Annotated in this window: 97 protein-coding genes and 1 pseudogene (1 of these 98 running past the window's edge); 5 read left to right on the top strand and 93 right to left on the bottom strand. The window is 31.6% G+C overall.

Annotated features, from left to right (window positions below):
* Both IJ22_RS08715 and IJ22_RS08720 read right to left on the bottom strand, forming a co-directional pair.
* Window positions 1-690, bottom strand: the 5' portion of a protein-coding gene (locus IJ22_RS08715; RefSeq protein WP_062408488.1) for a DNA-methyltransferase. It extends 33 nt beyond the left edge of the window; only the first 690 of its 723 coding nucleotides appear in the window; its start codon is at window positions 688-690; its stop codon lies off the left edge, out of view.
* 58 nt (window positions 691-748) lie between these two features.
* Window positions 749-1600 carry a DNA adenine methylase gene (locus IJ22_RS08720; RefSeq protein ID WP_201023606.1) on the bottom strand — a complete coding sequence of 284 codons (852 nt, stop codon included), beginning with the start codon at window positions 1598-1600 and terminating at the stop codon, window positions 749-751.
* Window positions 1601-1689: 89 nt separating this feature from the next.
* Here IJ22_RS08720 and IJ22_RS08725 point away from each other — a divergent pair, with 89 nt between their 5' ends.
* Window positions 1690-2442 (top strand): HTH domain-containing protein, encoded by a 753-nt coding sequence (locus tag IJ22_RS08725; RefSeq protein ID WP_062408489.1) that lies wholly within the window; start codon window positions 1690-1692, stop codon window positions 2440-2442.
* A gap of 58 nt (window positions 2443-2500) precedes the next feature.
* Here IJ22_RS08725 and IJ22_RS08730 read toward each other — a convergent pair whose 3' ends face one another.
* From IJ22_RS08730 to IJ22_RS08785, 11 genes are all read right to left on the bottom strand, one after another.
* Window positions 2501-2758 (bottom strand): hypothetical protein, encoded by a 258-nt coding sequence (locus IJ22_RS08730; RefSeq protein WP_062408490.1) that lies wholly within the window; start codon window positions 2756-2758, stop codon window positions 2501-2503.
* 33 nt (window positions 2759-2791) lie between these two features.
* Window positions 2792-3010, bottom strand: coding sequence for a hypothetical protein (locus IJ22_RS08735; RefSeq protein WP_145862515.1), 219 nt, complete (start codon window positions 3008-3010; stop codon window positions 2792-2794).
* Between the two features lie 18 nt (window positions 3011-3028).
* Entirely contained in the window at window positions 3029-3280 is a 252-nt protein-coding gene (locus IJ22_RS08740; protein WP_062408492.1) for a DUF3850 domain-containing protein, read from the bottom strand.
* 30 nt (window positions 3281-3310) lie between these two features.
* Window positions 3311-3487 (bottom strand): hypothetical protein, encoded by a 177-nt coding sequence (locus tag IJ22_RS26285; protein ID WP_160327358.1) that lies wholly within the window; start codon window positions 3485-3487, stop codon window positions 3311-3313.
* 38 nt (window positions 3488-3525) lie between these two features.
* Window positions 3526-3813, bottom strand: a complete 288-nt coding sequence (locus tag IJ22_RS08745; RefSeq protein WP_062408493.1) for a hypothetical protein — start codon at window positions 3811-3813, stop codon at window positions 3526-3528.
* 267 nt (window positions 3814-4080) lie between these two features.
* Window positions 4081-4353: a hypothetical protein gene (locus tag IJ22_RS08755; RefSeq protein ID WP_145862516.1), complete on the bottom strand. Its 273-nt coding sequence runs from the start codon at window positions 4351-4353 to the stop codon at window positions 4081-4083.
* Window positions 4354-4363: 10 nt separating this feature from the next.
* Window positions 4364-4612: a hypothetical protein gene (locus tag IJ22_RS08760; protein WP_062408496.1), complete on the bottom strand. Its 249-nt coding sequence runs from the start codon at window positions 4610-4612 to the stop codon at window positions 4364-4366.
* A 288-nt stretch (window positions 4613-4900) separates the two neighbouring features.
* Window positions 4901-5128: a hypothetical protein gene (locus tag IJ22_RS08770; protein WP_062408498.1), complete on the bottom strand. Its 228-nt coding sequence runs from the start codon at window positions 5126-5128 to the stop codon at window positions 4901-4903.
* 56 nt (window positions 5129-5184) lie between these two features.
* On the bottom strand, window positions 5185-5382 hold the full coding sequence (locus IJ22_RS08775; RefSeq protein ID WP_145862517.1) for a hypothetical protein: 198 nt from the start codon (window positions 5380-5382) through the stop codon (window positions 5185-5187).
* Window positions 5379-5573, bottom strand: a complete 195-nt coding sequence (locus IJ22_RS08780) for a hypothetical protein (protein ID WP_062408500.1) — start codon at window positions 5571-5573, stop codon at window positions 5379-5381. The genes IJ22_RS08775 and IJ22_RS08780 overlap by 4 nt, the downstream gene beginning before the upstream one ends.
* Window positions 5570-5776, bottom strand: coding sequence for a hypothetical protein (locus IJ22_RS08785; RefSeq protein WP_062408501.1), 207 nt, complete (start codon window positions 5774-5776; stop codon window positions 5570-5572). Before IJ22_RS08785 ends, IJ22_RS08780 begins: the two co-directional genes overlap by 4 nt.
* Window positions 5777-5918: 142 nt before the next feature.
* On the opposite strand from IJ22_RS08785, the gene IJ22_RS26525 reads away from it, so the two are divergent.
* Window positions 5919-6065 (top strand): hypothetical protein, encoded by a 147-nt coding sequence (locus tag IJ22_RS26525; protein WP_201023607.1) that lies wholly within the window; start codon window positions 5919-5921, stop codon window positions 6063-6065.
* 244 nt (window positions 6066-6309) lie between these two features.
* Here IJ22_RS26525 and IJ22_RS26695 read toward each other — a convergent pair whose 3' ends face one another.
* From IJ22_RS26695 to IJ22_RS08990, 42 genes and pseudogenes are all read right to left on the bottom strand, one after another.
* The gene (locus IJ22_RS26695; protein WP_235594289.1) at window positions 6310-6630 is read right to left on the bottom strand and encodes a hypothetical protein; all 321 of its coding nucleotides are present in this window, start codon (window positions 6628-6630) and stop codon (window positions 6310-6312) included.
* A gap of 276 nt (window positions 6631-6906) precedes the next feature.
* Window positions 6907-8010: a DNA methyltransferase gene (locus IJ22_RS08795; protein ID WP_062408503.1), complete on the bottom strand. Its 1104-nt coding sequence runs from the start codon at window positions 8008-8010 to the stop codon at window positions 6907-6909.
* A 233-nt stretch (window positions 8011-8243) separates the two neighbouring features.
* Window positions 8244-8825 carry a hypothetical protein gene (locus tag IJ22_RS08800; protein ID WP_062408504.1) on the bottom strand — a complete coding sequence of 194 codons (582 nt, stop codon included), beginning with the start codon at window positions 8823-8825 and terminating at the stop codon, window positions 8244-8246.
* Window positions 8809-9423 carry a dTMP kinase gene (gene tmk / locus IJ22_RS08805; protein WP_235594290.1) on the bottom strand — a complete coding sequence of 205 codons (615 nt, stop codon included), beginning with the start codon at window positions 9421-9423 and terminating at the stop codon, window positions 8809-8811. The genes IJ22_RS08800 and tmk overlap by 17 nt, the downstream gene beginning before the upstream one ends.
* Entirely contained in the window at window positions 9420-9686 is a 267-nt protein-coding gene (locus IJ22_RS08810) for a hypothetical protein (RefSeq protein ID WP_062408506.1), read from the bottom strand. The genes tmk and IJ22_RS08810 overlap by 4 nt, the downstream gene beginning before the upstream one ends.
* A 4-nt stretch (window positions 9687-9690) precedes the next feature.
* Complete coding sequence (locus IJ22_RS08815) at window positions 9691-10377, bottom strand: transglycosylase SLT domain-containing protein (protein WP_062408507.1); 687 nt, start codon at window positions 10375-10377, stop codon at window positions 9691-9693.
* 135 nt (window positions 10378-10512) lie between these two features.
* The gene (locus tag IJ22_RS08820; RefSeq protein ID WP_062408508.1) at window positions 10513-11517 is read right to left on the bottom strand and encodes an ATP-binding protein; all 1005 of its coding nucleotides are present in this window, start codon (window positions 11515-11517) and stop codon (window positions 10513-10515) included.
* A 37-nt stretch (window positions 11518-11554) separates the two neighbouring features.
* Window positions 11555-12319: a hypothetical protein gene (locus IJ22_RS08825; RefSeq protein WP_062408509.1), complete on the bottom strand. Its 765-nt coding sequence runs from the start codon at window positions 12317-12319 to the stop codon at window positions 11555-11557.
* 20 nt (window positions 12320-12339) lie between these two features.
* On the bottom strand, window positions 12340-13260 hold the full coding sequence (locus tag IJ22_RS08830) for a hypothetical protein (protein ID WP_062408510.1): 921 nt from the start codon (window positions 13258-13260) through the stop codon (window positions 12340-12342).
* A gap of 126 nt (window positions 13261-13386) precedes the next feature.
* A complete protein-coding gene (locus IJ22_RS08835; RefSeq protein WP_062408511.1) occupies window positions 13387-14337 on the bottom strand; it encodes a hypothetical protein in 951 nt (316 codons plus the stop codon).
* A 344-nt stretch (window positions 14338-14681) separates the two neighbouring features.
* On the bottom strand, window positions 14682-15149 hold the full coding sequence (locus IJ22_RS08840; protein WP_062408512.1) for a hypothetical protein: 468 nt from the start codon (window positions 15147-15149) through the stop codon (window positions 14682-14684).
* Between the two features lie 42 nt (window positions 15150-15191).
* Window positions 15192-15587 carry a GTP pyrophosphokinase gene (locus IJ22_RS08845; protein ID WP_335338483.1) on the bottom strand — a complete coding sequence of 132 codons (396 nt, stop codon included), beginning with the start codon at window positions 15585-15587 and terminating at the stop codon, window positions 15192-15194.
* Window positions 15588-15640: 53 nt separating this feature from the next.
* Entirely contained in the window at window positions 15641-16099 is a 459-nt protein-coding gene (locus IJ22_RS08850; protein WP_145862518.1) for a hypothetical protein, read from the bottom strand.
* Between the two features lie 36 nt (window positions 16100-16135).
* The gene (locus tag IJ22_RS08855; RefSeq protein ID WP_062408515.1) at window positions 16136-16456 is read right to left on the bottom strand and encodes a hypothetical protein; all 321 of its coding nucleotides are present in this window, start codon (window positions 16454-16456) and stop codon (window positions 16136-16138) included.
* A 30-nt stretch (window positions 16457-16486) separates the two neighbouring features.
* On the bottom strand, window positions 16487-16729 hold the full coding sequence (locus tag IJ22_RS08860) for a hypothetical protein (protein WP_062408516.1): 243 nt from the start codon (window positions 16727-16729) through the stop codon (window positions 16487-16489).
* A 27-nt stretch (window positions 16730-16756) separates the two neighbouring features.
* Window positions 16757-17071 carry a hypothetical protein gene (locus IJ22_RS08865; RefSeq protein WP_062408517.1) on the bottom strand — a complete coding sequence of 105 codons (315 nt, stop codon included), beginning with the start codon at window positions 17069-17071 and terminating at the stop codon, window positions 16757-16759.
* A gap of 45 nt (window positions 17072-17116) precedes the next feature.
* Window positions 17117-17311 carry a hypothetical protein gene (locus IJ22_RS08870; protein WP_062408518.1) on the bottom strand — a complete coding sequence of 65 codons (195 nt, stop codon included), beginning with the start codon at window positions 17309-17311 and terminating at the stop codon, window positions 17117-17119.
* A gap of 45 nt (window positions 17312-17356) precedes the next feature.
* Window positions 17357-17542: a DUF7167 family protein gene (locus tag IJ22_RS08875; RefSeq protein WP_062408519.1), complete on the bottom strand. Its 186-nt coding sequence runs from the start codon at window positions 17540-17542 to the stop codon at window positions 17357-17359.
* Window positions 17543-17694: 152 nt separating this feature from the next.
* A complete protein-coding gene (locus IJ22_RS08880; RefSeq protein WP_062408520.1) occupies window positions 17695-17910 on the bottom strand; it encodes a hypothetical protein in 216 nt (71 codons plus the stop codon).
* Between the two features lie 103 nt (window positions 17911-18013).
* On the bottom strand, window positions 18014-18994 hold the full coding sequence (locus IJ22_RS08885) for a tyrosine-type recombinase/integrase (protein WP_062408521.1): 981 nt from the start codon (window positions 18992-18994) through the stop codon (window positions 18014-18016).
* 20 nt (window positions 18995-19014) lie between these two features.
* Window positions 19015-20400: a ParB N-terminal domain-containing protein gene (locus tag IJ22_RS08890; RefSeq protein ID WP_062408522.1), complete on the bottom strand. Its 1386-nt coding sequence runs from the start codon at window positions 20398-20400 to the stop codon at window positions 19015-19017.
* A gap of 285 nt (window positions 20401-20685) precedes the next feature.
* Window positions 20686-20943, bottom strand: a complete 258-nt coding sequence (locus IJ22_RS08895) for a hypothetical protein (protein ID WP_062408523.1) — start codon at window positions 20941-20943, stop codon at window positions 20686-20688.
* A gap of 28 nt (window positions 20944-20971) precedes the next feature.
* Complete coding sequence (locus IJ22_RS08900; RefSeq protein ID WP_062408524.1) at window positions 20972-21178, bottom strand: hypothetical protein; 207 nt, start codon at window positions 21176-21178, stop codon at window positions 20972-20974.
* Window positions 21179-21218: 40 nt separating this feature from the next.
* A complete protein-coding gene (locus tag IJ22_RS08905) occupies window positions 21219-21887 on the bottom strand; it encodes an HNH endonuclease signature motif containing protein (RefSeq protein ID WP_062408525.1) in 669 nt (222 codons plus the stop codon).
* Between the two features lie 239 nt (window positions 21888-22126).
* Complete coding sequence (locus IJ22_RS08915; protein ID WP_062408527.1) at window positions 22127-22360, bottom strand: hypothetical protein; 234 nt, start codon at window positions 22358-22360, stop codon at window positions 22127-22129.
* A 112-nt stretch (window positions 22361-22472) separates the two neighbouring features.
* The gene (gene tnpB / locus IJ22_RS08920) at window positions 22473-23564 is read right to left on the bottom strand and encodes an IS200/IS605 family element RNA-guided endonuclease TnpB (protein WP_201023626.1); all 1092 of its coding nucleotides are present in this window, start codon (window positions 23562-23564) and stop codon (window positions 22473-22475) included.
* 3 nt (window positions 23565-23567) lie between these two features.
* Window positions 23568-23965 (bottom strand): annotated as a pseudogene (gene tnpA, locus IJ22_RS25675) (IS200/IS605 family transposase).
* Between the two features lie 151 nt (window positions 23966-24116).
* The gene (locus IJ22_RS26290) at window positions 24117-24284 is read right to left on the bottom strand and encodes a hypothetical protein (RefSeq protein WP_160327359.1); all 168 of its coding nucleotides are present in this window, start codon (window positions 24282-24284) and stop codon (window positions 24117-24119) included.
* Window positions 24285-24327: 43 nt separating this feature from the next.
* Window positions 24328-24624 carry a hypothetical protein gene (locus IJ22_RS08925; RefSeq protein ID WP_062408529.1) on the bottom strand — a complete coding sequence of 99 codons (297 nt, stop codon included), beginning with the start codon at window positions 24622-24624 and terminating at the stop codon, window positions 24328-24330.
* Between the two features lie 38 nt (window positions 24625-24662).
* On the bottom strand, window positions 24663-24947 hold the full coding sequence (locus tag IJ22_RS08930; RefSeq protein WP_062408530.1) for a hypothetical protein: 285 nt from the start codon (window positions 24945-24947) through the stop codon (window positions 24663-24665).
* 286 nt (window positions 24948-25233) lie between these two features.
* On the bottom strand, window positions 25234-25653 hold the full coding sequence (locus IJ22_RS08935) for a hypothetical protein (RefSeq protein ID WP_062408531.1): 420 nt from the start codon (window positions 25651-25653) through the stop codon (window positions 25234-25236).
* Window positions 25654-25686: 33 nt separating this feature from the next.
* Window positions 25687-25902 (bottom strand): hypothetical protein, encoded by a 216-nt coding sequence (locus tag IJ22_RS08940; RefSeq protein WP_145862519.1) that lies wholly within the window; start codon window positions 25900-25902, stop codon window positions 25687-25689.
* A gap of 64 nt (window positions 25903-25966) precedes the next feature.
* A complete protein-coding gene (locus IJ22_RS08945; protein ID WP_062408533.1) occupies window positions 25967-26164 on the bottom strand; it encodes a hypothetical protein in 198 nt (65 codons plus the stop codon).
* A gap of 36 nt (window positions 26165-26200) precedes the next feature.
* On the bottom strand, window positions 26201-26401 hold the full coding sequence (locus IJ22_RS08950) for a hypothetical protein (protein ID WP_062408534.1): 201 nt from the start codon (window positions 26399-26401) through the stop codon (window positions 26201-26203).
* A 21-nt stretch (window positions 26402-26422) separates the two neighbouring features.
* Window positions 26423-26722 carry a hypothetical protein gene (locus IJ22_RS08955; RefSeq protein WP_062408535.1) on the bottom strand — a complete coding sequence of 100 codons (300 nt, stop codon included), beginning with the start codon at window positions 26720-26722 and terminating at the stop codon, window positions 26423-26425.
* 24 nt (window positions 26723-26746) lie between these two features.
* Window positions 26747-26944, bottom strand: a complete 198-nt coding sequence (locus tag IJ22_RS08960; RefSeq protein WP_062408536.1) for a DUF7336 domain-containing protein — start codon at window positions 26942-26944, stop codon at window positions 26747-26749.
* Between the two features lie 16 nt (window positions 26945-26960).
* A complete protein-coding gene (locus tag IJ22_RS08965) occupies window positions 26961-27209 on the bottom strand; it encodes a hypothetical protein (RefSeq protein WP_062408537.1) in 249 nt (82 codons plus the stop codon).
* Window positions 27210-27222: 13 nt separating this feature from the next.
* Entirely contained in the window at window positions 27223-27480 is a 258-nt protein-coding gene (locus tag IJ22_RS08970) for a hypothetical protein (RefSeq protein WP_062408538.1), read from the bottom strand.
* Window positions 27481-27518: 38 nt separating this feature from the next.
* The gene (locus tag IJ22_RS08975) at window positions 27519-27866 is read right to left on the bottom strand and encodes a hypothetical protein (protein ID WP_062408539.1); all 348 of its coding nucleotides are present in this window, start codon (window positions 27864-27866) and stop codon (window positions 27519-27521) included.
* Between the two features lie 32 nt (window positions 27867-27898).
* Window positions 27899-28114, bottom strand: coding sequence for a hypothetical protein (locus tag IJ22_RS08980; protein WP_062408540.1), 216 nt, complete (start codon window positions 28112-28114; stop codon window positions 27899-27901).
* A gap of 141 nt (window positions 28115-28255) precedes the next feature.
* Window positions 28256-28486: a helix-turn-helix domain-containing protein gene (locus IJ22_RS08985; RefSeq protein ID WP_145862520.1), complete on the bottom strand. Its 231-nt coding sequence runs from the start codon at window positions 28484-28486 to the stop codon at window positions 28256-28258.
* Between the two features lie 294 nt (window positions 28487-28780).
* Window positions 28781-28981 carry a hypothetical protein gene (locus tag IJ22_RS08990; protein ID WP_062408542.1) on the bottom strand — a complete coding sequence of 67 codons (201 nt, stop codon included), beginning with the start codon at window positions 28979-28981 and terminating at the stop codon, window positions 28781-28783.
* 287 nt (window positions 28982-29268) lie between these two features.
* Here IJ22_RS08990 and IJ22_RS08995 point away from each other — a divergent pair, with 287 nt between their 5' ends.
* Window positions 29269-29502, top strand: coding sequence for a hypothetical protein (locus tag IJ22_RS08995; RefSeq protein WP_062408543.1), 234 nt, complete (start codon window positions 29269-29271; stop codon window positions 29500-29502).
* 74 nt (window positions 29503-29576) lie between these two features.
* Here the strand turns inward: IJ22_RS08995 and IJ22_RS09000 are convergent, their stop codons facing one another.
* The 23 genes from IJ22_RS09000 to IJ22_RS09090 form a co-directional block, all read right to left on the bottom strand.
* A complete protein-coding gene (locus IJ22_RS09000) occupies window positions 29577-29831 on the bottom strand; it encodes a hypothetical protein (protein ID WP_062408544.1) in 255 nt (84 codons plus the stop codon).
* Between the two features lie 34 nt (window positions 29832-29865).
* Window positions 29866-30735, bottom strand: a complete 870-nt coding sequence (locus IJ22_RS09005; RefSeq protein WP_160327360.1) for a SprT-like domain-containing protein — start codon at window positions 30733-30735, stop codon at window positions 29866-29868.
* Window positions 30736-30821: 86 nt separating this feature from the next.
* Window positions 30822-31202 carry a hypothetical protein gene (locus IJ22_RS09010; protein ID WP_201023608.1) on the bottom strand — a complete coding sequence of 127 codons (381 nt, stop codon included), beginning with the start codon at window positions 31200-31202 and terminating at the stop codon, window positions 30822-30824.
* 32 nt (window positions 31203-31234) lie between these two features.
* On the bottom strand, window positions 31235-33277 hold the full coding sequence (locus IJ22_RS09015; protein ID WP_062408547.1) for a YfaP family protein: 2043 nt from the start codon (window positions 33275-33277) through the stop codon (window positions 31235-31237).
* A gap of 154 nt (window positions 33278-33431) precedes the next feature.
* Window positions 33432-33659 (bottom strand): hypothetical protein, encoded by a 228-nt coding sequence (locus IJ22_RS09020; RefSeq protein WP_062408548.1) that lies wholly within the window; start codon window positions 33657-33659, stop codon window positions 33432-33434.
* A 279-nt stretch (window positions 33660-33938) separates the two neighbouring features.
* Window positions 33939-34166, bottom strand: coding sequence for a hypothetical protein (locus tag IJ22_RS09025; RefSeq protein WP_062408549.1), 228 nt, complete (start codon window positions 34164-34166; stop codon window positions 33939-33941).
* A gap of 606 nt (window positions 34167-34772) precedes the next feature.
* On the bottom strand, window positions 34773-34928 hold the full coding sequence (locus tag IJ22_RS26295; protein ID WP_160327361.1) for a hypothetical protein: 156 nt from the start codon (window positions 34926-34928) through the stop codon (window positions 34773-34775).
* 36 nt (window positions 34929-34964) lie between these two features.
* Window positions 34965-35213, bottom strand: a complete 249-nt coding sequence (locus IJ22_RS09030; RefSeq protein ID WP_145862521.1) for a hypothetical protein — start codon at window positions 35211-35213, stop codon at window positions 34965-34967.
* A gap of 216 nt (window positions 35214-35429) precedes the next feature.
* The gene (locus IJ22_RS26300) at window positions 35430-35597 is read right to left on the bottom strand and encodes a hypothetical protein (protein ID WP_160327362.1); all 168 of its coding nucleotides are present in this window, start codon (window positions 35595-35597) and stop codon (window positions 35430-35432) included.
* Between the two features lie 2 nt (window positions 35598-35599).
* Complete coding sequence (locus IJ22_RS09040) at window positions 35600-35920, bottom strand: hypothetical protein (RefSeq protein WP_062408552.1); 321 nt, start codon at window positions 35918-35920, stop codon at window positions 35600-35602.
* The gene (locus IJ22_RS27005) at window positions 35910-36032 is read right to left on the bottom strand and encodes a hypothetical protein (protein WP_256380593.1); all 123 of its coding nucleotides are present in this window, start codon (window positions 36030-36032) and stop codon (window positions 35910-35912) included. Before IJ22_RS27005 ends, IJ22_RS09040 begins: the two co-directional genes overlap by 11 nt.
* A gap of 288 nt (window positions 36033-36320) precedes the next feature.
* On the bottom strand, window positions 36321-36734 hold the full coding sequence (locus tag IJ22_RS09045; protein ID WP_062408553.1) for a hypothetical protein: 414 nt from the start codon (window positions 36732-36734) through the stop codon (window positions 36321-36323).
* A 34-nt stretch (window positions 36735-36768) separates the two neighbouring features.
* Window positions 36769-36939, bottom strand: a complete 171-nt coding sequence (locus IJ22_RS26305; protein WP_160327363.1) for a hypothetical protein — start codon at window positions 36937-36939, stop codon at window positions 36769-36771.
* 38 nt (window positions 36940-36977) lie between these two features.
* Entirely contained in the window at window positions 36978-37220 is a 243-nt protein-coding gene (locus IJ22_RS09050; protein WP_145862522.1) for a hypothetical protein, read from the bottom strand.
* A 3-nt stretch (window positions 37221-37223) separates the two neighbouring features.
* Entirely contained in the window at window positions 37224-37466 is a 243-nt protein-coding gene (locus tag IJ22_RS09055) for a hypothetical protein (protein WP_062408555.1), read from the bottom strand.
* A gap of 56 nt (window positions 37467-37522) precedes the next feature.
* The gene (locus IJ22_RS09060) at window positions 37523-37864 is read right to left on the bottom strand and encodes a hypothetical protein (RefSeq protein ID WP_062408556.1); all 342 of its coding nucleotides are present in this window, start codon (window positions 37862-37864) and stop codon (window positions 37523-37525) included.
* A 24-nt stretch (window positions 37865-37888) separates the two neighbouring features.
* Window positions 37889-38203, bottom strand: coding sequence for a hypothetical protein (locus IJ22_RS09065; protein ID WP_062408557.1), 315 nt, complete (start codon window positions 38201-38203; stop codon window positions 37889-37891).
* Between the two features lie 26 nt (window positions 38204-38229).
* Window positions 38230-38505: a hypothetical protein gene (locus tag IJ22_RS09070; protein ID WP_062408558.1), complete on the bottom strand. Its 276-nt coding sequence runs from the start codon at window positions 38503-38505 to the stop codon at window positions 38230-38232.
* A gap of 24 nt (window positions 38506-38529) precedes the next feature.
* Complete coding sequence (locus IJ22_RS09075; RefSeq protein WP_062408559.1) at window positions 38530-38733, bottom strand: hypothetical protein; 204 nt, start codon at window positions 38731-38733, stop codon at window positions 38530-38532.
* A 12-nt stretch (window positions 38734-38745) separates the two neighbouring features.
* Entirely contained in the window at window positions 38746-38994 is a 249-nt protein-coding gene (locus IJ22_RS09080; protein WP_062408560.1) for a hypothetical protein, read from the bottom strand.
* Window positions 38995-39071: 77 nt separating this feature from the next.
* Entirely contained in the window at window positions 39072-39275 is a 204-nt protein-coding gene (locus IJ22_RS09085; protein WP_062408561.1) for a hypothetical protein, read from the bottom strand.
* A 196-nt stretch (window positions 39276-39471) separates the two neighbouring features.
* A complete protein-coding gene (locus tag IJ22_RS26310; RefSeq protein WP_160327364.1) occupies window positions 39472-39636 on the bottom strand; it encodes a hypothetical protein in 165 nt (54 codons plus the stop codon).
* 18 nt (window positions 39637-39654) lie between these two features.
* Window positions 39655-40071, bottom strand: a complete 417-nt coding sequence (locus tag IJ22_RS09090) for a type II toxin-antitoxin system PemK/MazF family toxin (RefSeq protein ID WP_082660745.1) — start codon at window positions 40069-40071, stop codon at window positions 39655-39657.
* A gap of 181 nt (window positions 40072-40252) precedes the next feature.
* Here IJ22_RS09090 and IJ22_RS09095 point away from each other — a divergent pair, with 181 nt between their 5' ends.
* Both IJ22_RS09095 and IJ22_RS09100 read left to right on the top strand, forming a co-directional pair.
* Complete coding sequence (locus IJ22_RS09095; RefSeq protein WP_062408562.1) at window positions 40253-40462, top strand: helix-turn-helix transcriptional regulator; 210 nt, start codon at window positions 40253-40255, stop codon at window positions 40460-40462.
* Window positions 40463-40695: 233 nt separating this feature from the next.
* Window positions 40696-40947, top strand: coding sequence for a DUF7667 family protein (locus IJ22_RS09100; protein WP_062408563.1), 252 nt, complete (start codon window positions 40696-40698; stop codon window positions 40945-40947).
* 166 nt (window positions 40948-41113) lie between these two features.
* Here the strand turns inward: IJ22_RS09100 and IJ22_RS09105 are convergent, their stop codons facing one another.
* The 15 genes from IJ22_RS09105 to IJ22_RS09180 form a co-directional block, all read right to left on the bottom strand.
* Window positions 41114-41326: a hypothetical protein gene (locus IJ22_RS09105; protein WP_062408564.1), complete on the bottom strand. Its 213-nt coding sequence runs from the start codon at window positions 41324-41326 to the stop codon at window positions 41114-41116.
* A gap of 39 nt (window positions 41327-41365) precedes the next feature.
* Window positions 41366-41602 (bottom strand): hypothetical protein, encoded by a 237-nt coding sequence (locus tag IJ22_RS09110; protein ID WP_062408565.1) that lies wholly within the window; start codon window positions 41600-41602, stop codon window positions 41366-41368.
* Window positions 41603-41626: 24 nt separating this feature from the next.
* The gene (locus IJ22_RS09115) at window positions 41627-42061 is read right to left on the bottom strand and encodes a hypothetical protein (protein ID WP_062408566.1); all 435 of its coding nucleotides are present in this window, start codon (window positions 42059-42061) and stop codon (window positions 41627-41629) included.
* Window positions 42062-42266: 205 nt separating this feature from the next.
* The gene (locus tag IJ22_RS09120) at window positions 42267-43343 is read right to left on the bottom strand and encodes a type I restriction endonuclease (RefSeq protein ID WP_062408567.1); all 1077 of its coding nucleotides are present in this window, start codon (window positions 43341-43343) and stop codon (window positions 42267-42269) included.
* Between the two features lie 73 nt (window positions 43344-43416).
* A complete protein-coding gene (locus tag IJ22_RS09125; protein WP_062408568.1) occupies window positions 43417-43605 on the bottom strand; it encodes a hypothetical protein in 189 nt (62 codons plus the stop codon).
* A gap of 19 nt (window positions 43606-43624) precedes the next feature.
* Entirely contained in the window at window positions 43625-43837 is a 213-nt protein-coding gene (locus IJ22_RS09130) for a hypothetical protein (RefSeq protein WP_062408569.1), read from the bottom strand.
* Window positions 43838-43937: 100 nt separating this feature from the next.
* Entirely contained in the window at window positions 43938-44444 is a 507-nt protein-coding gene (locus tag IJ22_RS09135) for a helix-turn-helix domain-containing protein (protein WP_062408570.1), read from the bottom strand.
* A gap of 267 nt (window positions 44445-44711) precedes the next feature.
* Window positions 44712-45011: a hypothetical protein gene (locus IJ22_RS09140; protein WP_062408571.1), complete on the bottom strand. Its 300-nt coding sequence runs from the start codon at window positions 45009-45011 to the stop codon at window positions 44712-44714.
* Between the two features lie 101 nt (window positions 45012-45112).
* On the bottom strand, window positions 45113-45298 hold the full coding sequence (locus IJ22_RS09145) for a hypothetical protein (protein ID WP_062408572.1): 186 nt from the start codon (window positions 45296-45298) through the stop codon (window positions 45113-45115).
* Window positions 45299-45504: 206 nt separating this feature from the next.
* Window positions 45505-48525 (bottom strand): helicase-related protein, encoded by a 3021-nt coding sequence (locus IJ22_RS09150; RefSeq protein WP_062408573.1) that lies wholly within the window; start codon window positions 48523-48525, stop codon window positions 45505-45507.
* Between the two features lie 344 nt (window positions 48526-48869).
* Entirely contained in the window at window positions 48870-51065 is a 2196-nt protein-coding gene (locus IJ22_RS09160; RefSeq protein ID WP_062408575.1) for a hypothetical protein, read from the bottom strand.
* A gap of 101 nt (window positions 51066-51166) precedes the next feature.
* A complete protein-coding gene (locus IJ22_RS09165) occupies window positions 51167-51349 on the bottom strand; it encodes a hypothetical protein (protein WP_062408576.1) in 183 nt (60 codons plus the stop codon).
* A gap of 122 nt (window positions 51350-51471) precedes the next feature.
* Window positions 51472-51906, bottom strand: a complete 435-nt coding sequence (locus tag IJ22_RS09170) for a hypothetical protein (RefSeq protein WP_062408577.1) — start codon at window positions 51904-51906, stop codon at window positions 51472-51474.
* A gap of 279 nt (window positions 51907-52185) precedes the next feature.
* On the bottom strand, window positions 52186-52515 hold the full coding sequence (locus IJ22_RS09175; RefSeq protein ID WP_062408578.1) for a hypothetical protein: 330 nt from the start codon (window positions 52513-52515) through the stop codon (window positions 52186-52188).
* Between the two features lie 56 nt (window positions 52516-52571).
* Complete coding sequence (locus IJ22_RS09180) at window positions 52572-52763, bottom strand: hypothetical protein (protein WP_062408579.1); 192 nt, start codon at window positions 52761-52763, stop codon at window positions 52572-52574.
* Between the last annotated feature and the right edge of the window lie 61 nt (window positions 52764-52824).

Consider the following 52824-nt stretch of genomic DNA (forward strand, 5'->3'; position numbering starts at 1 on the left):
ATATTCTGATTCAAGACGCAAATTTGTCATTTCAATGTACTGTTTTTCAATTTCAAATCCAATATAATTTCGTTTTAAATTCTTTGCTGCTACGAACGTCGAACCACTTCCCCCAAAACCATCAAAAACAATATTTCCTTCATCACTATTATTTTTAATAAAAATTTCTAAAAGTCCAACTGGCTTTTCTGTGGGATGTGTTAATTTGACACTTGGAATCTTTGCAAAATCAATAACATCGGGAATACGTTTATCACGGAATAAACTTCTTCCTTTATGACCATACAAAATCAATTCATGTTTTGGAGCATATGATCCTTTTAAATCTCCTGAACCGTGATTGTTCTTATTCCATACAATTAAATTCTTTAAGGTAAAATATTTTTCAAATTCTTGTTTAAAAAAATCGATATGATGCCAAGAACAAAACATATAAACAGCCGTATCATTTTTATGTATTCTGTATAATTCTTTTATGTATTCAGAAATTAATTCATGTGAATCTTTGTCGTTTTTGATATAGTCGAATTTTTCTTGCTTAACCCGCCGATTACTTCGGTAGTTCATAAGATAAGGAGGATCGGTGACGGTCAAATCAATACTTTCATCTGGAATCAATTTCATACCTTCAAGCGTGTCTCGTTGATAAACTCTATTTAACTCTAAGCTTCCCAATAATTTTTTACTCAAAATACACCATCCTTAATTATTTTATTTTTAACAGATAAAAATCAGATTTTTATTATCTTTAATAATTTGTAATAAGAACTTCAATTGTACTGTCTTTATTTTTTATTTTTGACTGATAATTACAATTTGCATAATTATAATCCATTTTATGCACTTTATATTTATTTGACCATTCCTGTAAAATTTTATTTTCTTTTCCTTTATGTATTAAAACATTAGATAGAGCAAATTTAACTTTATGTATATCTAAATAATCAAGCATATACAATAGTTCTTTTTCATCTTTTTCTGTCCATCCACCTTGTTCATTATATGTTGCTGTAGTGATTAAATATGGCGGATCACAATATACAAAGTCTCCTTCTTTTAGTTTTCCAATAGTTAACTTCTTGTAATCTTTATTTGTAAACACAATATTTTTCTGTTTTAAGATATTCACAAAAGCTATAAAATGTCGTCTTAAAGTAGGATTAAAACTACTTCTATTTTTCCCAAAAGACATATTAAATTCGCCTTTAGAATTAAATCGAAATTGATTATTGAAGGAATGAGTTAGTAATGCGTAAAACATATACCACGATCTATTCCCACTATTATAATCGTTTCTTAATTTTAAATATCCTTCTTGATTTGTTTTAGAAAGTTCATATTTTTTAATTGTTTTATCTAAAATTTCTAGCATTACTTCGCTTGAATGTTTCTTGCACTCATTGTATAAATTTATAATAGCTTGTTCCTTATCGTTACAAATCACTTTTTTGGCTTCAATGTTAATTCCTACATTACAACCACCAGCAAACAAATCAACAAATGTGCCAATATTTTCAGGAAAAAGCGGCAGTAATTGTGGGAGTAATTTATATTTTCCCCCAATATAATTCATAGGCGATTTTATATATTTTTTATTCAAATAGACACTCTCCATTGATAGACTAGTATTTTTATTAATTTTTTGATATTGTTTTACATATACATATTCTTCCTGTAGGAGCAAAAACAATGAAGAAAATTACTCAGACTCAAGTAGTTATTGATGTTATGAAACAAAAAGGTGGTTATACCACTTTATTAGATTTATACAGAGAAGTTTTACAGGTAAAGCATGTTAACTGGAAAACTAAAACGCCTGATGCGACCATTAGAAGAATAGTTCAAGATCAAAGGTATTTTTTTAAGATCAGGCCGGGACTTTGGGCTTTAAATGAGTTTAAAGATAAATTACCAGATAATGTAATTAACCTTATGGAACATGATAAACAAAATGAAGATTTTAAGTTAAATTTACACTCTTACAATCAAGGAATGTTAATCACTTCAGGGAATATGTTAGGTTATAAAACCTATGTTCCTGCTCAAGATCAAAACCGAAAATACATTGATATACCGTTAAAAAATTTGGCAAGTTTTACAAAATTGCCTGAATTTACTTACAAAGAAGTTATAAATAGAATTAAAACCATTGATGTAATATGGCTTAATGGAAATACAGACACCCTCTTTCCTAGAAAGATTTTTGAAGTTGAGAATACCACCGATTTCTCAAAATCCTTAAATAAATTCAACGAACTTAGAAATTTTGCTGTTGAGATGGTAGTTGTCGCCCCTCGCAAGAAGGAGAAGTTATTTTATGAAACACTTAAATGGAATGTATATAGAAATTTAAAAAACCGCGTGCAGTTTTGGGATTATGAAATGTTAGAAAAATCTTATCTTCATTACAAAAATAAAGAAGTAAGTCGCTTGCTTTTTTAATCTGCTTTCCCATATCTGCTTATGAATCCAGATAAAACACTATTTCATTTACCAACTATTATTTTATATATTGTCCATATTTTTCTTTTAGTTTGTTTAATTGATTAATTACAGCATCAATCGATTTGGGATTACTAAAGAATATATACCCCAAAGTTCCATTCTCGATTTCTTCATTCGTCACATCGCAGTCAACATCAACCGCAATCAGATATTCAGCATTTCTTCTAACAAATGCAATTCCGTTAGCACTCCGATTTTCATCATTTGTAGCAAGCATAATTGCTACATCACCTTTGCCTAATTGAATTTGCATACTTCCTCCCTATAAATATGAAATTTGATTTGCTCAACTAATGATTTGCTTATCGGCTGTTGTTTCTTCAAATGTTTCAACTTCATCAATATTAATTACAAAATGATCGAATATATTCCATTTGCATTTAAGCATATGATTCATTGCTGAACGAAAATTATCAAAATTATTAATTGTAAAATAATGTACTCTTCCAGATTTATACGTTGCTTTAATATAAATAGTTTTAATATAAACCACTTCCCACCCCATGAAAATGAATTTCATTTACTAAAAGAAAACTTCTGCATTCTTTATCCCAAGTATTACAAAACCATCTTTGACGAAATTAGGATCATCGAGAATATATGTAATCTTTCGCCAACAAACTTCATTAGTATATCCGGTATTTGGATTGTACTCTCTAAGTAACAACAAGTCTCCAACTTTAAAGTTTCTATCGTTTTTTCTGACCTCAAAGGTTTTTTCTTCAGTTTTAAGTTTATGAAAATATTCAGACCAAGTTTTTAATTCATGAATCATACTTTCCTCCAACCATATAAAATCTACCTTTTATAGACCGATTTTTTCTTTAAGCAAATTGGAAATTTTGATCAAAGTGCCTTCTTCAAATCCCATTGTGTATACATCGCCTGTTTCATGAAACTTAATATACATATTCAAATCGTCTCGTTTGTAAATATCAAAATCTCGAAACGAACCTATCTTTACAGTTTCCCGATTTTTCATATTATCTCCTTTCCCAATGAAATCCATCATTTATTTGATTAGTATGCGTTATCTTGCATCTGCATTGTCTTACGAATATTCTGCAATGTTTCAATTACCACATCAAGAGATTCTATTTTATCAAACTGCATAATGACATGAGTATCTAATTGGTCTAATGTCAACCCTTTAACCTCATTCCATTCCGCACCAATATCTCTTGGTTCGCTCAGAACAAATGCCACTCCATAAGTCATGCCTGTTTCACTATCTTTTGCTTCGCCCACAAAAATGTCTCCGTAACCAAACTGTAAATACTTAGTATTGTCTTTTGTTACAATTGGCATTTTTTTATTTATCCTTTCCCAATAAAATCAGCCTTTTATCGTGGTCTATATCGTTCATTGTGTTTAAGCCAGTATGCTAACTCTGCTAGTTCATCACTAGCAAACCTAAACTTATCTAACCTCTCCCACTTATCTTCGCTATTTGATTTACTCCAAGTATCAATATGCTGCAATAACTCGTTCCGCATTGCCTCAATTTCATCTAACACTTTGCGCTTTCTAATAAACAAAACATCAACTCCCTATGAGAATGAGACCATTTATAAATTATACAAATTTTTCATTTATAATTAATTGGCTCATATTAATTGTTTCTTGGTCGAATTCTGAATTTACACTAAATCCTAACTTTTTTAACCTTCTTAAATTGGTCATTGCTTCGGACAGTCTTTTCCTATGATATTGAATAATTCGATCTTCAGCATCGTTTAGTACACTCGTGGCAATATTGTCCTTTATTTGCTGAATTCGATTTTCAATATGGATTTTCAATTCGATTAACTCATCCAAAGTAAATTTATCATTTTCAGGATTCATCATTAATCCCACCTCAACGGCTATATTCCAATTTCCCTTCTTGATCGTACCAAAAGATAAATGTGATACCATCTTTAATATCTTGTCTAATCCATTTTCTATTTTCTTTATCATCTAAAGACTCCGCTGCCCATTCACACATCAAATCTTTCACACAATCTAAATCCTTGATAGATTTCAATTTTAGTAAGTGTAGGTCAGCAGCATTAGCAGAATTTATTTCAGTATTTTTCTTGGCAGTCTCAATGATTATATCTCTCATTTTTAAATCCTCCTCAATTCCTATAAATTTTCCATTTTATTGTTCTCTCAACACAGTTCTATTAATAGTTTCTTTAACAAGTTTCACATCATAATATTCATCATTATTTATTTTGTATTCATATCTCTTTTCTGCTAATTCATAGTCGGAATCGTCTGAATACCATGCAACATTATTAGTTTTGTCTTTGTAATAAACTCGATATTTGATCTCGTGTTCAGGCAACATTTTTACATCATCCTCCATCCATTTTTTTCAAAGTTATCCTCTCAATCAGAATTCTCAATCTTACTCACTTACTAATTCAAAGTGACCATCAGATTGATATAATTCATTTTTACACTCAGGGCAAATATAACTAACAGATTCTTCTTCCCAATCAATTTTATCTACTTCAATGATACCTTCGTTATAACATTCTTCAGGTTCTTTATACCAATCATAACCATATCTCCACTTTGGTTCACCGCGATACATCCCACAATAAAAATGAACTTTAATTTTATCTTTCTTCATGTTACATCCACTTCCCAATAAAAATCCGATTTTAAAGTAATCTATTCTTCTTGAGTTTAAATCGATGTCCTGTATTCAAGGACATCTTTGCCGCAATCAACACCAACTTTTCTAGGATGCAACAATTCAATTTGTTCGTCTGTAAATTTAACTCTTACAACACGCTCATGAACAGGAACTCCATCAATTCCATTTACCATGTTTATATATCTTTCAAATGTATCTGTGAATTTAACATATAGATACATACTCAAACCAACTCCTCCATACCTCTCCACAGTCTATAATCATCACTGACTAGCTTAAAATAATGTAAGCTATCGTCATGCTGTTTATCATTCATTAACTCAACAATATATTTACCCCAATATTCACTTACATTTTCGGCAATCAATTTATCTGCAACACTTTCACGACCAAAATTGTCTACTGCGATAATTTTCAAATCAAAAACTTCCCCCTTCTCATCAATCGGTTAATAATCATATCATTTGATAATCCATTTCCTTTTAATCTGGCAACCCATCTAAGAATCTCAATAGAATCTTGATGACTGATTGGATAAGCATTTAGTATTTGAGTATATTCATCTACTTCCCCATCAAATAGTACATCTTTTGCATATACTGAAGGTAGTGAATCAATCAAAAGATTACCTCCGATCCTAATGAAAGTGTAATTTTATCACCACATATAGTAGGAACAAATAAGAACAAAAGTGGTTGACACACTATATATTGTGTTGTAAAATATTTCTATAAACGTCATGAATGAATTGAGGTGATGATAAATGGCTAAAAGCAGTACTCGTAAAGTAACTTCTGATCCTATTTCTACAAAGGCATCAAAAGCACTTAGTAGCAAGTCAACAAGTGCGTTAACTAAATCGTTGGCAGGATCAGCTCTTGCTCAATCTAGATCTGGTAAGAAAAAATAGAATTACTTATTTACTGATCTGACCAGATTCTATCTGGTTATTTTTTTATGAATAAAACTTCTATTTCATAAGAATTTTATTTTTTTATTCATCAGTAACTTTAAGAAAAGTTTTTGATAATATAACAACTTAAATCCAAAATTTTCCTCTATAAATTTAATGTATTCATCTGGATTTTTTCTCAGTGATTTTACCTTTTCTGCAAACTTTTCATTGTCCATATTTCACCCCGTAAAAATCAATTTTACTCTCTATACCATCCACTTCCATATTTCTCATATCCAATATTCATCAATCTCTGATACTTGTCTCGCCAATTATCTCTATCCTTTTCTAATTCTCTAATCCTGTGGTTCATTCTGTCTACATATGATTGATTTTCACTCCTAAAAAGCTTTTCTACATCCCTTGCTAAAGATCGAATCATCGAGTCCTTTAATATCTGCTCATCAACGCCCAATTCAACCTTCTTAGCCTTTTTGATTGAATAACTGCCTTCTGCATAAACGCCTACATGCTCTGAAATATCACTCTTGACTTCTTCGTACAGTTCCTTCGGCATCACGAAGTAGTTGAAATGTCCAACAAAGGTTTTCTTTGATTTGCTATAGAAATCGCTTTTTGATACTTTTATTTCATAGCACCACCAAATTCTCTTTGTATCATATGTAATGTAGTCAACTCTTTCGTTACCAAACCAACCAATTGTAACTTCAAAGCAGCCGAACGTTCCTTGTTTATTTGTTGTACTGTAAATTGATTTTTCAAGTTTTGTTGTTAATTCCGTTTTAGCAATTACCTATCACCTCACCCAATAAATATCTACTTTAATTAACATTTTTTATGTATTAAATAATTGCATTAACCTCTTTTTACCGATATCTATGTATCCTAAACTATTTCCTTTTTCATCTTCGTCCATTTCGATATTGCACCATTTCAGACTATATCCTTCTTTGTTTAACTCTTCACATGCTACTCCATGAGTACAACTTCCAGCCGCGATATCAATTGTTACCCCATCTTTAGGTGTAACAAGTTTAATCAACCATTTAATCAGTTCTACAGGTTTAACTGTAGGATGAGTGTTTTTTGTTCCGTCTGTTAGTGTCTTTTCTTTGGTTTGCGTCTTTTTACTTAGCTCTTGATCCGTCCACTGTGGAAAGGGATTTGCATATTTGCTAAACCAAATAGATTCGTCTAAAGTAATGATATTCATCGGAAATCTACCTTCTGGTTCCACTTGTATTCCTGCACCAAGTCCTTTTCCATAAACTTCATTGTCAAATCTTTGAATGCTCGGCCTAACCAATTTATCGTCAGTCGGAATTCGGCAAGCATCAATGTTCATCCCACCACACCCATACTTCTCAATATTGTCGCAATATGTGCCTTCAAGCGGTTTTTGGAAAATTGTAATAGGTTCTTTTGCTGGCTTTAATCCCGCTGTCTTCCAACCGTCCCATTGTTTTGCTAATTCGGTTGTTGGCACTGTTATTGGATGACCTTTGTGTTCCCATTTATCACCTATGAGATTATGACTGTCGGGACGAATTCCTTTTGAAGTTGGAACAAAACCAATTATTTCTCTTTCTACTCCTGCTCGTTTGTCAAATAATTTTCCGATATCCTGATTCTTAGGAAATCCAGTCATATATAACCAATCAATCTCGTCAACAATCTGAAATCCTACATCTTCAAACGCACATTTCATACGATGATTTGTTTTCGGATGACCAAAAATTAGAACATATCCCCCGGGTTTAATAATTCTATAAAGCTCTTTTGCTCTTGGTAAAGTCCATTCATAAGGACTTCCTTTGTCCCAATACTTTCCCATAAACTCAAGCCAATATGGAAAATCACTGATGCACGAGTCAACGTAATTATCTTGAATTTTCTTCATAATCTTTAAATTGTCGCCTTTATTAATCTTACCGTTCAAATAATTTCTCCTCTCACAATACCTAATAAAACCGAAATTTTATTATGTTTATCTTCTTTAAAAACTCTTATAAATCCTAATTATTTCAAAGAACATTTCTTCTTGAACCTCCCACGACTAAAGTCGCGGGATTCTTGCACCATATTCTCTAATGAGAATAGAATTAGCAAGCTATCCCCGTAGTTCCTACGGTTAATTTTGTTACGCTAACTTTAATCCCTGTTGAAGGATATTTACCGCAGCATCAAATAATTAAAAGCACTCAAAAATCGACTTTCAATAACTTCCATATCTTCCTGTTTCAAATTAATGATTTCTAAAGGCTGTTTCTCATTTAATTCAATTAAATACGTATTTGTAATATCCCAATTCTTACAATACATCATTGTTTTTGCTTCTAGTCCTAACATTGCTAAATCATAAAATTTAATAATCTCTTCATCTTCTTCTGTTACTTCTATTCCAAATGTTTTCCATATAGTGTTTTGTAACTGCTCTTCAATTTTCTTATATTCTGGCATAAATCTTTTAGCAGGTGAAACGATATCGGCAATATATGCTTCACTTGCATCATGAAGCAGACATTTTAACTGGATGTCTTTGGAATGTCCATCTGACTCAGCGGCGAACATCACATTTAAACTGTGTTGTGCCACTGAATAAAAATATCTTCCATGACCATTAAAGCGAGTCATTAAGGATAAAGCGTGTGCGATATCTTTAATACAAATCTCTTCTGTGCGTGGATCAAGAGGATATAGTTTTTTACCTGTATATGTCTCGATCCAATCTCCAACTCTATTTTCGATTTTCAACCACTCCTAATTCCAAAAGTTTGTTCCAAATATCTTCATGAACTTCTTCAATCGTTTTTAAGCCATTCAATACGATGCATTCATTTTTATGTGAATCGGCATAAGATAAATAATTATCCCTAACTCTAGTAAGCATTTCATAGTCAGATTCATACTTGTCATTATTACCGTCATTGTGCTTTCCTTTTCTATTCATGCTAACTTGAGCAGGAATGTCGATAATGATATTTAAATCAGGCTTTCTCATGTACTTTTGTAATTGCTCTGTCCAATTAGGATCTATGCCATTTGCTTTTGCATACACATATTGGCTTAATGTATATCTATCTAAAACAAGATAATCTAACTGTTTTTCAAGTTGCTCAAACCATAATTGTTTTGCTTGCTTATCTGCCGACATGATAAACTCTATTACCTTTTGATCTGCTTTATATTTTCCTGTAAGCCACTTCATAATCAATTCTCCAGTTGGAGATGAATAGTCATGAAACTCACTTTTTAGTGTCAAATAATCATTTTGCTTAAGTCGAGTAGTAAGTAATTTTGTTTGACTGTGCTTACCACATTTATCCAACCCTTCTAAGACTAAAATAATCAATCGATCACCTCGCCTTTCCTGTTTAACTTTACTGAATATTTTTTATTCTCGTTTGAATTACCAATCGTGAGTCCGTCAAAGACTAATCTCCAGTCATCTGACTTATTTTCCACATGATACTGAAAACCTGTTACCCTCATATTCTTATGTTCCATATATGTCATTGTGGGTTTTACAGGTATCTTCTCTGCCGTTTTAATATCCTCCGTATATACAATTAGTTCATTAGCACTAATACGATACCAATATGTATTTTTACTCATTGTATCACTCATTCTTATATGTATTTGTTTCAATCATGCCCTTTACTTTTGTCACGCTTCTAACATATGCATTATTCCATCCATTATTTCTGACCCATTCCAGCGCCTTAGTTTCCCCTCTGTTATACGCTAGTACAGTCATAAAATATTTTTGTTCTTCGCTAAATTTATACTTAGGATCTGACCATTTTTGTTTCAAATATGATAAATAATATACCTGCATCTGAATGTTATGTTTAGGGTTTAACGGATCAACATTTTCAATTCCTGTTGCTCTAGCAAAGTTGTGTATATTTGATTTATTTATCTGAGCTATACCATAATCTGATGTTGGTGATATAGCTTTTGGATTAAAACCACTTTCAACAGCCATAATTGCTAATGCTAATGTATAAGGAATTTCATACTCATTGCATAATTCATATATATAATCTAACAATTCAGATGACAAAGGTATATTATTGATTTCTGGACGTTTTGATTCTTCTTCCATGATATTTTGTTCTTCTTGTTCACTAATATTTTTACTAATAAGTCTCATATAATTTCTCAAACCTTCATCAGCAATATGCGACTCATATAAGGGTTTCAAGTTCTCTGTTTTCATTTCTCCTGCCTTTGGAGTACACGATGTAATCATAATGCTGCTCAATAGCACAATAGCAAGAGACTGCTTTGTAATCTGCGTCATGGCATCTCCTTTGTGTGATATAGTGCAATTCCTAGAGATTGATGCTATTTTTACATTTTTTCACTCTAGGAATTGCTTGATTTTACTAGCTTTTTTCAGCTAAAAATGGTAATAAAAATCTTTTATTAGCTGATATTAATCTTCAATTTCTTTGTCTTCAATCTCTTTAAGTTTATCTCTCAAATCATCAAGAATCAGACTTAAAATTCCAACTTGAGATTTTGTACAATCCGATACTTTTTTTCCTTTACCAAGATGTTCTTCAATGATCTCTGTTACTGTTTCAAGACTATCTTTTGAAGCAAGTTCTTTGCAAGTAGCAATAGTTTCATTGTATACTGTTTCAAAGTCCAGTTCCTCGGAGATTTTAGTTTCCCTTTGTTGAACAAACGATACTGCTTTAATACCATCTTTCTTTTCTTGTTTTTCAATTGCTTTGATAATTACATTTTCAAGATTTTCGGCGGTATATTCTTCAATATATGTATCAATATAGTCAAAACGACTACGAGCAAAATATTCTGGAGTTTCAGCAAGATAAGCACTTGATTTAATTACATTTCCTTTATCATCAACACCATTGCTTTTTAAATACACTACAATATCAGAGTTGTCGATGATAACTCCCATACTGCGCTTATCTCCTTTGGGTCGAATTTGCTTCATATCTTTATCAAATTCAGCATGCCCAATGAAAACAACGGTAAATCCTGCTTTAATCAATTTATCGATTTCACGCAAATATTCTCGTTCATATTCTTGATATAAATTCTTGCCTTCTACTCGATCACCCATTGTTTCAGCATCATATTTAGTGCAAATATAATATTGGCAATAAAGACTAGATGCATAAACTTCATCAAAAATAATCGTATTATATAGTTCTTTTACTTTATCAAGAGTTTTTGGATTTGTGAGTTGTTTATTAATTTTTTTGAAATCTGCCCAACTATTAATCGGAAGAAAAGGTACGCCTGCAATTGCATTAAGACCTTGCTCAAATCCGAGATGAAATGGTTTTTTCATGCGTGTTGCCTGTTTGGTCTTACCCAAGTTGTTACTGCCATATACAAGCAACACCTTCCCTTCAAGCCCTTTAGCAACAACAGAAATTTGTGGGTTAAAGATATCAAATGTCATATATATATTTATTCTCCTTTTTTATGTGTTTTATTTTTCAAATTACACTTTGATAAAATTTATCGTATGTATTAATGTAATCCCATCTATCTTTGTAAATATCGTACATTGAATTTGCACCGATAGACAGTGTGACCACTTTAAGTTTATGACTTGGAATCACAAATGTTCGTTCCAATTCTCCTTCTTCAGATAAAGCAAATATCAGATAAATATCACATGAAGCATGTTTTTTACTAATGCCGAAAGTGTGACATCTACTTCCACGTAGATCATATGCTCTGCCAGATTTTACGTCCACTCTTACATTGTCATTAACTAGTAAATCAAATGGGTGCTTGGCTGTCATTCTTTCAACAGAAAATCCTTTGGATTGTAATAAATCGATAGCAATTTCTTCAGCGTCTTGACCAAGTTTAGTTTCACTATCTTTTATTTCTAACCCTAGTTTTTCTGCCCATCCTCTATATCCTAGTGTTTTACATATTTTGTTATGTAACGCTCCATCTTGTTTAACGCTTTTAATTTCACTTCTGCTTGGCATCCTATCAATTTGCAATGCTTTCATTACGTTAAAAATCTCTTCTTCGACCATTTGATCGTTCCACTTCTTTTTTATTTGCTTTTGTGGAATATCGAGTTTTCTAGCCCAATGTAGGAACCCGCCATTGCGTGATATAATTTGTTCTAACTTTTTCATATCCAACATTCTCAACTCTTTAACGGTAGGCATCCTGTCAATAGACAGGGATGCCATCGCCAATTTCAATCCTTGCTCAATCTCATTATGTATATTGTTCATTCTATATTATCCTTCCTATTTTAAAATGGAAGGCTGTCCGAGTCATCCTCGAATGTTACTTTACCTTTCTTCCTATCTTCAGCAAATGGATTACCATTATCTTTTTTGTCCTCTTGTTGTTTCTTCTTTTCTTTCAATTCTTTCAAATATGTCTCACGTTCTTTCAACGCTTTTTTGATCAATTCCATATCAAAAGCAGCTTCGTCATCTTCATCCTTCGGAGAAGTGCCACCTGTAACCAAATACTCTCTAACTGTTGTACGTGTAATCTTCTCTTGGGGTTGACCAAATCCAACTTCAATTTCTTTTTTTGTGACAATTGTATTGTTAACAATGTTTCCGAATACCGTTACCGTGTTACCTTTTTCATAATTATTCAATACATAGTCAACGGCTTTTTTCTCTGCAACAACAACTTCAAAAGGGATGACTTTTCCACCATAAAGAGGAACGTAACCTTTAATAATTGCTCGGCCAGTTTCTTCTTCGTTTTTCACTTCCTCTTTCACACTCGCTACAACCATTTCAAGCTCAAATTTTGCTTTAGGTTCAAAGTTGTCTGTAACTCGATTAATAAAATTTGTAGACAATTGTGGGAAAGAACGTAGTTGATCATCTTGACCATAATATTCATTCAGACCAATTTTACCTTGAGTAATGCGAACTTTATCCGCATCTTCAATTCCATGTTTCTCAATAGACTTATACTCATTCATTACAGTTTCAATACCTTTATAAAGTCCACTTTCATTTCCTTCTTTGTTCAATTTATAAGAGAACACTCGGAATGTATGTACGGAACCTTCTTCAACTTGAATATCAATCTCACCTGTAATAGCGTCTTTACCACTAACAAGTTTCTTTTCAATTCGAATATCTTTTACCAATCCTTCAACTTCTGCAATATTAGTCGCTTCACGCATGGTTTTTTCAGTTGTCATATGTATATAATCTCTCCTAATTAATCGTATAGTTTATTTTTTATTTTATGTTTCAAAATCCATATTTTAGCTTCAAACTATACAATTGGAGGACTTCTCTGCGAGTCAGTGATGCTTTATCACCTCCTAAAATGGTAGCAATTCTTCAACAGATTCTTTCTCTGCTTCCTTAAATGGACTTCCTTGTTTCATAATTATAAAATCATTTTCTTCATATCTTGATTTCACAAGTGAACTAGCATTACCACCTGTAACTATCAACTCTTTAACTGGTGCTCCACAAACAACAAATCTTCCTTCAATTTGTTTCATTGGTGCGCTTATATTAACATGTCCATGAATTTTTATTGTTGATCCATACGGGACATGATTAAAATAATCAGTTAATTCATCAACATATTCATCTTTAATTGCAAAATCATATGGAACATAATCTAAATGATTATCTTTTTTATATATTATATTTGATGAAATTTTATGTTTCTTACTATAGTCGTCATATTTGAGTCCTGTAAATACAATCTCTTGGTTAAAATATGCTTGTTGTTCATAGTTCTTGCAATCAAAATCAATCTTATCGGTCAAATATATTCCGTTTATTATGTATTTTTCTTGTGGCTTACCTTGATATTCTACTATCTGAAGCGATCCACTTATTAAAACCGAATCACCTTCTTTGAGATTATTTTTGATGTACTCGATAGCATCATATGGGATTAATTCTTTATCTTCCAATTTATTTGCTGTTAGATTTAATTTTACTGGCATATGTATTCGATAATTATTTTTCACTTTATATCTATCATCAAAATCAACAAGTAACTGTTGATTTTTATCTATTTTTTTAGTAAAAGGATCTTGGTATATTAATTTCACTTTTGGAGTTTTTATTCCAAGTAACTCAGCATAAACGAAAGCATTATGATTTACTTTCACCCCAAATTGTATTCTTCTCCAAGGATTATTTTTTTTGTCTCCTTCAGAGTAAAAACGTTGTTCATTTAATGTTCCAGTAACAATCCCTCTTACCTCAAATGAACCGTAATTCGGTGTTGGTGGAGATTTATTAGTGTTCATTTTACGACACATCCTTTCACATTTTTTATGAAGTAATCACTATTTCAAACCATTCTTGATTCCAATTGCATCAAGAGCTTTATCTATACTCAATCCTAGCTGCTTGATGATCTTCTCAACTGAAATCACTAATGGTGAATTTGTCACATCATTTCCTCTTTTCTTTTTGTTAATGAAATGATTTTTTACTCATTTGGCTTATAAATATATCTCTCGTTCGCATAGTTAATATATCATTTTTCAATTTTCTAAGTCAATACTTACAACAACTATTTTTGTATTTTTTATTTAATTGTTTATCATAAAACTTCGATTTCATTACCTCTTATTTGCTATAGAAATTGTTATAGAGACGACCATCCACTCTTATAATCATCGTCATCGTATCCATATTTATTCTTTTCTTCAATTTCCTCAACTTTTCCATCAATGAGTCGGTACATTGTAGAATAGATGTCTTCCTCATAAAACAACTCAAGATGGACAGATTCCTCTGCAATAACAGGAACTACTTTTCTCATAAATTCTCTAAAAGTTTCACTATTTTTACAACTACATTGAAAAGTCCAAATGCCATTTTCAATCTGACGTTTCCAAGTGGTACTGTTTTCTTGATCCCACATATCAGGAGCATAAGCCAAACCTCCATATGGAATAAAATCTGCTCTGTTATATAGACTAAATTCCTTTATTTCCGCATTGTCAGTGTTCAATTCATTCCAACCTAAACCTTTAGACATCATATCTTCGATAACTGGAACAAACTCTCTTTTTAGTTTCAGTTTGCAACGAAAACTCGTATACATTCCCATTTATATCATCTCCTAATAAAAGACTCGTTTCGTTGTCTTATTTTATAATGACAATAAATCAGATACTGCCTTTTTATACTTCCTCAAACGCTCATAATCCTTATCTGTGGGATTCTGAATTCTCGTAATATCACTGTTATCGTCTAAGTCCAATAACTTCACATACCGTGCTAAGTCGTTTGATTTGATCCTTTGAATAAACTCATCATATGATTCATTTTTACATCTTGTCAAACAATCCAAGGCTTCAATAATAATCTCGTTAAAACCTTCCTTCCGCAGATGCTCCAGTGTAAGATCTGTATCTTCAATTACATCATGCAGCACAGCAACAATCCTTGCATTCTCATCACTTGCTTTAGTTAACAACCGTAATGGATGCAGTATGTATGGATTACCACCTTTATCAACTTGGCCTTCATGCGCTTCAGTAGCCATAATGATAGCTCTTGTTAGTGTTGACATGATCTCACCTTTTCCAAATAAATGTTTTATTCTATTTGAACTAGTCGCCAAGGGTCTTCATCTTTATATCCATACTTTATTTTTTCTCCCGTTGCAACGACCGCTCCATCTCTCAATTCATACAAATCAGCAAAATCATTTTCTTCATAAAAATATTCAATATGTAATGATTTTTCGGAGATAACTGGAACTACATTTTTAAAAAACGAACGTATTGTACTTGAAGTTTTCACACTACATTGAAACGTCCAAATGTCATCTTCAATTTCATTTCTCCACGGCTCATCATCCCAATTGTCTGGAGAATAGGCTAACACACCAAATGGAATGAAAGAAGAGCGCGAATCTGTGCTATAATCTTTAATTGATTCGATGTCCGTTATATTGCTCCACTCAGCGTCAGCATCATTTAGTAATGAATCGATTTGTGGAATAAACTCCTGTTTTAATTTTAGTTTGCATCTCAAACTATAATACATTCCCACTCTTTCTTCACCCCAATTTCCAATAAATGTATTATTTCAATGTCTTAATTTAATCTGAGAGAATTCAAAACTCCTATCAATTTGTTCTAAATTATATTCTTTCCAGAAACTCGACCTTAGCGATAGTCCGTATATATGAAATAGACAAAAAAACATTTCTTCATCCAAATTATAAACCACTTCTTTAATAGGAGGATCGACTTCTCCAAGTTCTGTTTCCCACATCCACGCACTAATTCCTTGCTTAAATTTCATTCCTACTGTTGGAACAAAAGGCAACTCCAACACCTTAAGATATCCTTTCATAACGTCTCCCATATCATCTAAAACATTTACGACAAAACAGACTTTATACATTTGGATAACATCTCCTAATAAATATTTATTTTATTCTGTGATTAACTCTTTCTTTATCCAGTAAGTTTCAGGATCATCATACATTTGCATATACCTGACCGCAATCATGTTGTTATATATTTTATCGTCCATATAGTAAATTTCTGTTCTTTCTGCCATCACATTTGGAACATACCGATAACCATTATATTTCTCATCCAATACTTTTAAAAACTCCTTATATTTATCTAAGGGCACTTGAGTAAATCGCTCTTTAACATGTTGGTTCGCCACTTTCATCACCTCATAAAATTATTCTTTTTATTTGGTGTTCCAATATGCTTCAAAATCTTCTTTGCTAAAATATTCTTCTGCGACTTTTTTAATTGCTTGTAATTTTTCAATCATTTTGTCGATATCACATATGTGTATGTAGTCACAATTATCCGCTTTTTCTTTAGAGTGCTCGGAGTCTGGAGAATATCCATTCGAGTATTGTCTAAAATCTATACACCCATCCCATTTGATATACGCTTCAGAATCTCTATACTCATTATCAACTAATTTAATTGATACAGCGTTATTTTTTCCCGACCAATCTTCTCGATTTATTTGTTCTACTTTCCATATGTCCATTAACCTTCTTCATCTCCCCATAAAAGGTGTTTTATCAAAGCGTCGTCAATCCTCATTAATAATTCTTACTTTTGCTAATCCTACAAATTCGACTCCATCTTTAAAACCAGATGCATTCACGATTACATACGGATCACCTTCATAATACTTAGCTTGAAAAATTCCACCTTGGGCGATAACCACTTCATCATAACCCCAACCATGATAAATTAAATCTTCTAATGCTTCACACTGCACCATCTTAATGACTCCTCATCTCCCAATAAATGTATTATTTTCGCTTACCTATTCTTCAATTTCTTCAATGCCAGTATAAAGTTGTTCCCAAATCCATTCATTAAAATATTCGTCAATCACTTTTGCTCTTTCTTCATCACTTCGTCCTTCCAAATCCTCATCGTCAATTTCAATGATTTCTGATTTCTCACTTCCAACATATCCAGTGCTTACACTAAATCTAAATTTCACCATACAAAAATTCCTCCTATAAAATAACCATTTTAACATCATATTCAACGTTTTTCTTCTTAATTCAATAATAACAATTTTTTACCTAAAAAATCAATATAATTTCCTTTTAATTTTTTTATAGTATGTACATTTTTTATTTATATTCATAACTATCATAATTCATCTTCCCTAGTCACATCATACAACAAAATTTTCACTCGATCAGAAATTATAGGTAGCTCTCTTCCATCTTTCATATATAAATCACCATCCAATTTAGCGATACCATTTAATAATTTTTCAACTTTTTCAGTCGCTTCATTATGAGAATCAGCATCAACAAAATGTTTAAAATGAACTTCAAGCCTACCATAAACTTCATAATTCACAAAACCATCTCCCTAATATGTATTATTCATTTAACTATTTTCATATTACCATATTTTACTTTATACAGTCAATAACTAAAAAATATAAAAAGCCTAGATTATTCTAGGCTAAATTGTATAACTCTTTTATCGTTTCTAAATTCAAAAAATCATTTTTATATCTATACAACTTTGTGGTATCAAAATTAAATTGTTTCATTATTTTTTCATACTCTTCTTGCTCTAACTTACCGCTTTCTAAATAAAGATTTTTTGCCATTGCAATCATACCAGAGTACACTATATTCTTGGTCGTAAAATTAGGTTCGTTAATTTCATCTGCTATCTTTCTCATTCTTCTATGCAATATATTATGATCAGCTTTTGCATTTTCATTCACTCTTGTTCTAGCCAATCTAACAATATAATCATTATCCACCAAATCTATGCTTTTTCTTGCTGCATCAGGACTTGGATTTCCATTCATTACTTCATAATCCGTTTCTTCATAAGCTTTAAGACAAGCATTGATTAAATCTTCATCGACTGTTATTGTTCTCCAAGAATTGTCACTATCCGAATCATGTAGTGTTAATTGATTATTGTTTTTATCAATATTTCTATAGGTTAAATTTAATATCTCGCTACCACCCTTACCATAAACACCGTTGAATGGCAGAAGCAAAATAATCGCATCTTGATTATTTGCTCTACTTTCAACTATTTTTCTGATTTCAGCATCCGTCCAATATGATTTAAGTTGCTTTTGTGCGAACTGCTCTCTCCATTCGTTATCTGTCAGTAACAATGGATTCAAATTAGTTCTTTTATATCCTTTTTCAATCGCCCAATCAATGTAGTTACTTAAATGAGAAACGATTGTTCTACTTGCTTTAACTGTCTTGGGCATTATACGATAAAAATAACCTCTAAGTTCATCTCTTGTAAAATCATATAAGTCTTTTTTTAGTTGACTTTCTATGGGATAAGCTATTTTAAAAAATCTTCTGTAGTTATCTTGATAGCCTTCATTATCAAGATAACTCAGAAATTCCTCTTTTATCTCTTCATTATACATCTTGTCTTCATATATCATATTAGACATTGTAAAATCCACCTTTCTTATTATGAAACATTTTCTTCTTTTATTGCTCCATACATATCAGCAATTATCTTCTCTCCGAACTGTCTGATTTTACGCTTTGTCTGATCTGAATTTATTTTACCTTGTGCAGTACCACCATCAGTTAATAAATCGTTGAATTGATGTCCATTTTCTTTAGTAAAGTCAATACTATCAACAATTTTAGTAATTTCATCAAGCGGGAAATCTTTTCCAAAATGTTTATACAACCCATAAGCAAGTGTTACATATAAAACGAAAGTGTTATGGTGATTGATCCAAGATTTTTTCCAAGTTTCTTCTACGTTTTTAGTCCCAATAAATGCTTCAGGATAACTACCTAACAAGTAATCGAAAAATCTAGCTAAGACATATGTTACTTCAATACGATCTTTCCCTGTTTGTGGGTTAAAAGTATCTCTAATTGCATTTGATAAGACAGCAAAATTCGTAATTTTATTTTTCTTGCGTTCAACTGCTGTTTTATATGCTATTCTACCACGAAGATCTGATTTAGACTCTATATCTTTTACAATCTTATCAGGTAGTTCAAGAGCTTTTAAGAACCTCACATGTGTTCTATCATAAACATTAAATGAGTTGTGCTGACCTAAAAATTCACTCGCTTCTTCTAATGTGTAGTTTCTAAACGTAACATATAAATATCCTTCTAAATCTGGGTCTTTTTCCAAAGCCGCTAATACACCACTGATTCTATGGAATCCATCCACAATATTTTGTTCAGTGGCTTTTTCAATAATTAGTCTATGATTATCTTTATCAATATAGAATTCATCTTCTCCATTTCTCATCACATTAATAACAATTGGAGCATCTGGTTTAAATCTTCCCTCAGATATTAATTGGGCAATTTCTTTAACGCTGTTCTTAAATAATTTTGGTTTTTTTGTTATTTCCCCATTTTTCTTAACAGTTTCAACTGGAAGTCTTTGTGTGGCAAAATTGTAAGTCCACAATTGTTCCACATGCCTCTTAATTTCTTGATATGATAAATATGTTATACAGTCAACATCGCTTCCAGCAGTTATATCTTCATAAATAAGTGGAAAATTCAATGGTTCTTCTTGCTTGCTATATCTATATTTCAGAGACTTTTTAACTTTATTTTCACTAAAATAATTATATGGACTGTACATTTCTAAATTAATTACTTTGTTAATTGCAATGAGTAAAACAATTAACTCCACTTCTTCTAATTCATCTAATTTTTCAGGATTGACAACTAATTCTTGAAAAAATCCAATTGGAAATTTATAAACAGTAAACAGTAAGTCATCAATCTCTGTCATTGCTTTACGATCTTTTGATATTTCTTCAAAGGAGTTAGTTAAAAACTCAACCACATTTAATTCTTTTGTTTCCGACATGTTATACACCCTTTCTAAATTAACTATATTTTGATTTGATTACAATTACATTATAACCCATTATAAAAGAAAAATATACATCTTTCCATGCCAAAAAGACACGAAAATATGTATATTCTTTGTGAAAACCTATGTTTTATATAATATTTATTTTATTTATCAAATGTAGTCTGCAATTAATTTGTTCCTTAGTCATATATTAGCATGTAATAAGTTTATTTTCAATAGTTTTCTATATTTTTCACTTAATATTAAATTTACTTTAAAATCGTCATTTTATTTGTTTTACCAATGTTCTACTTTAGTACACGTAAAATTTAAAATCTTACCGTCAAAGTATTCTCTATTTTCAAGTACATCTTCGAAACCAGCTTTCTGAGAATAGACAGAAATATGTTTGCCATTTGAAGTAAATGGTAGTTTGATATTATGAATTGTATAAACTTCGTTTGTATCATAATCTAGAAATTCTCCGCTTCCAATTAAAACAGTTATAACATTACAATTATTAAGTTTCATCATGTAATCTTCAGTAAATCCCAACTTTAATCCTCCTTATAAAATCATCGTTTTATTTAAATATATACTTCTCACCCTGTCTGTTCTCCCAAACTCCAATTACATGCTTTTTGTAGTCATTCACGATGACATCTTGTTCATCAAGGATGTATTCAACAAAAGCTTCATCCATATATTCAGCAAAAAATTCTGCATCTTTTAACGTATCAACTTCTTCAATATACCTGCATCCGTACCGCCACATCACCACTTTATACAACCATCTTCACCTCCGATAAAACCGTTATATTATTGGAACTTTACTTTATTATGTACTTTTTGCAGTCCTCATCTAACCACTTCGTTATTTTGTTGTATCTTTCCTCGGAATAATTTGGATTATTCTTATTATACCATTCTTCAAATTCAAATTCCCATTTTTGACTGTTACAACTTCTGCAAGATGGGATACAGTTGCTTAAATCATTAGCGCCATCATCGTCAACATGTTCTTTATGAAGGTCTTGTTTGTATATTTCATAATGTTCTTCATAACTCATACCACAATAAGCACAACGATAATCAAAATATAATCTACAAGCATCCCACTCTGATTGTTTTATTTTGTGATTTTTATGAAGTCTTCTTTTTTCGTTATGGAGACTGACTCGATCAGGATTGTTTTGTCTCCATTCCTTTTGTTTTCCTTCTAACCTTTGCTTTTTTGCAGCCTTCCTCATCACCTCTTTTCTTTCAGGCTTTGAATCAAATCTCCTGTCATTTGCTTTTCTCTTTTCTGGGTTATCATGTTTCCATTTTAATGATCTCTTTTTCCTACACTCTTTACATTCTGTATTTAATTTATACACTTTTCTTCCTTTAGCGTAAGTAAACCATTGTCCGTAAAAAAATTCTTCTGTATTCGGTAACCAAGGATTTAAACAATTTTTGTTTATACATTTTTTATACTCAATTTTCTTTTCTTCCATATATTTTATTTTATTTTTCTCCTCCTTTTTTATCCAGATAAAAGAATCTTTTTATCGTTATTCATCATCGTCAGGTATTTTCTTCTTACACTTATCACAATCAATCCATGCTCTTGTACTATACGGATAATTTCTCTTAGGATTATCTGCGACCCTAAGACCACAATAAGTCTTATCGCTTCCATTATCAATTGCATGATAGAATCCTGTTCTACTCTTATAGTGACCAATTAGTTTGCTCATACATTAATCCCTTCTTCCCTATATTTACGTTTTGCAATCTCAAACAAAATTGGCTCACTCATCATATGAATCGGGAATGTATCAATTCCGGATTTTTGTTTAAATTCTTCCCATTGTTTACGAATAATGCTATACATTTGAAGAACTCCGCTTTCCCGCCATTCAACGATTTCTAAAAAACATTTTTCAAGATCTTCGTCACTTAATTGATTAATCATATTTTCAAGCATTCTCTCACTTCCATTGAACCTCCCACGACTAAAGTCGCGGGATTCTTGCGCCATATTCTCTAATGAGAATAGAATTAGCAAGCTATCCCCGTAGTTCCTACGGTTAATTTTGTTACGCTAACTTTAATCCCTGTTGAAGGATATTTACCGCAGCATTAATATCTCGATCATGGTTTTCACCACAATTTTCACATGTCCATTCACGAATATCCAATGTTAATTTTTCATTTTTGAATCCACAACAAGAGCACGTTTTACTGGATGGAAACCATCGATCAAGTATCTTTACTTCTCTTCCATACCATTTTGCTTTATATTCAAGTATGTTCCTAAACTTACTCCAAGATGCGTCTGCTATATTTTTAGCCAAGCGCTCATTCTGTTGCATATTCTTCACTTTCAAATCTTCCAAATAAATTACTTGGTTTTCGCTAATAAGTTTGGTTGACAGTTTGTGAAGAAAATCCAATCGTTGATTAGAAATTTTTTCATGCTGCTTTGCAAGTTTGATTCTTACTTTATTTCTATTTTTGCTTCCTTTTTTCTTTCGTGAAAGTGACCGTTGTAAATTTTTTAATTTTTGTTCAGATTTAATTAAATGTTTTGGGTTATCTATCTTGTCTCCATTTGAACTGATAACAAAATCTTTAATACCTAAATCTAGTCCAATTTTATTGTCTGAAGTTGGTAACTGTACAATTTCAACTTCACAACAAAAAGATGCAAAATATTTTCCACTTGGATTTTTACTTATAGTTACATTTAATATTTTACCCTCAACTTCTCTGGATTTTGCAAATTTAACCCATCCGAGTTTAGGTAGTTTTATTTTATTTTCATTTATTTCAATATTATTATTCGTGTAATTAGTTCGATAAGACTGTCTATTATTATGTTTAGATTTAAATTTAGGAAATCCAGTTTTTTCTTTGAAGAATTTTTGATATGCCCGATCTAAATCTTTTAATGAATTCTGCAATGCAAACTTATCCACTTCTTTGAGCCATTCTTTTTCCTGCTTTAATATAGTTAAGATAGATGAACATTTGCCATAAGACAAAGTTTCTTTGTTTTCTTCATAAATTTTAATTCGTTTATCTAGAAAATAATTATATACAAAACGAGAACAACCAAAAGTTTTGTTTATTTGTTGTATTTGTTTCTTATTTGGATATATTCTAAACTTATATGCCTTTTGCAAGATGTCTCACCTCTCTTTCTGCGAATTGATATATTTTTCAATTGTTTCTTTAGTGGTATCACTAACACTTGAAACAAAATATGATGGGTTCCATAAATGTCCTCCCCATAACTTGGATTTAAGGGAAGGGAATTCTTTAAATAAAAATCTTGCTGTATTACCTTTTAGTGCTTTTATTATATTGGTATATAATGTTGGGGCGAACAATCGATAAGTAAATGTATATGATCTGGCATAGTCTCTTGAGTAATAATCGTAAACCCATTTGAATCTGCAATTTCTTTTAGCATTTCCCTTAATCTTGTTTCTATTTGATCGACAATCACTTTTCTTCGATATTTTACACACCATACAATATGATATTGCAATGAATAAACATAACCCCTACCATGTTTTATTTCCACGTTTTTCACCCAATATAAATGTAATATATGTATTTGACATATGTCAATATTTATAGGGGTTTAACGATTAATTGTATTTAACATATGTATTCGCCTTACTCATGACTAAAGTCACGAGTGTGCGGCGAATAAATTATCAAAATGAAACTTTTTATCTTAACTTAGTCAAATCCCCATAATTCCATCTTAGGTTATCCCAAATTGCAATCAACTCATTCTCCGTTTTCCACTCTAGCTTTTCAATCGTATATTCATACAGCTTGTTTTCAATAGCGCAATTAATAATTCTATCAATATAATACTGTTTAAAGTCATTCATACTTTTCACCTCTTCTTATGAAATGGATTTTTTTATTTTAATTTTAAATGTACTTTTGAAGTAATTTTTTACCGACCTCAAAAGATGTCTCAATGGTGATCATCTCATTTGTCATATCAATCAACTTTACTTCTTCATCGATTCCATCTGCTTTAAAACGAATAGGTTTACCCACATTAAACTCTTTGTAAATGGTAAAGTCACCGCGAATCTCAAAAATCATGGGAAGTTTTTGTTCGTTACCTGATTTAATATTTGTACCTTCTGAATTTGTAAACGTCTGTTTTGCTATTTCTTCACCAGTGTTTTTATCAATTAATCTCATTTCAAATGTCTTCATTTCAAAACCCCTCCTTCTCCTAATGAAAGTGAACTTTATTACCCTTCAATTATTTCTGAAATTCTGCTAGTTAATTCGTCAAATTCATCTAAATCGCGACCATGCATACTAGCATTGATAAATCCATCATACTTTTTATTGATTTTTTCATATGCTAGAGCAAGCTTCTCGATTGATGTCATGTCTTCATCATTAGACGCCTCCAGTACCTTTGTAATCGTTTCATCGGAAAGTGCTTCGTTAATTAATCCGATTGCTTCCCATAGCGCTGTATTGGCTTTTGCAATCTTTCGTGCTGCTTTATTCAATTCCACCTGTCTCATTGACAAACCCCCTCCCGAACTTCCCATGAAAATGAACTTTCATCCGATTTTGTGAAGATGTTTTACATTTATGTACCACCCATTGTCGCTTTTAACATAACCATCGCAATCATGGCTATCATGAAACTCAAAAGGAAATTCCACTGCTACCTCTTCATTATGACCGCCCTGACAATTCCTTTGTCACCTTTGAGGAGATGTCCTCCATGTGGATTATCTGTAGTTAAACACACACAATCACCTTTTTTAAGCACTCTTCTTCCTCCTTCTAATTTTCCGTAAAAAGTCAGTTTTTATTGAAATTCTCCCGTTGTTTCAAATCCATTCTCAGCATATTATAAATTGCCAAATCAAAACGTTCATTATTATATTTTCTACAAAAACCAAGAAGTAATGCTTCGTCAAAAGTCATTCTTGATTCGCTATGAAATTTACCATTAACAACAGGGTAATACGATATTTCTTTTGAATTATTGATTGTAACTTCTGCTTCAACAATTGCTAAATCATCCGAAATTATTATTGTTTTAATAATTCTACGAGTTCTTCTTTCGATCTGTTTTTCTATTAATTCTTCTCTTTCTCTCTGTTCTTGCCATGCTTTTGCCATTCCATAAATTTGTGCTAATTGAAATTTTCCAGTATCTTTTGAAAGCAAGTCACGAAAGAAAACTTGAATTTCTTCAATATCCAAATCCTTTAACATTTAATAACCTCCATTTCATATGAAATTCAGGTTTTATTTAAACATTGTAACTACCACCAAAATTACATTAACAACTGTAAGCACCGTCATAATTTTTGTGTAGTCGAGCATTTTCTTCGTCATATCTTCAATTGCTTTTGTAGATTTTTCTTGCTGCCTTCGATAAAACTCATTTACGAAGAAATCTCCACCATAAGAATAATTAATCATATGTTTATCATGGTAATCAATAATTTCTTCTTCGCTCATCTGAATGATATCTTTCAATTTGTGCAACTCTATCCACCCACTTAAATAGGATCAAACAACTCTTTTATCGGCTTATTGTAATCTTCCAACCATCGACTTCATTGATTTCTACAGCGTTTACCCACTGAAAATATCTCATAAAGTCATCATAAATTTCTTTCATTTTATTTTCTGCTGACTCTTTGTCTTCTGCTACGATTAGTCTAGAATCCACGCTATCTTCGTCGTAACTGCAACAAATTTGTACTTGAAACAATTTCATTTCAAATCACCTTCCCTTCCGATAAAATTAATCCTTTTATCGACTTACTATATATTTCAAATCTTCGATTATCTCATCTAACTGTTGAATTTCAGCTTCCAGTATCAGCATTCTTGTATGTTCACTTATGTCTAGATCTTCACCTTTACTCTTTCTAAAATGAAATGGTTTTACTAAATTCTTCTTTCGAACGAGTGTTGATTCATATCTTGAAATAGTCTCTTTCAAATCATGCATAATTCACTTCTCCTCTCAAAATCAGTTTTTTATCTGCTTTTCATTTCTGATTTTAATAAATTCATCAAGTGTTATCTCTTTACCACTTTTATGTGTCCATCCTTTTTTAGAATCATCCCTTCTGTAATACCCATAAGCCACGTTATAGTTATAATTTCTTTCCTCGTTTCTTACTTTTTTTGTAACATACATGCGATAAGTTCCAGTATTATCATTAATTTCATTTAATGTTGCTTGAATAGATTCGTCTAATTTTTCATCATTACCAAGTCTAATCAATATTACATTCCTATTTCCATTTCTTGTGAGTGTATATTCCAATTTACAATTCACCTTCAATGTGTTTTATTCGCCATCTTCCAGTTCAATTTCTTCGATATCATAATTTCCAATCCAATTGTTCCCGGCTTGCTTTATGTCATATTCCTTTTCTTTTTCAATGTATTGTTTCGCAGCAGATTCAGATGTAAATGCTTTTCTAATCGAAATCTGATTGTTATATTCCGCATATGGAGAACAGTACGTTACAATATAAACCTTCACTTTTTCACCTCATCAATCAAATGATTTTTCTACCCTTACCTATTGTTAATTTCCAAGCCGCTAAACAACCATAAGATAATTCATCTTTGCCTTTTTCCACATCTTCAATGCATTCTGAACATATTCCCTTCTGATATGCCTCGCAACTCTTTTTGACTGTATTTACAAGAGTTTTTTTCTTTACTATCCTCGCCACTTCATGTAAGAATCTTTCTCTGGTATGTACTACAATTTCATCTTCATCCATTCCGTATCCAATTCTCAATTAAAACCCTCCTTTACTTCCTTATCTCTCGTCCATCAGATGTGATATTGACATCGAGTTTAAGCCAACCCTTTTTAAAATATGCGTCCAATTTTCTTGGGACTTTAAATTGGTCTCTATCGAATATTGGGTGTTGTGATTCAGGAATTGATCCACCAGAAACATGAAATACTTGACCGTCCCAAGCTCTGATAAATCCCCAATTTCCTGCCCATCCAGAATCTTCATCGGTTATTTCAACAAGTTTCCCTATCATGGATTCCGGTTTCACGAATATCGCACCTCAAATCTTCCAATAAATTCCGTGTTTTATCGTATCCAACCTCGTTTAATATTTTCTTGTTCGATTTCTCGTTTATCATCATCTGAACAAGGAAAATTACTCAGCAATTCATCATCTTCTGTATAATAAATTTTCGGTTTAGATATTACTTCTTCTGTTATATTCATGTATTTTGCAACTTCCAAAACCATATCTACTGCTTTTGTTAATGTATCTTCAAAATACTGAGTTTGGATTTCTCCTTTAAAATCCCCACGTACATATCCTTGCTCTTTTCTGGATTCAACTTTTTGTATTGAGTCCCAAATAAGTGTTGCTGCCCACTTACCTTCCTCACTTTTATGAACATAGATACAGTTGATCCATAATTCCATTCTTTTCTCTTCCTTCCCTATAAAATCAAATTTTATTTGGCTAGTACAACCTCATAAGTATTTAGAACTCGATCAATTTTAAATGATTTCCCCATCGAATCCAGTGTAGACCATCCGTTGTTAACTTCGAATTTATCCAAGTCAATTAGCAAGAACGGATATTCATTTGTTTCACTTTCAAATGGATCATGAACCACCAATAAGCGTTTATTATGTGCGTAAATTATATCCCCTACTTCAATCTTCACGTTATCCTCCTTATAAAATACGAAATTTTATTTAGTTTTCAATGTGTTCTTAAGTTGTTCAACAACATACAGACTAATCTCTAACTATTTCCTTTTCACGTAAACCTGAATATTTTTATATTAATTTTACCACATTCAAGATCATCCAGTACAATTCTTTTCCTTTTCTTTTTCGATAATATATTGCTTATATTTTTCAATTTTATCTTCCGACATTGAGTGCTTCTTATTATTTTCATACATTGAAATAATATTGTATTTTTCGTATCCAAGATGTTTAGCAATTTCAGTTTGTGTTATTCCTAAAGCCATTCTGCGGAATTTCCAGTGCATTCTATCTTTTTTATTATCAACAATAAAATCAAACATCATTTTTTCCTCCTTTGTATTACCTTAATTTTACTACTTTATATCTATAAAGTCAATAATAATAATTGATTTTTTATATTTTATTTTCATTATATTGCTTTAAAAAAATTGGGTATTCGTAAAGATTGTTAAATCCGCAATTTTTACAGCGTTTAGGTGGAGAACTAAGCTCCACCTTAAATAGCATATCTGTATCATTTTCTTGTAGTAGTTCTATTTCCTTAAAACTTGGTAATTGTAGTAGTGACATAGTTGTTCATTCCTTTGGAATCTTTTCTTTCGAATTATGAAACTAAATTATTTTAGTTTTTCACTTAACCATTCGACAAAAATATCTAATTTAAACGTTTTAACAATTGCATCGAACAATTCTTTTTTTGCTTTTTCAAAATTTTCAAATGCTTCTGCTTCCAACTCTTTTTTAGACGGCTTTACAAAAGTCAAAATTGCTATTGATCCTAAAATTGTTATTACCGTTGCTAATAATAGTTTTATCAATATACACCATCCTTTAATTAACGAACAATATGATTCTTATCAAACTACTAATTATAACAAATTCAAGGAGATTATTACACTATATTTTACGATTTTATAATAAAATTGTTAAAGTTATAATCTAAGATTCTACTATATTTTACGAATAGCCAAAAAATTTAATTATTTTTTAAAATTTGAGAAAAAATAAGGGAACAAGCGTTTGCTTTTTTAGAGAGAATATGGTAAAATAAAGTCAGTTATTACAATACTCACAAATTTTACTTTAAAGAATCGGAGATGATTGCATGAAAACAGAAGGAACCGTAACTGTCTGGGGTAAAGTTGAGTTCTTTATTTATCATCCAACTCAATGCACAAACCATGAAGAAGCAATCCAAACAACATCAGACATATTAAACAGCAAGAGAATTCATCTCCTTGAGGGAAACATACATACAACCAGTGGTGAAATTTTACCCATAGTTGTTAAAAAACTAAATGTAACTTGGATTGACACTATTGGTGAAAATGATATATAGTGTATTAATAACCCGCCCTCCAATTTTGGAGTGGTGGGTTATTAAATTAAAATGCGGATTTTATTGGATTTGCCCTACACTAATTTAACCTTATGTTTAATAATAGTCTCTTCTGTTAAATACCAACCAACTGAACCGTGTTCGCTACCAAAGTACAGCATATATTTATCATTCATACCCTTGCCAATAATAGCATATTTTGATGTGCAACCATTCAAATGTACCTTATCTGACGTTTTAAGTGCATTGCCATTAATATCACTCAAATTAGTATCTAAACCTTTTGGAATCCACTTGTCAGAAATAACGCAACCTTTCCCCACGTCCATATAACAAATTCCCTTTCCTAATAAATTACGAATTTTATACACTTTTCTGATACTGAATATAAGCCTTTCTTGCGCTGTTACTTTGTGATAATCCACAACCCACTTTTAGACATTCTTCAATAAATTCAAAATCTTCATCATGATAGTTTCTTCCTGAAGTATGTAAATGCCAATGAACCATTTCATGCAACATAGTGTCATATATTTGATCTTCGGTCATTGTTGCACACATATATTCACTAAAAGCAATTGTCTCTTTGTGCGGATAATACACTCCTAATTGGCTATTCCAATAAGCCTTGACGAAAACAACCTTACATGTAAATTCTCTGTTCCACAGTTCTTTGCTTTTCTTTTTTCCAAACTCAATTAAGTCATCAAGTGATATACTTTTATACTTACGAACAATGGGTTTTAATTTTTTGTTTTCACCATTCATTTCTTTGTAATACACAATGATTTGTCCGGTGTAATGGCGATAAACCTTTAATGTGTCAATAAATTGCTTGTATGCTCTACTTTGCCTAGTTTTATATTTCTCAACCCATTGCAAAACATCATTCTTAATGTCATCTAGAGTAATCATAGAATATCGAATAACTGAATCAAAATTTTGTTTCCATTTATCAAGTTCTAAGATGTTTTCTATTTTGTATTCCTTCAAAACTTTACCAAGTTTGAATTCATATGCGTAAATTACAGACAAATCAGGCTTTACGCCATAATAAACAATACATTTTCCTTTTTCGTTATAAGAGTCAAACACAACCACATCAGTATCATCTTGTCTGTTTAATTGCTTTAATCTATCTTGTATAATCCAAGGATCTCTTAATCCGTCTTTCTGGATTATGTTACTAAGTTTTTCAAGATACTCTAAGTTTGGTGTCAATTCTCTCGTCAATATCAAAATCACTCCTTCCTGATGAAAGACGAGTTTCATGGGGAACGGGAATCACTTCCCATCCCCCATAAACTCTCCACATCAAATTATTCTCCCATTTCCTTAAGCATCTTCATCAGTTCTTCAGGAGATTTATTTTGTAGTGCTTCATTTTGTTTAGCAGCCAAGACCTCCATGATTTTTTGTTTCTGTTCTTTCTTTTCTTTAGCTTGAAGTCTTGCTTTTTGCTCTTCCAATTTTTCATTAACAATATACTTCACAATTTCAATTTTAATATCTAATTCTTTATCTTCTTTTGTCTTTGTGTTTAACAAACTTTCCTCTTTCGCTTGTTTCGATTGGGAATTTAGAGTTTTAAAAATCGAATCCAGATGTTCTACTGTCAAATCCCAAAGATCTTCAGTAGTAATCATACCCTTAAACGGGAAACGGATCTTATTTTTTACGGCATATTCGAAAATGTTCATTTTCATTTCTCCTTTTTATATACTTTATTTTTTTAAAACTTCACTTTAATAACTCGTTCTGTCTGTCCCTTAACCTTTACAAGTAAATCATTCCTTTTGGTTGAACTAAATCCAAGACCAGAAAGCTGATCTTCACTGTCTGCAACTTTCATTTTCGATCCTAACGCTTCAAATACTCGCTTATGTTGCATCAATTCCTCTTTCAAAAATTCATTGTAAAAACCATTTGGTGCTTCTGGATTGACGCAATCCTTCAGCATGAAGAAGTAATGACGATGACCAATACCTTGTTGCTCATCCCAATAATTCGGAGAATAACAAACAACCGAAACTGGAACAAATTGATTTGTCTTCAAACTCCACACTTCTCTTGAAGAAACATTATATGGAAGTTTTTCTTTGATGGAAAACTCTCTATTTTTAAGTGTTACTTCTGCAACAACAATATTTTCTTTGTGTCTCACCTCTTTGCTATAGTCAAAAGAGTAAATCTGACCATCAAACTCAATCTCTGCTCTAAATCCACTTCTCCCCCCTCTATTGCTAAAATTATTAACAAAAAACTTATAGGTTCCTTCTTGCATTTTATCTTTATTGTCCCAAGTGATGTTTTCTACAGCAGGCTTATTTCTTACAGGATTAATAATATCAACATCCAATCGCCCATCAGTAGCATAAGAAATTTTATCACTATAATAAATTTCATATCCACTTGGTTCGATGCAATGAGCATCCAAATCATTACCATCATACTCGCTATCATTCCATTGGATAGAGAAGCGCAACACACCATCAACTTTGCCACCAGCAGCCTTAACATTTTCCTTCATGAAACTATCCGTGATGTTTCCAGAATAAGCCCAACTGAAACCATTGTTCCATTTGAACATTGTTTTACTATCTTTGTTCTCTGGCGCGATTAATGAAACCATGTTTACTGAATGTTTGTTCTCAAGCAAAACTTCAATTTCTTTTGCTGTCGGTAAAATATTGGAAATAAATGTTTCAATTGTAACTTCCTCAACCTTAGAGAAGTTTTTAGGATTAACTGCGACCTCCTTTTTCATTTGAGAGAAAACATCATCTGCATCCTGAATTCTTTTTGCGGAATCTTTATTTGAGAACAAGATATTATTTACTGAGATATCGTCAAGTGTTGCATGTCTCCTACTCAACGATTCCATGTATCCAAGTTCTTCAATTGTCTTCTTGGCATCCTCCAACATCTTTTTCGTGTAAATCGCTTTGGGACGCTTGTAGTTGGTAGGTGCAACAATAACTTCATACTTTCTTACCGCCTCGTCCAAGTCCATATCTTCACTAAGATTGATAAGTAGCGTTCCAATGCTATGATTTCTAATTCTTCCGATAGCACCACCTACCCCTACAGATTGCTCCCAAGTATAATTTTCTTTTTCTGTTGTGTCTTTCAACTTGTTATACTCTTTTTTGTATTTCAGGAACTCAGTCAATGCGCCTTTCCACTCTTCACCCTTGTAGAGAGAATTTTGAGAGATAAGTTCCAAAACAGTAAGCAAACTTTCTTCTGTAATCTCATCCAATGAACGTTTAAATACATTTCTTGTGTCCCTAAAGGAACCTTTGACCTCAGCATCAGATTTACTACTTTTGTTTACGAATCGATCTGGCAATTCCAGATAAAAGTGATTCCACTCTTTTACTTTTTCAGCCGCTTGCTCAAAATTCTTGTCTGTACCAATTTTTTTGAATTCGCTAATGTAGACATCGGAAACAGCATGAGATTTTACAAATTGAGACAAAGCATTCAAGACTGGTTGATATTTTGTATCACCTGTTTCAAAATCCCAAACAGTTTTAATTTTATTGTTTCTAATTACAACCGCATTTCCGATATTTCTAATAAATTGTTTACAGCAGGTGCAGTCATATTCTCGACGTTCACGGAAATATGGGTTTGTCCCTTCAGGAAAACTATCGAGATACAAATTCCATAATTCATCTTTATCCAAGTTGACTTCAAATAAATGGGTAGCATCCTTGGACATTTGAGCAAAGTTTTCTTGCAGCATCGTTTTTAATTGTTTGAATTCCATTTCTTTATCTCCCTTTAAATTTTATTTTTAATAGTTTTTATGTAACTTGATTAGCAACAAGGTGATCTAATCATATAGATTATCCCTCTATTCTTTATTTATACAAAGAATTGGTTACTTTTATCCTCTACTATGAAACACAAAATTTATTGGATTATATAAACTTTATTTCATTTGTGTCAATTCCCGATTCCTTTAAAAAATCAATTGCATTTCTTTGATATTTATATAATTCACTTTCAGAAATATCGATTCCACAAGATTCTTTATCCATAAATAATCCAACTCTTGCTATGCCGTTTTCAATAAATTGCAATTCACCTATCCATATAATGCCCTCACCATCTTGTATTCTAGCAATAAAAACAGTTTCTTTTAACATAATGATTCTTCTCCCGCTTGATGCTCTCAATGGCAAGTAGTACCATTTTAATTTGCTCTCATGATGGCTCATGGTATGGTAAATCATTTTTAAACTTTCGCAATTACTTTACTTATTTGTTATAGATATTTAGGTGATACCGTCCATCCACCTTCTTTATTAATTTGTTTTGGAAATTTATTCATTTATATATTACCCCTCTCATTTTATCATTTTTTCTGCAATTCAGAAGAAAAACGAGCTTTATTATCTTTTAATTTTATTATGTTAAATTGTGAATTAGCGCATATCATCACGTAACTCTAAATAACCAAGCAATTCTTTCGTGCTACGCTCAATTTCTTTGGTAATACTTTTAATTCCGTTATCAGCTTTAACTTCATCTATATGTCCTTCTTGAGATAAGTGAAACAATAATTCAACTTTTGCAACGCTCTCTAGAATATACTTTGCATAATCTCGTGCATGGTTGATTCTATATTGGCTTATACCGTGTTTGAAATTCATATTTAACAATCTCCTTTTAATAAAACTTCCGATAAAAAACGAGTTTCATAGCCTTTCTACTTTGACCCCATCATATGTCCATTGCACAGAATAACATCTACCGCATTCACATTTAAATTCTCTTGATTCCTTGTTTACTACATTGAAAAAGTAGTCATCATTATATCCGTAAAGATAGATGCGTGTCTTCATGATGTCTGCAATAGGTGTATTTAGAAACGTTTTACTTGGACATTCACAACAAAAATCCACCACCAAGTCATTTCCAACTACAATGCGATATTCTAATATCTGATCCAAAACTAATTCACCCTTTCCTATAAAAAACTAAATTATATTATTTTTTTGTTTTCATACTCTTACTTAATCTATAGAAACATACTGCCGTGTACACCATTGAAGCGACCATAATTGTAACTAGTCCAATGAATACATAAAGTGCGAATTCCAATTCCATCCCAACATAACTCCCCGATCAACTGGTCATTTATTCGCCAAAATCATTGCTATCACTGCTAACTGAATAATAATTACACAAAAATACATATCAATTCTGCCGCTATTCATTAAAGTTATCCTCCTTATCAAATACGAAATCTTATCGGATTATTCTAATATCAGTTCAACGTCTCCATTTTCATTATATTGTGCATCTACGATTGGTTGATAATCGTCTTCTGCCCTTACAGCAATCACAATATTTGCATCTGGATTAAATTGTTTTAATAAGTTGATTAACGCACCCACAGTATTCTCATTCATTTTTTAATATCTCCTTTTCACGATGAATTACCGATTTTATCCTAAATATTCATTATATTTTAAAGTCAATTCATCTAACGCATCTTTTAAATATTTCCCCGATAAGATACAATGCTCATTGTAAAAATCAACGGCTTCGACTACATCTTTATAAATTCTCTCCAAATGATTTTTTAATTCATATTTTTTATTTACATCATATTCAATTTGTTTTTGAATCCACTCAATTTTGTTCATAATTCCATTGTATAAACATGATGAAACTCCTTGGGGGATTGTAATCACATTTCTCCACCTCACATCAATTTAATCTTTACGCTCCAATTAACACACTTTCTCTCCACTTGCTAAATACTTCTCTCACCTGTTTCATTTCCAAAGTTTCAATACACAAACTGTTATACCATCCATCAGGATTTGTTTGCAATAAAGTCAATAATTCCTTCTGGTGGTATGTTAACCTGACATTCAATCTATTTTCAGCGAATTCAATAGTACTCATCACATCTCACCTCTCCATCTTCTTATTCTTACTGTCAAACCTTCAATCTCGACCTCTAACATGTCAATTTTACGCTGATCGTACTTCCCTTTGCTGTTCTGTAATAACGTCTCTAGCTGCTGTTTCTGCATTTCTAAGAATCTTGCCATTTTCTCATTCTCATTCATTGTTATGCTCCAACTCCTGCAAATAATTTTTCTCGTATCTCTTTTCTTGCTCGTGTTATAGACAATTCCTTAATCTGGCGAATATAAAAATCAAAAGCAAATCCATTCAGTTCGTCGATTACCACTCTGTTATTGGTGTTATTATCAATGATTACAGTATCCCAACCGTTCTTTCGTTCAAAAAATTTAAATGTGAGGTCGCACCAATCCAAATCCATTGAATCAAGCATGTTATTAATTTGCTCGTCTGATATGTATGGATTATTTTTCTTTTCAATATTAAAAACATATTCTCGTTCGATAAATCGTCTATTAATAAACATTTTTAATCTCCTCCGCTGCAAGTTTTCTTAATTCTTCCCATTTAGTTCCAGTGAATACTACAAGTTTTCCGTCAATATAGAGTCCATTCATATATCTTTTACGTTTAACCATGGTGATTTTTCTCCTTTTCTGTTATATGATGAAATCACTTTTCATTTGCTAATTCGATAGACCAAGCACCCATGTGAACCTCACACGACTAAAGTCGCGGGAATGCGTCAGCACGTTCTTCAATTTCCTTCTCACCTGTGTAAAGCATTTTTATATCGACTCCCTATGAAATTACTTTAATTGTCTGTTATTTGCCATTTTTCATTAATTAAATTAACCATCACCCATTCGCCATACATTTTGTTAACTCCTTCTGTTATCAGATAAAATTGCTTTTTCATTGGTTTGTTATACTGTTGTTAACTGATCTTCTATTTCTGTAACAACAAAACCATTTCGCTCGTCATTTTCTTTTGCTGTTAAACAATAATTATTCAATCCCCAATCACGATTCGGATATTTATGATTTTCAGGAGAAATTATTCTGTAAGTCAAAACTTCTCCTTTACATTTTTTATCAAAGTAATTGTTGCATGTTCCTTGGCATTTTTTCGTTAAAGGATATTTTTTCCTATATAGTTTTACTCCTTCTATCTCCGCATCCATATGTACTTTATTTTCACGAATCAATTCATTTAAAGCCTGTTTAAATGTATTTTCATCATCTTTCATTGCTTTATAATAAATACTACAATTCAATACTTGATAATCGTTTTCTGGAATATTATTGTAAATCAATTCCTTCATTTGTTCTTTATTCATTTCATATCAACCCCCATTTACTCGTTTTTTTATTTCATTTGTTTTCTAAATATTCTATTCTTTTATTCAGTTTGTTTTTGATTACTGCAACTTGTTCTGTTAACCATTTATCTTGATAAATAGTTTTAAGTTCATTCATGGCAATATCTAGCGCATTATTGATAATAATCATCTGATTCACATCTAGTTTAATACTCGATTTCAAAACCGTGTTATCCCCCTTTCACCAATTGAAAGACTATTTTATCGGCAATCAATAAAATTTATATTATTAGGCAATAATCTTAAAATAACATTCATTTCGTGTCTTGTTTCAAAAAAACTTGTTCCTGCAATATAGTCTGTGTATTCATTTTTTATTCTTTCCATTACTTTATTTCTTTCGCCATATAAAACCTTTTCATTATCTCCATCTTTACTTACGACGCTTGTTATTATGAACATTTTAATAAAACCTCCGTTATTTAATGAAATACTTTCTTTCATTTGCTATTTTGTTGCTTCTAAATAATCACCATGCGTGAAAATCCCGTGATACTCTTCAAACAATTTCCATGCTGCTTTCCAAGTTTCAGACGGTAAATTCATCATAGATGTTAATTCTGCTTCCCCATAAGAATTTCTTAAAAAATCCTTGACGACTATTGCTTGCTTTGTTAATCTTAATTGTTCTCCTTTATCTAAGTAGCGAAAAGCATAAACAATTTTATTTTTAAGTTCTTCTGCTGTCATATTTTTCATTCTCCTTTTTTTGATTTACCTAATGAAAGAATCCTTTTATCATCTTTCTAAAAGAAACTTTTATCTTCCATGCACTTTTCTTTAAACATTTTTGCAAACATCATCACTGTTTGAATATCTCCTATTGTCATTGACTTATATTGTTCCCTCATTTCTTCAAGAATAATTTTGACATTATCATCAAACTCTTGAATACTCATTTCAGGAATATACCTCCAATCTGGTTTTTCGCCTAATTGCATATCATTTTCTAATACTGTCAACCTGCCACTGTTATTTCCTTCGTTCCAAATAATATCGTATGTACCGTCATTATTTATCGATTCAACTTCTCCTGCCATTTGACAATCATGAAAATAAACATAATCTCCGACTTTAAATTTGCTCATATTTAATCACTCCATTTAAAATATTCATTTTATCAGAAATGTTTTTACTACCTTATCAAAGAAATACTTCTTGTTGGGTTTGAGATATTGCTTAAATGTTATTGGTACTTCTACAGTCTTTCCATTCAGCGACATCCTACAACTATTAACATCCTTCTCGATTGTCACAATGCCAACTTCTACTGTCGGATCGTCCGTCATTATATGTACAAGTGCCGATTCCCCTCCATTAAAAGGAGCCTTTAACCACAACCAGTATGTTTCGCCATTAGATAGAACGTAACAATCATAGTCACCACCTTTCGCTGCTCTGTACTCTTTAATCGTTGCTCGACTCACACTATCTCAACTCCCCATCAAAAGGATTATTTCACTTTCTTTCGAATCTCTCGACCATCTTCTGTAATATTAACACCAACCGTCAAGTATCCTGCTCTTATGTATCCTTGGATATTTCTAGGCACTCTGAAGTCCTCTCTATTAAAGATAGGCGTTATTTCTCCATATTCACTTGATATTGATCCTCCACTAATATGAAATGCCTCTCCATCCCATTCTCTAATAAATCCCCAGTGGCCTTTATATCCAGATTCTTCACTTATTATTTCAACAAGCTTACCAATCATATTTTCTGGTTTCATACTTGAATGTCTCCCATGAAAAAATTATCTCGTTGCCACTATTTCATTAACATAAACTCTGCTTCCTTCTTGAAGAAAATAAAATTGATTCTTAAGATTTCCGTCATTAGGTCGCTTCTTATCCTTTTTGAGATTAATTTTTTGAATTTTACCGTCCAAATGCTCAACGACTATATAACTTCCTTTATCAAAACCAAGCGTTTGTGTTTTTATTACTTTTACTAACATTGCTCATTAACCTCATTTCATCAACTTCTTTTCTAAATTATTTAACCTTGACTCAAACCTTACTTTAAGTGTATCAGATAAGACCCTTCCATCTCCATACAATATTTCCCTTGCTCTATTAATTTCCCCCAATATAGACTCTTTATTTTCTTTACTTTTATCCGATTCTTTAATCAAATCATTTATATATCCGCAAACTGATTGTAACAAAGCTTCTGTTCCTTTTTTGTCTGGATTTCCATATCGCCCATGTCTGCTCATACATCATCATTCCTTATGAAAGGATTTATTTCCCTTTTTGAGTCTATCTGGGGAGGCTTAACCCCCCCCTTTTTTATTTACCAAGATACGTCATATGCTACCTCTTCAGCATCTTCACTTGTGTAACAAACTCTGCATTTATTTACGAACTCAGATTCTTCCCAAAAAGGTTCTCTAAAGTAATGCTTTTGCTCAATCCATTCAATTGCTTCTCTTAAAGAATCTACAATTACTGTCTCATCCTTATAATTCTTGTGCCGACTTCTGAATACAAATTTCATTTTTTATCATCTCCCATAAAAATATAGTTTTAATACCTTTTATTTTTATGTATTGGCATTTCCTTCTTGTTTATAGAATATCATTTTACATATATAAAGTCAATATATTTTTGTATTTTTTACTTTATTATTTTAGATTAATTTAAAGATTAAAAGAGTCTACGAGATATATAATAATCTCACAGACTCCTTCAGTTTAAGCAATGACTGCCATGATCTTATGTCTGCCACGTATAGCTATCTTCCTTTCTTTTGCCTCTTTAAGTATGCTTTCTGGATCTCTTAATCCCATTTGTTGCAACTTTTCTTTAAGTGATTCTTCACTAAACATCCCTTTTCCTATAAACAAATAACTCATCATTTAACCTCCATATATTCTTTATGCGAAACAAAGGTTATTAACTATTTGACTACAGCCACGTTCAAAATATGTTATTTCATCTTCTGTGTCCAAACTAATTTTTATTGCTTTATTTATTTCTTTCTCTAAACTTGGATGTACTCTGGATACTTTCATAAACAATCTATTTTTGTCTACAGTTCTAAGTTGCTCCAGCATAATCAAGGAATCTCTATCTAATCCATTTAATTGTGCATCTAAGAAAACATGTGTGGGAATTGATGTCTTGTCTAGTCTCGAAGTTAAAACTGCAATAGTAACTACAGGACTAAATTTATTCCCCACATTGTTACTAACAATTAAAACAGGCCGACAACTCCCACCTTGCTCACTTCCAACTACTCCACTAAGATCAGCCATCCAAATATCAAATTTTTTATATTCATTTGTAATCATTATTGTACTATCTCCTATCACCATTAAAATTTATCGTTGATTTATTTATATTATATATCCATATTTTGCATTTAGCAAGTGAAAACAATAAAAAAATATGAAATATTTCTGCTTTTTTTATTTTACACATTTCGACACAAATTTCACCAATAAGATTGTACAATAACCTTGAGGTGATTTAATGACAATATACAATAAACTTAAAGAACTACGCCATGACTTACGAATGGATCAAACTCAATTTGCTGACTTTATAGGAGTCAATAAAAACCTCTACAACAAATGGGAAAACCAAAAAGGTCAGCCAAGTTTGGAATGGTGTTTCAAGATTCAACTTAAAACAGGGAAGCAAATACAGGATTTTATTATTTATAAGCCTGATGAGAATTAGGCTTTTTTTTATTTATTTTATACTCAAAAGTATGTATTTTTCACTCAGCTCTGCATATACATATAACAAATACAAATTGCATCAATTACATGGTTTTATTCTGGAGGTGAACAATATGAAATGCATCTATTGTAAAAAGAATGAATTGAAAACAGCATACGAACGTCAAGAACAAGTATGTACTGATTGTATTACTGGATTAAAAACAAATTATTATGATTGGAGTGGTTTACATGCATCCAATATATCAACGGCTTGGAGAGTTATACTTTGTCCAACAGCAAAGAGAATTAACAACAAGCGAAATGGATGAGATTGCAATGTGTCTAAAGGTTAACGCTGAATTTATATTTAAATTATCTCGATTATACAACTATTCTTCAATGGCTTGTATGACTAATGATTGGGATTGGTTACACGAAATTTACATGGAGATCGATAAACTAGAGATTCATTTTAAGGCACAAAAACCATCTTCTAAATGAAGGTGGTTTCTTTTTGTGTAATGAGTAAACAAAAACAAAACTGTATACACTGTTAAGCGTAAGCAGTTTCTATCTGTAGTATTGTTTATGCACAATTTCATAATAAAATAAACCACTTAAAATCTAGCCATTCCGTCTAGTCCATTAAAACAGTCATTTCATCGGATTAATTGTTGTATACCTCCTCAAAATCGTCTCTGTAAAAAATAGGAGCGATGAATCGGCTGCTCCAACTACACCGCTGGCATTTTAAAATTACTTCGCCTTTTTGAATAATAGGAACAACTTTTCCATGTGTATAGTAATGACCACATCTTACTCCTTCTTTGGTGTTATCTTGATATTTTTGGATTCTATTAATCAGAACACTGTTATCCATTTTATTTATCGCTCCTCATTAGATGATGAAATAACCCTTTCATTTCCCCAATCCTGCCCCAAAAACGTATTTAACGCACTCACTACCAAATCTCCATTCAGCCTCATCTTCATCATTAAAAGTGTGTGCAATGTATCCCTTTAATTCTTTTCCACATCTACTACATTCCAGTCCTGAATATTCTTGTTTTTCTGATCCCGTATAAATTAATCTACGAAAACCATTATCATCCATGTATCCGAACTCACATGCAACATATTTATCGTACCTCCCCATATTCAACAACCTCCTATGGATTCCCTATGAATCTTTCCGTCTTCCTTCTTCATCATAAAACTTTTTAATAAACCCTACAGTCTCTTCACCAAACTTTGGGACAATATGGGATGCCCACTTAATATCAGACGTAACCTTAATTTTATCTTCGTCATATCCTTTATAGTACATGTTTTCACCGAGTTTAATAACATTATAATGATAAGGCACAGAACCTTTCATTCCTTTAAAATCAAGAACTGTGTATTCGGTAATATTCATTTTCAACATCTCCTCTTTTAATTGTTTAAGATCGATTCCAAGTATATCGCTAAGTCTCAGTAATTCTTCCCCTGTTATACTGTCCCTATTTAATTTTCCAGCAAATGTACGTTCATTCATTTCAAGTTGATCTGATACCCACTTCAATGTTCTTCCTTGCTTCTTAATAACATCCTTTATATATAATCCAAGTCGCATATTTGATTAACCCCCTTCCTTTCTTTTCCTCTTGAATTCAATATATACCTTTCTCACTTAGATGTCAATTGTTTTTACTTAATTTTTAAGTATTTATTATAGTAAAATCATCTTTTTATCAGGAAAATAAAAGCCGCGATAAGGGCATCATAAAAAAATATTTCAAGATTAAAAGGGTAGACATCCGTCCACCCTTTTAATAAAACTACTTATCAAATTTTTTTGCTACTTCAATAATCTGATTCTTATAGCTAATAATGTCCGAAACAAGTTCAATGTTAAATGTTGTCCTATTTTCATCATTTAAGGTAATAAATTTATTACTGGAGTTAAAACCTAAACGGCAAATCCACTTTCTAATATTATCATCCAGTAAAACGTTCATGTAACTTTGATTGTCTCTATAAAATACTCTTGCAGAATCAATGAATTCGGACAGCAATAATTTAACTGTCACATAACCTTCTAGCTCTTCCTCAGTTGTAACAATGACTGGTTTTTCTGGTTCATCATTTACTGTCTGTACTGAACTTACAGTAGCCACTGCTTCCGAAACTGCTTCTGCATTTGTGTTGGCAATAGCAGCCTTTAATGTATCGTTTAAAGTGTCATTAACAAACTGTTTTAACGATTTCTTTACAACACCGGAAAACTTCTCAATTACTTGTTTAGTTTTCTTTCCCTGATAAATATCAGTTAGGATAAAGGAAATAAATTCGTCTGATGGATTCTCCCATTGTTTTGCAAGGAATTGCTTAATCTCATTTGTATACTTCAAATCAGAAGCTGTGTTAAAGATATTATCAACATTAAAGTTTTCTTTCCTGAATTTATAAAGCTCAGTAAGTTGATTGTCTCTAATATCTAATAAATTAAACTCAAAAAACGGATTGGTATCCATCTTATTTTGTTCTTCTAAGTCAGTGAAGAATTTATAATGAACACCGTTTGTAAGTATAGCGAACTTCGCCTTGGTGGTACCAAAGTATCTGAAAAGCTGAGAATCATGCTTTTGCAATTTTTCATTGATTGCCTTAGCTTCAACCAAAATAATTGGTTGATTATCTTGAATGATTGCAAAATCAACTTTCTCACCTTTTTTAATTCCCACATCGGCTACAAATTCAGGTAGGAATTCCTCCGGATTAAATACGTCATAATTCAAAGCTTGAAAGAATGGCATGATGATAGATGTCTTAGTGGCTTCTTCGGTAGAGATTGAATCTTTAATTTTTTCAACACGTTTCGACAACGTACGCATAAGTTCAGGAAAGTTATCCAAATTGTCCACTCACCTTTAATGGAAATTATGTCTTAATTTTACACCTATACATTGGTAATAGCAATATATTTTACTAATCCCATTTAGGCTGCTGAATTGGTTCATACAGAAGATTCTCTATAATGTCGTCCATATTATCTATGTTGCCGATTTTCTTTTCCCAAAAGTAAACGTCATTCTTTGTCTGTAGGTTACTGTAACGCTGTGTACCGTCTTTGTAATGCACGATCCAGCGGAAGGATTTATCGATTAGACTAGTCATAAGCGCCCCCTTAAAACAATTATTTCATCGAAACATCTTCAATGCTTGCTTTGTAATCATTAATCCATTCAATCATGTTATTGATTTCTGCGACTTCCTTCTCTCTTTTCGTGCCGTTATCATCAAACCATTGAATCAAGAATTGAGTATTATTCACTTGATCCAACACTTTAAAATGAACAACATTTTCATCTACCATTGCAACATATGTTTCATTAATTTTGAACAACATTTTAAACATCTCCTTTTATTGTAAATTAATAATTGCAAAGTAATATTTTTATATTGCTGTTATTATACCATGAACAATATAAGACTAGGAAATGAACAATTCATTTACCGTTATCTTCTTTACGTCTTCCGAATACTTGATTCATACCAAAATCAGTTACCACCCAATCGCGCCCAAATTTCCGAATAGAGCCAATAGGAAACCGATTATGTGCCTTTCTCAACGTTGAATCGTCAATTCCCCATTGTTCACATGCTTCAGCAGATGACATGATCCTTGGGTCATTTAAATCGATTGTATTATGTTGCTCATTTTCAATATTAAAAGTTTCTTTAATGATATTCTCAAATTCTTTCTTTGGGTTATCACAATTAAACACTTCTCTAAGTTTTTCCTGCGTCATGATTGCTTTAAAATATTGTTCCATTTCTTCTTCTTTATCGTATGACTGGAAAGACATTTCTGCAAATGTTTCGATATCAAAAGAGTGAAGAAGAACAGCCTTATTAGTGCATATATCCGTATCAACCAAGTAAAAATTATCATCAATTGCAATAAGTCCGACATTATCTTTTTCAACAAGATCACTAGAAACCACTTTAATCATTTAATTTCCTCCATTTTTATTATATTTATACAATATTCACTCTAGCGTGAAATGTCAATATAAATTTATCTTTTTGTTTGGGTAAAGAATATAGATATTTCATTTGTATTTAACTTGATTCTAACTTGATTTACAACTTAACCATCAACCAAAAACCTTGTTATTGCGTGATTTTTTAACTTGCATTTAACTTGCATAATGACTTTTTTATAACTTATTTATCAAGAAATAAAATGCAAATTTCATAATGATTTAATACGGCTACTGTTATACAATTTTCTTAACCTCAGACCGCAATCCTTCAATAATTCCCTCGTGTTTTAACTCTCTGTTATTCGTAAAGCGACACAAATAATAATTGTAGACTGTTTCACCATACCCATTTGTTCCAGCAATTTTAAATGGTTTTCTTATTCTTATGTTTCCTATGTTTGGTATCGTTACCTCACAGTGAATATTTACTCCCTTTTTGTCATCTTTTAGTTTAAATTCGTACCATGTGTTTAGACTACATTTATTATTACATATAAACGAATGAATTAAGTCATAAAATTCTTTATCGCTCATTATTTATTTATCCTTTCTGTTATCATAAAAGATACGTTTTAATACCTTTTGACTAGATAGAAAATCTGCAAGTTTTCTATCTAGTCGATATTAATAATCTTTTATAATTCCATGTCTTGTGCGTCCTCTAACGCTGAGAGTAGACCGTCAAAATCTTCAGACTCGCCGTACATATCTGCAATTGCAAGCACAGTTTCAAGTGACACACCATAATCTTCTGCAAGTGATTCAAGGTATTCCCTTCTGTTTGTATATCCATTTTCTTGATAAATATTTTGATTGTCCATTTGTTATCTTCTCCTATGTATTTGTATATTCTTTATATTTATTATTGTATCATCATTGTTTATATATGTAAAGTTTTTTTTGTTTTTAACATAATTTATTTTCAAGTATCGAAATAAAAGATATTTTTTATAACTTTGGCGAGACCACCCATAACTAAAGTCATGGGTGGTTCAATTAGTAAAACTAGAGAGGAATTATCCTCTCCTTATATTACATTTTGCCTTCCCCAACTCAATTTTACTGATCCGTTTTCGTCATACTCTTTAGTAATGATACTATTGAATATGTCTAAACTGATTCCAAACTCATCAAATATATCTGCATCTTCTTTGTACTCACACTGTTTCACAAACTCATTGATCCGCTGCTTTGCCATTAATAAAGCTAGGATATTTTGCTCCAGCGTATTCGTGTACGTTATAAAATGTATTGTCGTTTTATTCTTGCTGTTTAAGCGTGTAAAACGTCCAATATACTGCATCATATTTGCAATGTTATATTGTAGACCCTCACATATTGCAACGTCACAGGAAGGGATATTAACGCTCTCAGATAGGCTCATTTGAGTTGATACCAGTATTCCATTCTCTGTTGCTTCAAATTCTTCAATAATCTCTGTACGCTTTTTGAATGACGTTTCACCAAGTATAAGGAATACTTTTCGATCTGAAAACTCGTCTCTTAACTTGTGAAAATAATAAGTAGATGCATCTATAAAAGTTGTTCCAATTGCAACCTTTTGATTATCAGCATTTTTGATAATGTGTTTAATTTTTTTATATTTGTTTGGTTCTTTATATCCATTATATTCCTTTAATTTATGAGGAATGGAAACGGCTTTTTGTAACAATTGAATTTGTTGAATAATCCGTAACATGGCATCTTTACGGTAATTGCCTGTTGTTCCGTAGTATGATCTAACCATAGTGTGAAACTCTTCCATGATTTGTCTATATACTTCTTTTTCGTTTTCATTTTGGTTGATCCGATGAGTGACAAATTCGACCATATCTTTATTTAACACTTCGAACATACTTCTAACTATAATTGTTTTTTCAATTAGTTTGATCAATTTATCCGAATGATATATATCTTGATTTGCTTTTTCTACTCCAAAAACTGTTGCTTTCTTAGGAGAAAAACAAGCAGAAAACAATGATTGATTATATGCAGGAAATGGCTTCATGTAATATTTATTTTCATTCTCTTTTAACTCTCCTGTTTTTTTATCCTCCTGTTGGATCGTTGGACATTCGCAGATAAAGTTATTGCTGCTACCATACAAAATCATAAATTGAGGATACAATTCATTAGCATTATTTTTTGTCGGTGTCCCACTTGCCAATAGTTTATATGGAACACGCTGAAACACACTTGTAACGGCTTTTGTCGTTTTTGTGCTTGGATATATACAACGATGTGATTCGTCTAATATTAAGGCAATTTTACGCGACTGTAGACGAATATAATGTTTAATATGTTTTTGATACTTAACAAGCATATTAAACGAGAATAAAACAGTATCACCTTGTTTTAAATTTAGTACATCTGACAATGATTCAATTTTTTTATATTTGATTCCATATTGGTCTAACCGTTTAGTCCATGTCATTTTAATTGAAATACTAGACGATACAATAAAAGTGTTTCTAATGTGCTTATGTTGATTCATGTATTTCATCCATGTTATTCCTGCTTCTGTTTTACCTAATCCGACATTCCAAGCTAACAATGCTTTATCTTTTTGCAGAATTTTGCCTAGATCTTCTTTTTGAAAATCCTTTAATTGTATTGTCTGGTTAGTCTCATTATTATATAATCTAAAATTTTCTAACCATTCTGTTATAAGTGGATTGTTACCTATTTTTTTAAATGATTCGGATTGCTGACATGATTTTTTAACCTTTCTGTTATACAACTTTTTATAAGTCTGATCATCAAATGGGTAACTGTTACTTAGTATCATATCAGTGAATGACATTTCTTTAACACCAGTATACTTTGACAAATATATCTTATCTTTTTGTGAATAACCTTTTAGTCGTAAACCATAATTTGTTTTAACTAGCCGTATCTCGTCACGTTCGCTGTTATGTTGATTCTTGATAATGCGTTTAAGATAAGATAAAACTTTTTCTTTGGTTAGTCTGACTTTTTGCCATTCATCAAATTTCATACCTTCAGGCATAGTTTGAGTATGATACCTGTTAACATATTCTATACATTTGGCATAGTTCTTATTGATATTTGGATTACGCTTAATGTCATACAGATATTTTGTAACTTTAGCCTGAAACTCTAAGTCATCGCTGTTACTATGCAAACTCTCAAAGAAAAGTTTATGTTTAACTTTTTCCTTTTGTTCGATAACTGGTTTTATGTATGTGTTATATATAAAATCGCTGCTCTTTTGGTCTATTTCTGTTATTAATAATTGGCTGCTATATGGTTTATCGACTGTTATGTGTTCAGACTTCTTTTGAAAGAACATGATTTTAGTACGGTACGAGGATACGCCAACATTTTTAAAAACATCCGAAGGTAATTCAACCTGATATATAAAGTTGAATCTATTGTTAATAGTTTTGATCATTCCTGAGTCTGTGAAATCGTCAACAAGGAATGAAACAGGAACAATCAAGGCAAGTATTCCAGCAGGTTTGAGAACGTCATAAGCCTTTAGACAGTAGTATAACTGGCTTAAATACTCTTCTTTACCTACATTCCATTTTAAATTAAATGGAGGATTACCTAGTACAAGATCAAACGAAACATTAGTAGCCCAGTTCCTTATGTCATCGGCTGTTATATTGATATCAGGATAAAGGAATTTTGCCACCTTGTAAGACCTGATATCAATTTCACATCCGTATACATTGGAATGATTGGGAAGCCAGTTAAAGAAATTCCCCATGCCACACGTCAAATCTGCAATTAGATCATGATTCGATGGTTTCACGCAATCTACAAGGAATTTAGATACATCATGAGGAGTGAAAAAGGCTCCTAGTTCAATTTCTTTTTTTGCTTCACTAAAAGCATGATAAGAATCATAATCATAATAATTTAAGCCGTGGAGACCGCCAAAACCTGTATAACTGTTATAGACATTTTCGGCTGTTATATTATACTTTGTTGTAAGGTTATTCTCAATAAGGTAAAGAATTTTTTCGTTAATCTCTTTACGCTTATTTTGCGGAATGACAGTATTAGATATTTTATACATTTGTATCACCTTATTTCTAAGGAGCCAACAAGGATAGTGCTGGCTCCTGTTATATGCTGCTGTTATTTAAATCAATTCAAGAATATGAACATCATAAGGATTAACAAAAATAACTAATTGATACTTTTTATTATTGAATTCAAAATACCCAAAACACTGTTTGCCATTGTCTATAACGTCTGTTAAATCTCTTGTGTATGTCTTTCTTTTATATTCGAATGATACCCACTCATTATAAAAACTTCTTTCAACATATTTGAGCATTAAATGATATACCTCCTATTGTGAGCCGCTAACCTTTACCATTGATTCAGGAAAGCGGCTGTTATTATGGTCTACTGCTGTTATGCTGATTTCTGATTATATCCGCAATACTCTTTAGCAAATTGTGTAGATAGTTGATTAGATTTAAATTCGATTTCTAATTTACCGTTTTTCAAAAACTTAATTGATTTAACCTTATCTAATGTCATAGGTTCATAGCGTTCATAATTCGCTTGGTTTCGCTCGTTATTATAGCCTATATATTTACTGTTCAATTCTTCATTGCCTTTTATAGAACCATTATCAAAATGTTGTAATGCGTTAAATATGTCTATGCTTTTTCCACTTAGTCTATGTTCCCTCCATATGGAATCAAAATGAGAAAACCATCCATCGATAATTAACTTGTTGTTTTTAATTGTTATTTTATCGCTATTTATAACTGTTTTTTTAGCATTTCCTTTTATCTCTTGCACGGCTTTTTCAGTAAAATTATAACCATCAAGTTGAATCATAATCTCATCTATAATATTTTGATATGTTACATTTAAGTCATATTTCCTTTGTATTTTGTCATAATCAATTGTTACATTATATTTATCATTAAACCAATTAGCAATATTACAAATAAATTTATCTTTAATATCTGATGAAATTTGCTTGAAGTCTCTTAATTTATAACTTTCCAAATATGTATTTGTCGACTTTTCCCTGTGCCATTCACCATTTAAAATGTCGAGACCCGAAACTTCTTTAATCTCGTTTGAAAATTTAATCATCAAGTCGATTGCTTTTTTATATTCTCTTTCTTCATTAATGCAGTATTCCAGATCATCAGTGGCAATTTTTGAATCTGTTGTGACTTTCACGTTATCAAATTTAGATAGAATATCATCAAATGTGCTCATTGGTTTGATTTGCTCCTCTTCTTGTATTTGTGGCTTCGCTTGTATAACCGTTTTAGTTTGTTCGTCTGCTTGTTCGACATTTCCAAAGTCATGATAAATAACATTGTCTTTTATTTGTTCAGTTGTTTCCTCTTGGCTCATTTGTATGTCTGCTGTTATATCGTTTTCAGATTCTACAATTAACCCTAGAAGCGTTTTAACCTCGTCTATGATACTTTGACCGTTTTTCGATTTACTGATTAGTTCAGAGGCTTTTTGCTTGCTTATTTTTAATTGTCTTGTATCCAGTTTAGTCGCACAATGTAAAGCCCATAATTGCTTGCTAGTGGCCTGATCCGCGATATCTGTTTTATATGTATTTGTGTTATTTTGCGCTTGCTCTTGTGGCTGCTCTGGTGTTTTCTCACTTGTTTCAATTTGTGGAGCATCCGACATTTTTTGTTTACGTTTAGTCTTTTTATATACTGTTTTTTCTATTACCTCTGTAACCTCTTGGAGTGTGTAAACGTTGGCCTTTCCTTCTTCCATTTGCTTTTTAATTCGTTCCAATGGCTGATAATATCTTTTTACACTTGCACCGTTTAAACGCTGATAGCCTCTTTTTTCACTGCCTAACAACTCATAAGTAACGCGAACCTGTTCGCCTACAGTATAAATATCTGTTACGATCCAATAGTGTCCATGATATGAAAAGGAAAGTATATCATTTACGTTAATTGTTTGATCTTCTTTTAAAACTGGTTTAATGACTTTCTTTTCAACTTTTACAATCTCTGGTTGTAAAGCGTCTGCATCGGTCAGAATCGATTCAATTTTGTTAATGAATGCATTAACCTTTTCGGCTTTTTGTTCGGCTGCTGTTTTAGTTTTATCTTCCCAGTCATATTCATTTACAGAGAAAACACCCTTACCCTTTGCGATGATTTGACCATCTTTTTCTATGTGCCATGAACAAGCTTTTGGATTAGCATGTTTAAATGTTGGATAAGTTTCTAAAATTGTATATTCTGGTTCAATTCCTGCCTTTTCTTTTTCCTTTTCAATGAGAACAGCACATGAAGCTTTTTCATTTTCTGTGCTTGCTGGATCATTCATCAAAGCTTCAAGCTTTTTGATACGTTCGTTAGATACGTATTTTTTGCTGTTATAGTTATATTTTTTAACTTGATAACCGCTGTAATATGTGTTGTATTGATCAATTACCAGAATATAACCGTTCTTTTCTGCAATACCATCCCAAGAAGCAGGATCATAATAGTCAGTCATGGAATCGCTTCTATCTTCTTTATATCCGTAAATTTTCCATCCTTTTTCTTCTAAAGCGTGGCAAATTCTTACCTTAGCCTCTCTTTTGTCGCTGTAATGCATATTAGACAACTCCTTTAAACTATGTATTTTGCTTACCTCCTCCACTCTTTATGAGTGGAACGCTGCCAGCCTATTGGTCTATTTAAACTCGCTGGCACGAGTTATTGAGTTATGGCAAAATCTAATCGATCCATACCGTTTATACCGCTGATTTTGATTAGTGTTACTCGGTTTTTGTGGTATAAATCATGTTTTTTCATGTATTCATCAGAAAGTTGATAAACATTTTCTATTAAATATAATGAACCGAATTGTTCCACAATTTCACCTTTTACATATTTCATTTTTTATCCTCCTATAATTATTTGTTTAATATAATTATATTATAAACCAAGGATTTATAATTGTAAATATGTTTTGCATATTTTATTTATTAAAAAGGTAATGAAACTGAAATTTTATTACCCTATACGATATTCAATTCTTGATAATATCTAATATCCTGATTTGTAATTGATTTAAAACAATTTCCATCGATACATTGCCAGAGATTAACCAGACTTATTTTTATTTCTTTGTCGGTTTGTTGTTTAAATATCGGCATTATTTCTGCTTTATATTGTTCTGGTGTGATCTTTTTTAGTTTATCAATAGGATTTTCTTTTTGTTCTTTTTCTTCTTCTTTTTCTGTTCTGCTCAATTTAACCTTTAATTCTTCGGATACTCTAATAAAGTCTTTAATACCTTTTATGTAGTATGGAATCGACTGACCAGATATTAAGCAATCCTTTACCATTGCTTCAAATGCTTTATGAGGATCAAGTTTGTATTGAAGTAGATACATTGTACATTCATGGCGCATGTTTTCAATATCTCTTTTAGTTCGTCTTTCACGTTTCATAATTCAAAACCTCCATTTATGTATTTTATATTTATAATTATAAAGCAAGATAACCACTTTTGCAAGTGGTTTTATTATTTTTTATATATCAGTTTTATCTATACGTTTTTCGTCCTGTGTATCCCATTTCATATACAGTCCATTCACCTATTTCTTCTCTTAGCACTTCCTCAAGAATTTGGAGGTATTCTTTCCCATAGTGAGTATTGAAACAAACTCATTATTGCTTATTTATACTTGGATCGGCTCCAAGCGTACTAATCTCTTCATGTATAAAATTTAGTCTTCAAATAATACTTTTCTAAGGTAATTTAAACAAATTCGTTTAATTTTTGTCATCTCATTGTCATTAACATGTTTGCTATGATCTCTAAACATATTGTGAAACTCTTCTGAATTAACAGGTTCATCGAACGTACTAAAATGATCCGTTAAAGCTTTAACAACTAATTCCTCGCTGAAATCAATTCCCTTATAATTAAATTCTACATGAAAAGTACTCTCACAACATTCTCTTACATAGTTATTCCAACTTTCGTATGTACCTTCCTGAAATTCTAGTACGCTCGCCTCTGTTTCTTCGTTAAAATTCAATGTTAATACTTTCATAAAATCGCCTCCGCTATTATTTTATCATAATTTTAAATGGTATTAAAGTTTATCATTTATTCACTCTTTAATCTCTTTATCGGCAACAAAGTATCTTTTCTCTGTCCCCGAAATGTCATTAATTCACCTTCGCGCAATCCTCCAGCCGTTACCCTGATTGTTACAGTGTCTTTATAAACTCGAATAACTTCGACATTTTGCTTAAATATAGTAGAATACATCATTGTATATGGTTTTATTTCTTGCATATATGTTTCAACCTCCACAAAATAAATAACTAACTAAAACCATTATAAACCATAAACGTAT

Source organism: Paenibacillus naphthalenovorans (genome assembly GCF_001465255.1).
Taxonomy (GTDB): Bacteria; Bacillota; Bacilli; order Paenibacillales; family NBRC-103111; genus Paenibacillus_G; species Paenibacillus_G naphthalenovorans.

Coding starts and splice junctions, on each gene's coding strand:
- IJ22_RS08725 (WP_062408489.1), top strand. CDS start 1,690: ATGAAGAAAATTACTCAGACTCAAGTAGTTATTGATGTTATGAAACAA.
- IJ22_RS08730 (WP_062408490.1), bottom strand. CDS start 2,758: ATGCAAATTCAATTAGGCAAAGGTGATGTAGCAATTATGCTTGCTACA.
- IJ22_RS08735 (WP_145862515.1), bottom strand. CDS start 3,010: ATGGGGTGGGAAGTGGTTTATATTAAAACTATTTATATTAAAGCAACG.
- IJ22_RS08740 (WP_062408492.1), bottom strand. CDS start 3,280: ATGATTCATGAATTAAAAACTTGGTCTGAATATTTTCATAAACTTAAA.
- IJ22_RS26285 (WP_160327358.1), bottom strand. CDS start 3,487: ATGAAAAATCGGGAAACTGTAAAGATAGGTTCGTTTCGAGATTTTGAT.
- IJ22_RS08745 (WP_062408493.1), bottom strand. CDS start 3,813: ATGCCAATTGTAACAAAAGACAATACTAAGTATTTACAGTTTGGTTAC.
- IJ22_RS08755 (WP_145862516.1), bottom strand. CDS start 4,353: ATGATGAATCCTGAAAATGATAAATTTACTTTGGATGAGTTAATCGAA.
- IJ22_RS08760 (WP_062408496.1), bottom strand. CDS start 4,612: ATGAGAGATATAATCATTGAGACTGCCAAGAAAAATACTGAAATAAAT.
- IJ22_RS08770 (WP_062408498.1), bottom strand. CDS start 5,128: ATGAAGAAAGATAAAATTAAAGTTCATTTTTATTGTGGGATGTATCGC.
- IJ22_RS26525 (WP_201023607.1), top strand. CDS start 5,919: ATGGCTAAAAGCAGTACTCGTAAAGTAACTTCTGATCCTATTTCTACA.
- IJ22_RS08810 (WP_062408506.1), bottom strand. CDS start 9,686: ATGAGTAAAAATACATATTGGTATCGTATTAGTGCTAATGAACTAATT.
- IJ22_RS08815 (WP_062408507.1), bottom strand. CDS start 10,377: ATGACGCAGATTACAAAGCAGTCTCTTGCTATTGTGCTATTGAGCAGC.
- IJ22_RS08820 (WP_062408508.1), bottom strand. CDS start 11,517: ATGACATTTGATATCTTTAACCCACAAATTTCTGTTGTTGCTAAAGGG.
- IJ22_RS08825 (WP_062408509.1), bottom strand. CDS start 12,319: ATGAACAATATACATAATGAGATTGAGCAAGGATTGAAATTGGCGATG.
- IJ22_RS08830 (WP_062408510.1), bottom strand. CDS start 13,260: ATGACAACTGAAAAAACCATGCGTGAAGCGACTAATATTGCAGAAGTT.
- IJ22_RS08835 (WP_062408511.1), bottom strand. CDS start 14,337: ATGAACACTAATAAATCTCCACCAACACCGAATTACGGTTCATTTGAG.
- IJ22_RS08840 (WP_062408512.1), bottom strand. CDS start 15,149: ATGGGAATGTATACGAGTTTTCGTTGCAAACTGAAACTAAAAAGAGAG.
- IJ22_RS08845 (WP_335338483.1), bottom strand. CDS start 15,587: ATGGCTACTGAAGCGCATGAAGGCCAAGTTGATAAAGGTGGTAATCCA.
- IJ22_RS08855 (WP_062408515.1), bottom strand. CDS start 16,456: ATGTATAAAGTCTGTTTTGTCGTAAATGTTTTAGATGATATGGGAGAC.
- IJ22_RS08865 (WP_062408517.1), bottom strand. CDS start 17,071: ATGGACATATGGAAAGTAGAACAAATAAATCGAGAAGATTGGTCGGGA.
- IJ22_RS08870 (WP_062408518.1), bottom strand. CDS start 17,311: ATGGTGCAGTGTGAAGCATTAGAAGATTTAATTTATCATGGTTGGGGT.
- IJ22_RS08875 (WP_062408519.1), bottom strand. CDS start 17,542: ATGGTGAAATTTAGATTTAGTGTAAGCACTGGATATGTTGGAAGTGAG.
- IJ22_RS08885 (WP_062408521.1), bottom strand. CDS start 18,994: ATGTCTAATATGATATATGAAGACAAGATGTATAATGAAGAGATAAAA.
- IJ22_RS08890 (WP_062408522.1), bottom strand. CDS start 20,400: ATGTCGGAAACAAAAGAATTAAATGTGGTTGAGTTTTTAACTAACTCC.
- IJ22_RS08905 (WP_062408525.1), bottom strand. CDS start 21,887: ATGGAAGAAAAGAAAATTGAGTATAAAAAATGTATAAACAAAAATTGT.
- IJ22_RS08915 (WP_062408527.1), bottom strand. CDS start 22,360: ATGCTTGAAAATATGATTAATCAATTAAGTGACGAAGATCTTGAAAAA.
- IJ22_RS26290 (WP_160327359.1), bottom strand. CDS start 24,284: ATGAATGACTTTAAACAGTATTATATTGATAGAATTATTAATTGCGCT.
- IJ22_RS08925 (WP_062408529.1), bottom strand. CDS start 24,624: ATGAAGACATTTGAAATGAGATTAATTGATAAAAACACTGGTGAAGAA.
- IJ22_RS08930 (WP_062408530.1), bottom strand. CDS start 24,947: ATGAGACAGGTGGAATTGAATAAAGCAGCACGAAAGATTGCAAAAGCC.
- IJ22_RS08935 (WP_062408531.1), bottom strand. CDS start 25,653: ATGTTAAAGGATTTGGATATTGAAGAAATTCAAGTTTTCTTTCGTGAC.
- IJ22_RS08940 (WP_145862519.1), bottom strand. CDS start 25,902: ATGAGCGAAGAAGAAATTATTGATTACCATGATAAACATATGATTAAT.
- IJ22_RS08945 (WP_062408533.1), bottom strand. CDS start 26,164: ATGAAATTGTTTCAAGTACAAATTTGTTGCAGTTACGACGAAGATAGC.
- IJ22_RS08950 (WP_062408534.1), bottom strand. CDS start 26,401: ATGCATGATTTGAAAGAGACTATTTCAAGATATGAATCAACACTCGTT.
- IJ22_RS08975 (WP_062408539.1), bottom strand. CDS start 27,866: ATGGAATTATGGATCAACTGTATCTATGTTCATAAAAGTGAGGAAGGT.
- IJ22_RS08985 (WP_145862520.1), bottom strand. CDS start 28,486: ATGATGTTTGATTTTATTGTTGATAATAAAAAAGATAGAATGCACTGG.
- IJ22_RS08995 (WP_062408543.1), top strand. CDS start 29,269: ATGAAAACAGAAGGAACCGTAACTGTCTGGGGTAAAGTTGAGTTCTTT.
- IJ22_RS09000 (WP_062408544.1), bottom strand. CDS start 29,831: ATGGACGTGGGGAAAGGTTGCGTTATTTCTGACAAGTGGATTCCAAAA.
- IJ22_RS09010 (WP_201023608.1), bottom strand. CDS start 31,202: ATGAACATTTTCGAATATGCCGTAAAAAATAAGATCCGTTTCCCGTTT.
- IJ22_RS09015 (WP_062408547.1), bottom strand. CDS start 33,277: ATGGAATTCAAACAATTAAAAACGATGCTGCAAGAAAACTTTGCTCAA.
- IJ22_RS09020 (WP_062408548.1), bottom strand. CDS start 33,659: ATGTTAAAAGAAACTGTTTTTATTGCTAGAATACAAGATGGTGAGGGC.
- IJ22_RS09025 (WP_062408549.1), bottom strand. CDS start 34,166: ATGAATTTCAAACACGGTATAAGCCAATATAGAATCAACCATGCACGA.
- IJ22_RS26295 (WP_160327361.1), bottom strand. CDS start 34,928: ATGAATGAGAATACTGTGGGTGCGTTAATCAACTTATTAAAACAATTT.
- IJ22_RS26300 (WP_160327362.1), bottom strand. CDS start 35,597: ATGAATGAGAATGAGAAAATGGCAAGATTCTTAGAAATGCAGAAACAG.
- IJ22_RS09040 (WP_062408552.1), bottom strand. CDS start 35,920: ATGTTTATTAATAGACGATTTATCGAACGAGAATATGTTTTTAATATT.
- IJ22_RS27005 (WP_256380593.1), bottom strand. CDS start 36,032: ATGGTTAAACGTAAAAGATATATGAATGGACTCTATATTGACGGAAAA.
- IJ22_RS09045 (WP_062408553.1), bottom strand. CDS start 36,734: ATGAATAAAGAACAAATGAAGGAATTGATTTACAATAATATTCCAGAA.
- IJ22_RS09050 (WP_145862522.1), bottom strand. CDS start 37,220: ATGAAAGAAAGTATTTCATTAAATAACGGAGGTTTTATTAAAATGTTC.
- IJ22_RS09055 (WP_062408555.1), bottom strand. CDS start 37,466: ATGACAGCAGAAGAACTTAAAAATAAAATTGTTTATGCTTTTCGCTAC.
- IJ22_RS09060 (WP_062408556.1), bottom strand. CDS start 37,864: ATGAGCAAATTTAAAGTCGGAGATTATGTTTATTTTCATGATTGTCAA.
- IJ22_RS09070 (WP_062408558.1), bottom strand. CDS start 38,505: ATGAAACCAGAAAATATGATTGGTAAGCTTGTTGAAATAATAAGTGAA.
- IJ22_RS09075 (WP_062408559.1), bottom strand. CDS start 38,733: ATGTTAGTAAAAGTAATAAAAACACAAACGCTTGGTTTTGATAAAGGA.
- IJ22_RS09080 (WP_062408560.1), bottom strand. CDS start 38,994: ATGAGCAGACATGGGCGATATGGAAATCCAGACAAAAAAGGAACAGAA.
- IJ22_RS09085 (WP_062408561.1), bottom strand. CDS start 39,275: ATGAAATTTGTATTCAGAAGTCGGCACAAGAATTATAAGGATGAGACA.
- IJ22_RS26310 (WP_160327364.1), bottom strand. CDS start 39,636: ATGATGAGTTATTTGTTTATAGGAAAAGGGATGTTTAGTGAAGAATCA.
- IJ22_RS09090 (WP_082660745.1), bottom strand. CDS start 40,071: ATGATTACAAATGAATATAAAAAATTTGATATTTGGATGGCTGATCTT.
- IJ22_RS09095 (WP_062408562.1), top strand. CDS start 40,253: ATGACAATATACAATAAACTTAAAGAACTACGCCATGACTTACGAATG.
- IJ22_RS09100 (WP_062408563.1), top strand. CDS start 40,696: ATGCATCCAATATATCAACGGCTTGGAGAGTTATACTTTGTCCAACAG.
- IJ22_RS09105 (WP_062408564.1), bottom strand. CDS start 41,326: ATGGATAACAGTGTTCTGATTAATAGAATCCAAAAATATCAAGATAAC.
- IJ22_RS09110 (WP_062408565.1), bottom strand. CDS start 41,602: ATGGGGAGGTACGATAAATATGTTGCATGTGAGTTCGGATACATGGAT.
- IJ22_RS09115 (WP_062408566.1), bottom strand. CDS start 42,061: ATGCGACTTGGATTATATATAAAGGATGTTATTAAGAAGCAAGGAAGA.
- IJ22_RS09125 (WP_062408568.1), bottom strand. CDS start 43,605: ATGACTAGTCTAATCGATAAATCCTTCCGCTGGATCGTGCATTACAAA.
- IJ22_RS09130 (WP_062408569.1), bottom strand. CDS start 43,837: ATGTTGTTCAAAATTAATGAAACATATGTTGCAATGGTAGATGAAAAT.
- IJ22_RS09135 (WP_062408570.1), bottom strand. CDS start 44,444: ATGATTAAAGTGGTTTCTAGTGATCTTGTTGAAAAAGATAATGTCGGA.
- IJ22_RS09140 (WP_062408571.1), bottom strand. CDS start 45,011: ATGAGCGATAAAGAATTTTATGACTTAATTCATTCGTTTATATGTAAT.
- IJ22_RS09145 (WP_062408572.1), bottom strand. CDS start 45,298: ATGGACAATCAAAATATTTATCAAGAAAATGGATATACAAACAGAAGG.
- IJ22_RS09150 (WP_062408573.1), bottom strand. CDS start 48,525: ATGTATAAAATATCTAATACTGTCATTCCGCAAAATAAGCGTAAAGAG.
- IJ22_RS09160 (WP_062408575.1), bottom strand. CDS start 51,065: ATGCATTACAGCGACAAAAGAGAGGCTAAGGTAAGAATTTGCCACGCT.
- IJ22_RS09165 (WP_062408576.1), bottom strand. CDS start 51,349: ATGAAATATGTAAAAGGTGAAATTGTGGAACAATTCGGTTCATTATAT.
- IJ22_RS09170 (WP_062408577.1), bottom strand. CDS start 51,906: ATGAAACGTGAAAGACGAACTAAAAGAGATATTGAAAACATGCGCCAT.
- IJ22_RS09175 (WP_062408578.1), bottom strand. CDS start 52,515: ATGAAAGTATTAACATTGAATTTTAACGAAGAAACAGAGGCGAGCGTA.
- IJ22_RS09180 (WP_062408579.1), bottom strand. CDS start 52,763: ATGCAAGAAATAAAACCATATACAATGATGTATTCTACTATATTTAAG.